Source organism: Rhodococcus sp. MS13 (assembly GCF_013277835.1).
Lineage (GTDB): Bacteria > Actinomycetota > Actinomycetes > Mycobacteriales > Mycobacteriaceae > Rhodococcus_F > Rhodococcus_F erythropolis.
The window spans coordinates 1-55422 of sequence record NZ_VBTL01000013.1 but is presented as its reverse complement, the minus strand read 5'-3'; the positions used below and the strand labels follow the sequence as shown (position 1 = coordinate 55422).

Below are 55422 nucleotides of genomic sequence, written 5' to 3'. Positions count from 1 at the left end.
TAAGTCCGTCCGCATCGACGACAACGGGTACATCGGTAGCCAGTACCGACGCCAGAAGCCGCGCGGCGTCGTCGTCGGTACCCATACCGGGTCCGACCACCCAGGCCTGAACCCGCCCGGCGGCTTGGAACGTCTCACTCGCAATCACCTCCGGGAACCGGGCGAGCACCTCGGCGGCGCCGTGCCCGGCATAGCGGACCAGGCCGGAGGTCGCGGTCACCGCGGCGCCGGTGCAGAGCACGCCCGCGCCGGGATACTGCTCACTTCCCGCAACGATGCCCACCACACCCTGCGAGTACTTGTCGTCCTCCGGGACTGGAACCGGCCACAGCGCACCGACCTCGGCCGGATCGAGCGAACCGAACGCCGGTTCGCCGACGCTCAATCCGATATCCACGAGTTCGACACGACCACACAGCGGAGCCGCGAGTACGTGCACCGGCTTGAGCGCACCGAATGTGACCGTCACATCAGCGGTCACCGACGGGCCGTCCACTGCGCCGGTGTTCGCGTCGACGCCGCTCGGAAGATCGACCGCCACGATCGGTGCCTCCACCTGGCCGACGAGCTCGGCTGCGTCAGGCCTCAGACCGCCGTGCCCGGAAATCCCGACGATGCCGTCGATCACCAGATCCGGCGACCCGACTTCGGCAGCGACTCGGCCACCGGCCTTCAGGAGAGCGTCGAGGCCCGACCGATGAGCGCGCGCCGGATCGAGCAACACGGCCCGAACACTCACACCTCGTTTGCGGAGCAACGCACCCGCCCACAGGGCATCACCGCCGTTGTCGCCGGTACCGACCAGAAGCGTCACCGACCGATGCGCGACCGATCCTGTACGGGAACGTAATTCGTCCGCGACGACTCGCGCGAGACCGTACGCCGCTCGACGCATCAGCACCCCGTCGGGCAGCTTGTCGAGCAACGGCGCCTCCGCTTCTCGCACCTGATCGACTGTGTAGTACCCACGCATGTCGGAACCCTTCAGTTGCCGTCGCTACCCTCGAAACCATGAAATCACGTCTTCGCCCGGCAATCGCGGGACTCGTCCTCGCTCTCGGTCTGGTCGGGTGCAGTTCCGGCACCGACTCCACACCATCTGCGGCCGAAACGACGGCGAGCGGACCCGTGGTGACCATCTCCGGGATGGCGTACTCCCCCGCTTCCATCACCGTGAACGTCGGCGACACCGTCACGTGGGTATTCGACGACAACGGAATGGCCCACGACGTCAACGGCCTCGGAGACGCCAAGGGCAAACTCCGCAGCCCACTCAAGAAATCGGGAACTTACACCTACACGTTCACCGAACCCGGAACCTACGACTACACCTGTACACCGCATCCCGAGATGCGCGGAACCGTCGTCGTCGAGACGCCGTAACGCACTCGGGCCCCACAGTCTTTCGACTGCGGGGCCCGAATTTCCCTACGAAAACTATTCGACCGTAACCGATTTCGCCAGGTTACGCGGCTTGTCGACGTCGTATCCGCGCGCCGCGGCAACCTCGGCCGCAAAGATCTGCAACGGAACCGTGGACAGCAACGGCTGCAGCAGAGTCGGTGACGGCGGAATCTCGATCAGGTGATCCGCGTGCGCCGCGGCGACGGTATCGCCTTCCTCCGCGATGACGATAGTCGTTGCCCCGCGCGCCTTGATCTCCTGAATGTTGGACACCAACTTCGAGTGCAGGACAGCGCGACCCTGCGGCGACGGCATGACGATGATGACCGGAAGGTCCTCCTCGATCAGCGCGATCGGGCCGTGCTTGAGCTCACCGGCGGCAAAGCCCTCGGCGTGCATGTACGCAAGCTCCTTGAGCTTGAGCGCACCCTCGAGCGCCACCGGGTAGCCGACGTGGCGCCCCAGGAACAGCACGGTCGACGCGTGCGCGAACTGGCGTGCCAACGCACGCACCGGTTCTGCCGTCTCGAGCACCTTGCTGACCAATGCGGGCATAGCTTCGAGGTCGGCGTACTCGCGCGCAACCTCGTCCGGATACTTGGTGCCGCGAGCCTGCGCCAAAGCCAAACCGACGAGGTAGTTCGCGGTCACCTGCGCCAGGAAGGCCTTGGTCGACGCAACCGCGATTTCCGGTCCTGCCCGCGTGTAGAGAACGGCGTCGGCTTCGCGCGGGATCTGTGCACCGTTGGTGTTGCAGATCGCCAGGACGCGTGCCTTCTGGTCCTTGGCGTGCTTGACCGCTTCGAGTGTGTCCGCCGTCTCCCCCGACTGCGAGATCGCGACAACAAGCGTCGAGCGATCCAGAACCGGGTCGCGGTAACGGAATTCGCTGGCGAGTTCGACCTCGACAGGTAGACGCGTCCAATGCTCGATCGCGTACTTCGCCAACAGTCCGGAGTGGTAGGCACTACCGCAGGCGACGACAAACACCTTGTCGACGTCGCGCAGTTCCTGATCGGACAACCGCTGCTCGTCGAGGACGATCTTCCCGTTCTCGAAGTGGCCGAGGAGCGTGTCGGCGACAGCGGTCGGCTGCTCTTCGATCTCCTTGAGCATGAAGTAGTCGTGACCACCCTTTTCGGCGGCCGCGAGATCCCAGTCGATGCGGAACGGGCGCCCCTCTGCCTCGTTGCCCGCGAAGTCGGAGATCCGATAGCTGTCGGCAGTGATCACCACTGCCTGATCCTGTCCGAGTTCAACCGCATCGCGTGTGTGCTCGATGAACGCAGCGACGTCGGAGCCGAGGAACATCTCGCCCTCACCGACACCGACGACGAGCGGCGTCGAGCGGCGGGCGGCGACAATCGTGTCCGCGTGGTCGGCGTGCGTGAAGACGAGCGTGAACGCACCTTCCAACCGACGAACCACCGACAGCGCACTCTCGATGAAATCACCTGCCGTCGGCCCGTCGGAGTACGCCCGGGCTACCAGGTGAACTGCCACCTCGGAATCCGTGTCGCTCTGAAGCTCGACGCCTGCAGCCTCGAGCTCCGCACGCAGCGGGGCGAAATTCTCGATGATTCCGTTGTGAACGACAGCCAGCTTGCCCGACGCATCACGATGCGGATGCGCATTACGGTCGGTCGGTCGCCCATGCGTCGCCCACCGGGTATGACCCATACCCGACGTACCGACAAAGTGATCCGCGCCGTACTCGCCGAGCTCCGCCTCGAGGTTGGCCAACTTACCGGCCTTACGCTCGATCTCGACCCCACCGGTTCCGTCGAGAATCGCGATTCCCGACGAGTCGTACCCGCGATACTCCATTCGCCGTAAAGCCTCCACCACAACGCCCAGAGCTGGGCGGTGGCCGACGTATCCCACGATTCCGCACATGGTGACTCAGGGTACTTGGACATCGGCGGTGGGCGCATTTTGCGGTTCCACAGACATCCCCCAGCCGGTTGCAGCGTCGGCTCCGCATACACGAGGCGCTCATCGGATAACGTCTTCAACCGTGGCACCGAAACTGAAGACACTGACCCGTGAGCTGTCCAAGCGCGGCCCGCACCGAGTTCTCCGCGGCAACCTCGCCCTGGCCGGACAGCCGGGTGTCGTGTACACGCCGGAAACCGGTTTCAATCTCCCCGCCGTTGCCTTCGCGCACGGGTGGATGGTCGGGTCCCACAAGTACGAGCAGACACTCCAGCACCTCGCTTCCTGGGGAATTGTCGCAGCGGCGCCCGACAGCGAACGCGGTCCGGTCCCGTCCCATCTCGGCTTGGCTGCAGATCTTCGAGCGACGCTCGACATCTGCGTCGGCGTACGACTCGGCCCTGGCCAGATCAGCGTCCACCCCGATCGAGTCGCCTTTGCCGGTCACGGCATGGGCGCGGGCGCGGCGGTACTGGCCGCAGCGCAGCGCGGGGATGTCGGTGCGGTAGCCGCGCTGTTCCCGGCCCCGACAGCACCCAAGGCGGAGAACTACGCGTCGAAGATCACAGCGCCCGGATTGATCCTTGCCGGCCAAGACGACGTCGATTCCTTGACCAGCAATGCGCGCCCGCTGAGCGTGGAGTGGGGCGGCCCCGTCGTCGCACGCACCGTGAACGACGGCCAAGACGCCGGACTGATCGAAGGCCGCCGACTCCTCGGAGCCCTGGGCCTCGGTGGATCCGAGCGCAAGACACAGTCCGCCACACGGTGCCTGCTCACGGGCTTCCTGTTGTTCCATCTGACCGGCGACAAGAAGTACCAGGACTTTGCTGATCCTGATGTCGAGATTCCACACACGGCGCCGTTGCTCCCGGTTGAACCTCACTCCGACGCGCGGGCCAGCCAGCTGTTGCGTAAGTAGGAGTCCGTGCCCGCCCCCGACTCCGGCGGCGAGCACGGCTTCGTCGGCGTCGTCGTCGGCTCTGACGCGGATCGCAGATACGGGCCGGATCTGACCGACCCTTCCGTGTCGTTATCGGCAGACGTCGTTTCGGACGGCGGCTCCTGGCGCGATTCCTCGCTCGCCACTGCCGCTCTGCGCTCACGGAAGTCCTCGAGCGCTCTGCGCTCACGGAAGTCCTCGAGTTGAGAATCGAGAGTTCGACGGATCTCTTCGAAGGGCGCGTGAACGGACTTCACAGCGGACCAGCTCCGGCCAGCTCAGCGCCCGTCTCTCCGTCGGGGCCGGCGATCGACTCGTCCGGGACTGTGACAGGCGGCTCCGGGTCCGGCGCGGGCGAGACTTCGGCGGTGGTTTCAACCGGTATCTCGGGCTGGGGATTATCGGGCTGGGGAATTTCGGGTTGAAGTGTCGCGGGCTGGGACGCTTCTTGCGGGTATGTCTCCTGCATGACCGCCTCCTGACCGGCATCAAAAACTATTCTCGGCCAACCGTTTTCGTCCAACTCCACGGTGACAGACACAGAGTTCCCGTCAGCACCGGCGACATCGAGACTCACCCCACGACCGTCGGGCGCAATCGAGAAGCCCCACGTGTTGCCGCCGATCGAGAAAGAGATCGGCGCAGCCGCGGCAGCGGATTCGATTGTCTCGGCGACTGGCAAGGTCGACGGGAAGGCGTCTGTCACCCATTGAGTCGCGGCATCAAAAGCATCGCCTACCGCGCTCGCACACTGCGCGCACGCCCTGTCGAATTCGTCGCGGGCATCCAGATACGCCGACCGAAAAACAGTGTCCAACCATGGCGCCGCGCCACGACCGCTGGAAGCGACGTGAGCCAGCTGATCGATCTCCCCCGCACCCAGACCGCCGATGGTCGCCCGGTCGAGGCTGGCCACCTTGAAAGCTTTGTCTGCCAAAGCCGTTCGAACAGTCCGCGCAAGTTCGTCGGCTAGCGTGATCAACAGTGGCGCCGAATCCGCATCGGACCGAGCTTCGCGCCGCGCGGCGAAGACCTGATCGACGACCGCATCCACGCCGGAAACATTCCACACTGCGGGAAGATTCTCGGCCAGGACCGTCAGCATCGCGATCTCCGCGACCGAACCGTCCACCGCCGCAGCCATGTCCGACATGTCTCGCGTCAGTGCCGCGATATCGATGCCCGCCTCTGCGCGATATGCATCCTCATAGGAGGTAAGCATCCGTTCTTCGAAACCCAACCGAGTGGCCAGGTCGTGAAATCGGCCGAAGAACTGCAGTCCGCTAGCGCCCGCTTCCAGAATTTCGTCGGGATGAGCATGTGAATCACGCAGTGCAAGAATATCTTCGAAAGAACACGGGCCGTTCGGTACTGCCTGGGCTGTAAGGCTGTTCGGTATCACGAGGCCGACCCGCCGGAGTCCCGCACCCGCCGCGCACCCTCACGATCCACCTCAGTGATTGCCTCAGCCGAAGAGGAAAGCCGGCGCGCCAACGTATCGAGAAGATCCGCACGGCCAGTCAAGCGAGAATTCAGGACCGCCAATGCCGACTCCAACGCGGCTCCGTGCTCGGCGTAGTCACGGCCCGAAGCGGCACCGTCCCCTCGCAAATGCTTGATCGGCTCGGCAGAATCGCGCAGACCCTGGGCCACCGACACCGCATGGCGTGCCAATTCATCTGTTCCAGCGCGGTCGACATCCACGAGCGCCCCCAAGTTTCAACGGAACCACTCGCACGTCGAGCGGCCTTTGACTCCTTGGACGCAGCAGGGCGCAATTACGTTCCCTCAAAACGCGAAGGCGCAATGAGGGGCTACACCGAACCGACGATCTCGGCCAACTCGTCAGCCAGCTTCTGCGCGAGCGGAAGTTCGGTGGCCTCGACCATGACGCGGACCAGTTGCTCTGTCCCGGACGGGCGCAGGAGCACTCGACCACCGTCACCGAGAACGCGCTCGGCGTCCGCGACTGCTGCAAGTACCGACGGCGACGCTGCGACTGCCGCCTTGTCCCCGACCTTCACGTTGATCAGCACTTGCGGGAGGGTGGTCATCGTTGCAGCCAGTACCGATGCCGACTTACGCGTACGAGCCATGCGTCCGAGCAGCCTGAGACCGGTGAGAATTCCGTCGCCCGTGGTGCCGAACGCCGGCAACACAACATGGCCTGACTGCTCGCCACCGAGGCTGTATCCGCCCGCGCGCAGTTCCTCCAAGACGTAGCGGTCGCCTACGGCAGCAGTCACGATGTTGATGCCTGCCTCGCGCATCGCGATGTGCAAACCGAGATTGCTCATGACAGTCGCGACGAGAGTGTTCTCGACCAACTCCCCGGCCTCGTTCATCGCGATCGCCAGAACAGCCATGATCGCGTCACCATCGACCACCGCGCCGGTCTCGTCGACGGCCAAGCAGCGGTCGGCGTCGCCGTCGTGCGCGAGGCCTAGGTCCGCCCCGTGATCGACTACCGCTTTCTGAAGATTCTCCAGGTGCGTCGATCCGCAGCCGTCGTTGATGTTGAGGCCGTCGGGATCTGCGCTGATCGCGATGACACGAGCGCCCGCTGCTGCGTAGGCAACCGGTGCGAGCGCGGAAGCAGCGCCGTTGGCGCAGTCGACGACAACGGTAAGTCCAGCGAGCGGCTCGCTCGCCGCGCTCGCCAGATGTGCAAGGTACAGCTGAGCGGCATCGTCGACCGCACGGACTCGGCCTATCCCGGCACCTGTCGGAAGGACCGGCGGCGCAGTGCCGTCGAGCGCGTCCTCGATCGCCACCTCGACAGCGTCATCCAACTTGTGCCCACCGGCCGCGAAAATCTTGATTCCGTTGTCCGGCATGGGATTATGCGATGCAGAAATCATGACACCGAGACTGGCTTCGAGCTTTGCCGTCAAGTATGCAACTGCCGGAGTCGGAAGGATACCCACGTCGAGCACGTCGACGCCTGCGGAACTCAACCCGGCCGTCACCGCGGCTTGAAGCATCTCACCGCTGGCGCGAGGATCGCGGCCGATCACGGCGGTCGGACGGGCATCCGAAGTGCCGGCTGTCAGTACGCTCGCCGCGGCAACTGCCAATCTCAATGCAAGATCTGCAGTCAGATCCGAATTGGCAAGTCCACGAACACCGTCAGTACCGAACAACCGACCCATAGAACGACTCCTGAATCCTGTGAACCTCGAGAATGAAACTCGAGAATGGAATTTCTCCGAGAAACACAAGAGCGAGCGTCCGGTAACGATGGACGCCCGCTCTTGTGGTGAACAGGTGCCGAAGCAGACCCGTCGGGTCAACCTCGGCAAAGCATCAGCGCTTGGAGTACTGCGATGCCTTACGAGCCTTCTTCAGGCCGTACTTCTTACGCTCGACCGCGCGGGCGTCACGCGTCAGGAAGCCTGCACGCTTGAGGGCCGGACGATCATCAGGGGTTACCTCGATGAGTGCGCGCGCGATAGCCAGACGCAGTGCGCCTGCCTGACCGGACGGGCCGCCACCGTGCAGCAGTGCAATGATGTCGAAAGACTCGGGACGCTCGACGAGCACCAGCGGAGCCTTGATCAGCTGCTGGTGAACCTTGTTGGGGAAGTAATCCTCCAACGTACGGCCGTTGAGCTTGAACTGACCGGTACCGGGAGTCATCCGAACGCGAACGACAGCCTCCTTGCGGCGACCGACGGTCTGGACCGGGCGATCGAGGACGATCGGTGCGAGCGTAGCTGCAGCAACCTCTTCGATGACCTCGACTGCGTCAGCGGCGACAAGCTCTTCCACTGCTTCGATGTTCTCTTCGGACACGTTCTGCTCTTCCGGCGATGTCACTGTGCGACCTGCTTGATCTCGAACGGCACCGGCTGCTGCGCGGTGTGGGGGTGATTCGGGCCCGCGTAGACCTTGAGCTTGCTGCTCATTGCGCGGCCGAGCTTCGTCTTGGGGAGCATGCCGACAATGGCCTTCTCGACGAGACGATCGGGGGTCCTGTCGAGGACCTCACCGACAGTGCGGGACTTCAGGCCACCCGGGAATCCGGAGTGGTGGTAAACGTTCTTGCCCTGCAGCTTGTTGCCGCTGATGGCAACCTTCTCAGCGTTGATGATGACAACGAAGTCACCACCGTCGATGTGCGGCGCGTAGGTGGGCTTGTGCTTGCCACGCAGCAAGTTCGCTGCCTGAACGGCAAGACGGCCGAGCACCACGTCAGTGGCGTCGATGACGTGCCACGAGTGGGTCACATCTCCGGCCTTCGGGGTGTACGTAGACACAGATCTTCCTCGTCTTAATTCATTCCACTGCTGACCATGTGCGTATCGCGTAAACGATCCTCGGCGGCCAGTTGAGACCCGAGAACCGCCGGTCTCCACGCATTTCTGCCGGAGCCCTACGGCACGCCACCGATAGACGATACCGGTCTACCCGCTGCCAGGTCAAAGCGCAGCCATCTCCGCCGACAATGCCCTCGTCGGGAACCAGCGGGTAAGCGATCGACATGCGACTGCCCCGGCAACCTGACGGTACCGGGGCAGTCGGGGTGTCGTCACGACATGAATGTTGTCAGCGACCGAACCCGTTTGCGGCGATCCGGTCAGCTTCCTGCATCTTCTCCGAGCCGCTCGCCGTCGCTCCGGCGATCTGCGCGAGAACCATGTTCAGTTCTTCGGACGCCTGGGCCCAGCGGCGCTGTGCGTCGTTCCAGGCTTCGGAACCTGCCCCTTCCCAGCCTGCTTGCAGCTTGTCGACGACAACCTTGATGTCGCCCTGCTTGTCGTTGATCGCTTTGGCCTGCTGTTTCATCTGATCGGACAGCATTGCGAGGCCGCCGAAGTCGTACTTGATCCTGTCGGACATAACTGCTCCCGGTTCGGTGTGACTGGAGAGAACTTTGTGAGAACTACTGGCTGAGGACTGCTTGATCGAACGGCGAAGAGCTGACGGTCAGGACATGTTCACCGTCGCGCCGCGAAGCGAGCTGACGTTGTCGTCTTCGGTCGAGTCGAAGGTTCCCGCAGCCTGTTTGATCTGCTCGCAGATGTCGGTCAGAGCAGTGTCCAACTTCAGGGCCGCGCTGTTGTATCGCTCCATGATTCCTGCGTATTCGACCTGCGCCGCACCGTTCCACGAATTGTGCGAAGCGTCGGCCTCCGACCGAACAGCGTTGACCAGTCCCCTGATGTCACCGAGATGTCCGTCGATGGTCCCCGCCGAATCGATCAATTCAGCGGTAGTTGCGGTAAAGCCCATGTCGTCCCCCTGGATTCGGTGAGTACCGTTCGGTATCGGCGACCACCCACGACGGCTTGTCCGTCGGATGTGCACCGGGGTCGAGCGGAACTCCCTGATGTGCGCTACACATACTTTGACGCGACCTCCGTGCCAACGGTTCCGGCCCGATCGAAGAATGTTTGCAGAACCGACCGATCCGGTCAGGGCGTGAATTCGAGTGACTGCCACATCCGCAGGCAGTCCGCTTCGAGACTGTCCCACTCACCGACCAGATACTGGCAGCCGATACTCACTTGCCGACCGTTGTCGACGTACACGTGCCAACGCACCTCGGAGAAATCGTCCGGAAACTCGACGTACACCACTGCCTGTTTTCCTGCGGCATCGTCGATCACAGAAAACTCTCCGAACCGCAATGGGTCCTCGAACGCCGAAAACTGCTGACGCAAAGCGGCTTCGACGGAATCGAATCCAGCACCTTCCGCAAGACTTTTCTCGATGACCACGATCTTGCGATCAGCGCCGGAACTGGGTATCAAATCGGTGCGCCCGCTCGAGGTCCCTCGTGACAGAAGCTTCCAATCGGAAGGCAGCTCTGCTGCAACGCTCCCCACCTCCACACGCGTGAGTTCCGGCGTGACACCGGACTCGATCGACGGAATCGAAGTCTTCGGCGCAGGCTTTTCCTGCTCTTTCGACGCCTCCACGATCTCGGCTTTGCCTTCCGCCGTAGCTGCAACCGAGTCCGCCAACCGAGAATCGCCTCGATCGCGAGTCGACACCACGACCGTTGCCGCGACCGCAGCGACGACGGCGAGCACCGCAAGCGCCGCCGCGAACCATCGACGGCCTCCGTGCCACCCGCCGACTCGACGGGGCGAGGAGGCAGTCGAGTGCACGGAAGGAATCGACATCGCGCCATCCGGATCGCCTACCCACCCGGCGCCAAAAGCTGAATTGTCGACGATTCGACCGGAACTGTCCCGCGCAGTTGTCTGGCGAACGAGCGTCCGAGGATCCACCAGAGACGACGCCACCCGACTCTCGTCCAGAATTCGAATGCTCGCGTGGCCGTGGACATTCGTCGACCCACGTTCGAGCGAAGCCGCAACGGCATGCGAGCGCGGCCCGACCAACACCACAGCGTCCCGAACCGACAAGTCCCCGATTCCGGAAAACAACCCCGCAGCGTCTGCGATCGCCGAACTTTGTGCCCCGTCGATTCGGAGTTCACCGTCGACCTCGCTGACAACAGAAGCGACCACCATTCCGCCACGCAGTTCGAGGACGACACACCGTGATCGCCAGGCTGTACGAGCCGACCTCGCCGCCGCGACCGACGTCGGAACGAGGACGACGTCGTGCGCCACTCGCCGTGCGGCATCGAGCAATCGCCGCCTACGTGGGGCACCCCAATCCGAGGGATGGCTGAGATAGAGGATGTCTGCATCGACGATTCCGCACCCGTCCATCGCACTGGAGATCAGCCTGGCCAGCTCCAAGACGGTGGGGACAATCCGACCATCTACGTCGACATAATCGTCGTCGACGTAATCGATCGCATTTTCACCGGTCGTACCGGGACCCGACGCCGGTTCGCGTCTGAGGTCTGCACTGCAACAGAATTCGCGTTGACCCGAGACGACCCAGATATTGGATGCACCCCAATGTAGCGAGACCGACACCAAGGACGGAACGGTCACAGCGGTGGCATCCACGGAACTTGGACAAGTTGGGTTTGCGACCGAGAAACGTAGACCCCACGACCTTCCGGCAATGCCGACGCGCGGACGGTGCCGACGAGATTTCCCTCGTCGCGACTTCCGCTCATGATCAATCCGGCCGGTGCCATGTCGCGAATTCTCGCAATGACCGGCTCGTAGAGTGCTCTGGCCGCGCCACCGGAACGGCGGGCAATCACCAGGTGCAAACCGATGTCCTTGGAATGCGGAATGTACTCGAGCAACGGCGCCACCGGATTACCACTCGGTGTGGCCACAAGGTCGTAGTCGTCGATCAGTACATAAATCTCCGGTCCACTCCACCACGACCTTTCCCGCAATTGCTGCTGTGTTGTTTCGGCGTTCGGCATTCTGGCGGCGACGATCCGAGCCAAGTCGACCATCAACTCACCGAAGGTCGTCGACGACGCCGAGTAACCGCCGAGGTGATTCCCTTCGACCACTCCCAGCAGGGAATGCCGATAGTCACCGATAATCAACTTGGCCTGCGCCGGTGTGTTCGACGCGATGATCCCTTCCGCTATTCCGCGCAAAAGAGATGTCTTGCCACACGCGGTGTCGCCGAATATCAAGAGGTGCGGGTGTTCCCGGAAGTCCATGTACACCGGGGAGAGGTCGGTCTCACCGAGCCCGATCGGCACGGTGAGGCACCGACCGTCGGCCGCACTCGGTGAGGGCCACCGGGTCCCGACAGCTTCGAGAAGTTCTGCCCGCGAGTACGAATCCGGAAGCATCCGCACGGTGGGCGCCGGGCGCGAATTCGACATGGCTGCAATATGTTCGACCGTCGACGCCACAGACCCACCGGAATTCTCACTACCGGGCGAACCGCCGATTCGAGGTAGTCCGGTGAGAAGGTGAAGCCCGTCGCGCGTGATGCCACGACCCGGTCGACCTTCCGGCACCAGGCTGGCTTTCTGGCGACCCGCATCCGAATCTCCCGGATCACCCAATCGAAGTTCGATGCGAGTACCCAGTTGATCCTTGAGTGCCGGCCGGATCTCGGCCCATCTCGACGTCGTGACGATCACGTGCACACCGAAGGACAAACCTTGACCGGCGAGCATGTTGATCTGAGGCTCGAGTGATTCGAAATCCGAACGAACGCTGGGCCAACCATCGACGACGAGGAAGACGTCACCGTACGGGTCATCTCGGAGTCCCGCCGCCACACCTTCCCCGGCAGGATCAGCTGTTCGCAATCCTCGGAAATCAGCCATGGAGTCGATGCCGAGGTCACGAAACAGTCGCTCTCGTTTCGCGACCACACCGAGTACCTCGGCAACCGTGCGGCGGACGCGGTCGGAATCCAAGCGGTTTGCCACCGATCCGACGTGCGGCAGATCTTTCAATCCGAGGAGCGTTCCACCTCCGAAGTCGAGGCAGTAGAACTGAATCTGTTCCGGCGTGTGCGTCATGCTCAGAGACAAGATCAACGTGCGCAAGGCCGTCGACTTTCCCGACTGCGGGCCGCCGACGATCGCGAGGTTGCCCGTTGATCCGTTCAGATCGGCGACGAGAAGATCGCGGCGCTGATCGAACGGCCTGTCGACTACGCCGAAGGGTGCGCTCAGATTTCCGCGAGGTTGATCACCGGCCGCCCACCGCGGCAACAACTGGTCAAGCGTCGGGGATGCCTCGAGCGGCGGTAACCACACCTCGTGCGCGCGTGGACCGTGAGAGCGCATGCGGTCGACGAGGACTCCCATGAGAGTACGTGCATCGTCACCGATTTCGCCCATGTCGATGACATCGGGCTCGACGGGAACGACAACAGCCTCTGGCCCGACCACGGGCGTCGCGGTAAACGGCAGCGGCGCGAGTTCGACGGGGGAATCTACCGAGAATCGAGTGGGCACTATCCGCTCGCCCTCGTACGGGCCTGACACGTATGCACCTTGGAAGCGAACGATCTCCGCAGAATCGGACTTCAGGTATCCCGCACCGGGTGTGCCCGGCAGGTGATAAGCATCGGGAACGCCGAGAACGGAACGGGACTCGTTCGCCGAGAACGTTTTCAAACCGACGCGATACGAAAGATGGCTGTCGAGACCCCGAAGCTTTCCTTCGTCGAGCCGCTGACTGGCCAGCAGCAGGTGAATGTGAAGTGACCTGCCCAATCGCCCGATGGCCACGAACAATTCGGCAAATTCCGGCTGTTGACTGAGCAGTTCGGAAAACTCGTCGACAACGACGAAGAGTGCAGGCAACGGATCGAGTGCAGCGCCGGCCAGCCTCGCCTTCTCGTAATCGGACACGTTTGCGAAGTTTCCTGCCGCACGCAGCAGTTCCTGTCGACGATTCATTTCGCCGGCGAGTGCGTCCTTCATACGATCGACCATCGCCAATTCCTCGGCAAGGTTGGTGATGATCGCAGCAACGTGCGGCGCCTCCTCCAGGCCGAGAAAGGTTGCACCACCTTTGAAGTCGATCAGGACGAGGTTCAGTGCGTTGGGTGAGTGCGTCGCGATCAGGCCGAGTACCAAGGTTCGCAGGAACTCCGACTTACCAGAACCGGTGGCTCCGATACACAGCCCGTGCGGACCCATACCGTTCTCGGCCGACTCCTTCAGATCCAGTTCGACAGGGTTTCCATCTTGTCCGACACCGATCGGCACGCGGAGTCGGTCGCGCCCCTGACGTGGCAGCCAGCCATGTTCAGGATTGAACCTCGCAACATTTCCTATCCCCAACATCTGGCTCCAGGTCCGAAGGGATCGGTCGTCGTCAGTCGCGTCCACGGCGTTCTGCGATGCCGCACGGAACGGTGCGATGCGACGTCCGAACGACTGCGCCAGGCTCGTTGTCGCGGCGTCAGGCGTCGCAAAATTCTCGACTCCTGCGCTGCTCACCGCGCCGATCTGATCGCTACCGACGACCAGTCGCAAACCACGCGCCGCCGCCAGCCGCGGGCAGAACCCGCACAGGTCGAGGACGGTCACCGAGTCGAGCCCGGTTTCGGACAACAGGCCGGTGTCACCTTCGAGCAAGCCACCGTCCACGACCAACACGAGATGCGGAACGCCCGCACTCGCTGGAGTGTTGCGAGCAAATCGAGCACGCATCGAAAGCGTTTCCCCGAGGGAACTTTCGAACTCGAGATACGAACCGAACACCATGCGTGAAGTGCCGGCGCCGTCCTGAGATTCCGGGTGTTGCACGTGTGGGAGCCACTTGACCCACTCCCACTCGGCTTCGGTATCGGGACCGCACACCACTGCAACTTGGACGGTGTCCGGACCGTGGAAAGTGCACAGCTGCATCAACATCGAGCGGACGAGCGCTCGAGCGGAATCCCTCTGCCCCTCAATGGACATTGCAGCAAATCCGCGAAGCGAGACGGCGGTCGGCAGGTCCTTTACAACCGAATGCGCACGGACGAATCGCCGAAGTGAGACAGCAGCGACGGGTTCGAGATCCTCGACCGGCCCGGTCTCCGGCGATACAAGTCTGGTGGCCAATCGCTGTGCACCCAGACCGACCCGAACGTGGCAGTAGTCCGAGTCGGTGATCTGACGTTCCCACATCCGCACAGTCCCGGCCAGTGTCCAAAGCTGCGACGGCTCGGGATTGCTCCACTCGAGAGCAGCACGCTGCGCACCAGACGTCGCAGCAACATCGCTGCGCATCTGATCCAGGTACCGCAGGTAGTCCTTGCGGTCCTCGTTCGCTTCGGACGCTCGTGCTCCACCGCTACGACCGCCCCCGGCGAGCATCCCGAGCATCGACACCATCATCATGACCGGAAACAGCAGGGACATCGGATTGCGCGCCATGCCGGAAGAGAACATCAGCGCCACCATGCCGATCATGGCAACCACCATGATCACCGGAAGTAGTTTGGTCAGTAGGTTTCCCGGCGTGACGCGAGGAATCTCCGGTGGGGCCTGAAGCGTCACCTCGCCGCCCGGTGTACGCGGCGATTCACGGCGCGCTCGACGCGCAAATCTGACAGTGCTCAATTCACCCACCCCCATCGGTGCTGCAACTGTTGCCGCCACGCGCCTCGTCCGACTACCGCCGGCCCGCCCCCCAAGGCGTAGTCACGCAATTGCAAGAGAGTAGATCACAACACCGACACTCGGGTCGGTGCCACCTGTTGTCTGCGCTGTCGCCGACACAGGCGCACAGTTCATGTCGTATTGTTCGGGTGAACTGGGGTGACGTGACAGGGGAATCGCGTCATGGGAGGGGACAGATCTTGACCAGCATCACTGAAACCAGCGCTGCGCACACCGCAAACGGACGACGCGTAACCCATTCTGCCGAACTGTGCAGGTTGACGGTACTTTCAGCCCATTCGCAGGTGGATCTTGCGGTGCCGCTTCGTGTTCCACTCGCGGTGGTCATTCCGGGCATTGTGGACACAATTGTCAACCACAGCAATTTCAACGAGTTCGACCACAGCGCCGAACAATTCGAGCCCGTCGACTGGACTCTGTCGAAAGTCGGCAGGGCACCGCTGGCGCCGACGCTGTCGCTGCACGAGCATGGAATCCGCGATGGGGAATTGCTCGTACTCGCGGCCGCGGACACCGCTGCCCCGCCCCCACTCTTCGACGACATCATGTACACCGTCGCGGCGACGGATGCAGACATCTACCGACGCTGGACTCCGATCACCGCGCGCATTGTCGGGTCGTCCGCCGCCCTCGTCGCTGCGCTCGTCGCGGCCCTCGCCCTGGTCCTCGGCGATACAGGTCTGATCGGCGCTGTCTGCGGTGGAGTGACGTCTTTGGTGCTCACCGTCGCCGCCGTCGTGGCAGCGCGGGTGTACGGAGACACTGCAAGCTCCATCACGCTCGGATGCACAGCGGTGCCACTGGCGTTCGTCTCCGGCGCCCTCTGCGTACCCGGCACTGTTCTTTCTGCTCATCTCCTTCTCGGTTCGGCATTCGCAGCCGCGGTGACTCTGATCTGCCTCCGCTTGTGCGGTGCCGGATTAGCCGTCTTCACCGCACTTCTCGTCGTCCTCCTTGCTGCGGTGGGCACCTTCGCCGTCGCGACGACGCTTCCCGAGGCGCGCACCGCAACCGTCAGCAGCGCGGTGATTGCCGCAGCATTGATCGTTCTCACGTTCACCGCTCGACTGTCGATGCTGTTCGCGCGATTACCGCTTCCCCCGGTTCCGACGCCGAGTAATCCCCTCGACGACGATCGCGACGGACTGCCCGAGCCCGAACTGCCCGGGCTGACCGAGTTGACTGAAAGGGCAGGGCGGGCTCGTAGCTACCTGACCGGACTGATCGTGGCCACGTCAGTGGTCGCGCTCACTGCCGCAGTCGCGCTCGCGTGGCCCTGGCCCGGTCAGGGAATCGTCTGGCCGAACCTTGCTCTCGCATTCGCGACGGCCGTCGTGCTGATGTTTCGCGGGCGCACCTACGCGGGCGCACATCAGGCGGTCCCACTCATCTCGGCAGGCATCTCGGTGGTTCTCGCTCTCCTGGGCGGCATGGCATGGACCCATCGCGACCATGCATTGGTCGTCTTCGCCATCACGATGACTGTTCTCCTCCTGTCACTGATTCTGGGAATCCTCGCCCCCCCAGAACACATTCAGCCCCGTGATGCGACGCGCGGCCGAACTGTTGGACCTCGCTGCGATTGCAGCAATCGTTCCGCTGATCTGCTGGGTCAGTGGGCTCTTCGCGCTCATGCGCGGTCTTTGAGCGATCGGATCTCGATGGTGATTCGACGCGCGACGAACATCTGTGCCGCACTCGTGATCGTTGTCTTAACAGTCCTCGCCGGGGCGGGTGGCGCATCGAGTGCGGTTCCTTCCCCCATCGATCCTGCAATGCTGCCGGAGGACGGTCCACCCGCGCCTCCCCAACCCACCGAACAACGAACCCTGTGCGTCCCCGCCGTAGCGGGTGGTGACGGCGCGGATATTCCACGTTCTCAACAGGATCTCGGATTCGATTCGGTGTGGTCGATCACCCGAGGGGCGGGGCAGCGAATTGCTGTCATCGACACCGGCGTCAGCAGACATCCCCGGCTACCGGCCCTCGAAGGCGGCGGTGACTATGTCGGGACCTCCGACGGCACCGACGATTGTGACTCACACGGAACAGCCGTCGCCGGTCTCATCGCCGCCGAGCAGGTCGACGGTTCCGGATTTTCCGGAGCTGCGCCGGACGCACAGATCATCTCGATCAGGCAGTCCAGTGCCGCTTTCTCGGTGGCCGGCCAACGCGAAGACCCTGCCGTAGCCGAGAATTCGTCTGGCTACGGAAACGTCGACACCATGGCACTGGCCGTACGTCACGCTGCTGACTTGGGTGCAAGCGTTATCAACATCTCCGAGGTCGCTTGCAAGCCTGCCGGGGACGGGATCAACGACCAACGACTGGGCGCTGCAATCGAATACGCCACGATCGCGAAGAACGCCGTAGTCGTCGCTGCTGCAGGGAACGTCGGATCCGGAGGTTGCAAGAACCAGAATCCACCGCCGGATCCCCTCGATCCACAAGCCGATCCATGGAACTCGGTTACGACGATTGCCAGTCCTGCCTGGTACGACGACTATGTCCTCACCGTCGGGTCGGTCGACCCCAATGGCACCGCCAGCTCCTTCAGCCTCGGCGGTCCATGGGTCGACGTTGCGGCGCCCGGCACCGGAATCATCTCACTTCACCCGACGTCGCCTGGTCTGACCAACGGAGTCTACGGCTCCGACGGCGCCGTACAGTCGTTCAACGGGACCAGTTTCGCTGCGCCCTATGTCGCGGCAACCGCCGCGCTGGTCCGGTCGGTTCACCCGGAACTGACTGCACTTCAGGTCATGCAACGTATCGAAGCCACCGCCCACGCTCCGGCGCAGGGTTGGAATCCCTACGTCGGTCACGGCGTCATCGATCCACTCGCCGCGGTAACGGGCGAATTGGCACCGGGGGAACGCGTCAAGGTCAATCATCAGTCGGTAACGATCGATCCCCTACCCACGCCGCCGACCCCCGACAACCGATCTCGCGACGCGGCACTCGTCGGAGCCGGAACGGTCGGCACCCTAGCCCTACTGACGCTATTGGCGTCGATGCCCATTCGTCGAGCAATTCGTCGGAGACTTCCCGAACGACGGGACGTCGATCTCTGAATCGTCAACGGTGTTCAGTTCACCGGAGCGGCCGGCGTTGAATCGGGGGCGACTCCGTCGTGAGCTATCAGTGCATTGCTCTTCTCGAGCGCCGGACCTGATGCAAGTAGATCGAGCATCTGCCAAGGCGCACGATCAGGCGTTCGCGTCAATCCGAGCGCGCGAGCAGAGGTTTCGTCCGGCACTCCGTATTTCACACCGGTATCCGCTACGTAGAACACTCCGTCGTGCCTGGTGCTGTTCGTCTCGATTCCGGTCGCTTGAACAAACCCACCGAAGCCCTGTTCGACGTGGACGCTGTCGAGATTGTCGCCCGATCCGTCCGCCTGCGCCAACGACACCAACTTGCCACCCTCCGGGATCGGAACCTGCAATCCAGCGACGAGTTTCAATGTTGCAGAACTACTTTCGCCGCCCTCGACTGCAGGTGAGGGAGCCCATTCCAGACAGCCGACAGGTGCGCCATGATCATCGACGATCTCCGGAACCACCTGCGGCAACGAGTCGACGGCCAGTTCCCTCACCGAAGGAATACGACTGATGGCATCAGGGGTGACGCTCGCGATCCCGGTGGCGCCCTGCGAATCCGAGAAGTAGATCAGTTGGGCGAGCGCCGCACCGACCTTCTGGATACCGTTCTCGAGCACCACGTAGTACTGCAGGTCCGCGCCCACCGAAACCTGAACGACGGAGCCGACAGTCTTGTTCTGTAGCGGGAACCGGGGCGCTGATCCCAGTTCGCGGATTCGCGGAGCCTCGATGCGCGGAACTTCGGGGATCGAATTGAGAAATCCGGCACTGATCGGTCGCGCCTGTGCTCCCTCCAGCCCCAAAGCCCGCATGATCGCCGGATTGTCCACATCGATTTCCGCTCGCTTCCCGTCGTAGACGAGAAAGTGATCGGAACCCGACTTCACCAGGAATGCACGGTCCCTCGTCAGATATGTCGTGTTTTCACCGACATTGGACGAGCCGACCAGGACCGAAGTCGTCAACGATTTTCTCCCGTCGGATCCGACGGAATCGCATACCGTCCACAAGGCGTTGCTCGGGTCGGCTGATTCCGGCAGCGCGGACGGTGCGCCGGGAATGCCGACGAGCGCGCCCCTCGGTTTCGCCTCGACCTCAGACGCCTTGACTATTGCCGGTTTTACTGGCGAACCCAGAATCAGTCGGGCGGAGGCCAAGTTCAGCACAGGGCGAAAAGTACCCTCCATGGCGACGAACATTGCGCCAGATTCCTTTGCAACAACGATTTCTGCATCGCCGATCTTGTCCTGTGGCCGAAACAGAGCAAGTACCGCGCAACCCGCCAATCCCAGTGCAGCGAGGACTATTCCGACGGTGAAGGCGCGGGACTGTGACCGCATCGGATCGTGAAGCATCCGCACGTCTCGTCTGACCAGCGCATGTTCCATCCGCCTGACCAAGAATCGGTACCCATTGACCTGCCAGCGCGTGGTAGGTGTTGCAGCCATCATTCCCCCCGTGCCTTACATCCCCTTGCGAAGACACAGTACAGTTTGGCTGGGGCGGAAATTTTCGGGTAGTTCGCAGGTCAGGTATCGGGGAGGAACCGTGGACCGATCGCGGTTGAAGCATTGGCCGTCGTCACACAGGATTTCGACGCACGAATTCGTGTCGGCACAGATTCTCGGAATCAGTGCAGGCGGAATCGCGATGGCCAGTGGGCTGGATTGGCTCTGGGCGCTGGCAATCGGTTGTGTGGTTGCCGGATCAATGCTCCTCCATGTGGGCGGTTGGTCGGTAATGTCCTGGATTGTCAAGTACTTTCGCTATTTGCGCCGCAAGGACGCCGACGGCAGCACGATCGTCAGTTTTCACACTCCCTCCGAACAGTCGATCGGGCTCCGAGTGGACGGATCTTCACTCGTCGCTGTCGTCGAGATCGCTCCCCCACGCGACTACCTGACCAGGATCGGGCGCCATTCATTCGACGCTTCCCACCTTCTGCCCACGGCAGCCCTGGTCAATTGTCTGTATCAGCACGACATCTCACTCACCGGCATCGACATTGTCAGTCATGGATACCGCGCCGCATCAGGAACGCCGGCCACCGAAGTCTACGAACGTCTCATCGGGCCACTACCAGCCACCGCCACCAGAAGTGTTTGGCTTGCACTACGTTTCGACGCTTTGGAGGGTCGTGCAGCAGTCGAACGCCGAGGCGGGGGCGAACAGGGCGCGGGCCGCGCGATCGCTGTTGCCGCCAATCGTGTCATCCGGGTGCTCGATTCAGCGGGATGCAAGGCGCGGATCCTCACCGCACCGGAGATCGCGTCGTCCACTGCCCAGGTCGCAAGAGGAGTCGCCAGCCACGAGGTCACCGAAACGTGGCGAAGTACCCCCTTGCCTGGTGTGTCCAACGTCGGATACGGAATCGAACCCCGTTTCATCACCACCTCGACCCTGACCCGAGTATGGGCAGTGGCAACGGTCGGGACGTCCGTGACAATTCGGTTGCGCCCCACGGGCGAACGCGGAGAGGCGAAGGTCAGTGCGACATGTCGCTTCACCACGCGCAATCCACCTGAGAACGCACCGCTGGCCGGTTTGGTCTCGCTTCGTGGGCGCCAGCGCGACGGATTGCTGACCAACCTGCCAACCGCATTGGCCGCGCTGGACCGCATCACGCCGCACATTCGCATGGACGGGGGCACACTCGACTCACTCGCTCTACCTCTTGCCGGGTGCGGCCAGCTCATCGGCTCGGACCGAAACGGGCACGGTGTCGCGGCCAGAATTTCGGGGCCAGGCGTCAACACCGTTTTTGTCGCCGGCGAACTCTATCTGGCTCAGCAATTGATCTTTCGAGCCATCGCGACCGGCGCACTGGTACTCATCCACACCGATCGACCGGAAGCATGGACCGCGCTCACCGACTCCATGGGAGTGCCTGACCGACTCCGCGTGTCCGGGCAGGGTGGTGGGCTCGAGGGCGCTTTCAACACTGTCGTGTTCGACGGAGTCGAGGGGTTACCGCCGCGTGCCGGCGTGACCGCGATCTACGTGTACGGACATCCACGCCAATGGCCTCGGATCGACCCTGAAATCTCGATAGTCCAGCCATTCGCACTCGGTGACAAGATCACAGTCGAAACCGGCCGCACGCGCGTCGAACTGACTCTGGTAACCATTGCTTCCGAGACCTCGTTCATCGGCCGTCCTCGAGCCGGCGACGCTCACCAGATGGCGTGATCGCGTATGTCCAAGATCAGCCAGGATAGGGATCACTCGCACGCTGCATCCGCAATCCGCTCCCCCACCAATGCAATTCACGAATCATCTTCTCGCTCGCATCGATCGCGATCGAATCGACGCCGTACGGCTCGTGTCCGAATTGCTTGCGTACCCGGTGAATGGTCACGCTTTGACGCACCGAGACCATGTGCAGCTCCGCCACTACCTGCCTCAGTTGTTCGACGGCCCGAACACCACCTGAAATCCCGCCGTAGGACACGAATCCGATCGGCTTGGCACGCCACTCGTGTTTCACGGAATCGAATGCGGTCTTGAGGGCAGCCGGGTACCCGTGGTTGTATTCGGAGGTCACAGCAACAACAGCGTCGGCTCGTCCGATTCGCTGGCGGAAAACCTCCGTGGCAGGTGAATCCGAGAAATCCTGGGGCAACGACAGCTCTCTGAGGTCGATCACCGATACGTTCCACGACGGGTTCGCGGTTGCGCGCTCGACAAACCAATCCGCCACTGCTCGTCCTATTCGCCCCTCGCGGACCGAACCTACGATGACTTCGACCTTCAAAGGTGCCATGAACGTCGATGCTAGCGACTCGTCACGCAGTGATCCCGTCCGTGATGAGTGCGGCCAGTTCCCGATACGCGCTGGCATCGTCCAACCCGGTAGCCCGATAGACCGCGCGTTGCTGGATCCGAACCATTGTCGCTGCGGCCGCATCAGCGACAAATGACGCGTGTACCCGCCGGAATGCGCCCGAATCCACTCCCTCGACGATGAGCGCTCGCACACGATCCGCGGCGATCGACGTGTTCTTCTCGTAAACCTGACTCGCCGACACCGATTCAGCCAGGTCTTCCATGAATTGACGGGACGCCGCGGTCAGTTGATCACCGACTGCTTCGAGATACACCGCGACTCGACGAGTCGGTGCCGCTTCGGCAGCGACGGCACTCTCCACCGCATCGGTCGCCGCACGGAAGAAGTGCACCGTCACAGCCCGCACCAGATCCTCTTTGCCGGCCGCCACGGTGTACAAGGTGCTCTTGGAGCAGTGCAGACGAGCTGAGATCTCGTCGAGCGTGAGGTGGGCGAAACCCTCGCTCAAGAACAGTTCGACCAATTGATCGAACAACTCTGCCCTGCGCGCAGTCGTCTTGTGAACCAGCCTTGCCATACGCAAGACAGTACTGCAGTATCGTTCTCAGTACTACTACCTAGCTAGGAGCCGACCGTGCCCGTCGAACGCCTGATGCCCAGCCAAGAAGCTCGCGATCTCATCGAACTGACGCGTGATGTCGCGGACAAGGTACTCGCGCCCAAGGTCAACGAATACGAGAAGGCCGAGAAGTATCCCGAAGGCGTGTTCCCCGCACTCGGACAGGCAGGCCTGCTGAGCCTTCCGTATCCCGAGGAATTCGGTGGCGGCGATCAGCCGTACGAGGTGTACCTCCAAGTCCTCGAAGAGATCGCCTCGCGCTGGGCAGCGGTTGCAGTGGCGGTGAGCGTACACAGCCTCTCGTGCTTCCCACTGTTCACCTTCGGCACCGACGAACAGAAGACCCGCTGGCTGCCGGACATGCTGGGCGGCAACACCATCGGCGCCTACAGTCTTTCCGAAGCGCAGGCCGGATCCGACGCCGCCGCATTGTCGTGCAAGGCGACGGCCACCGACGGTGGCTATCGCATCAACGGCTCGAAGGCCTGGATCACCAACGGCGGCAAGGCAGACTTCTACAACCTCTTCGCCCGCACCAGTGACGACGGCTCTCGCGGCATCTCCTGCCTCCTGGTGGACAAGGACACCGAAGGCCTCAGCTTCGGCAAGCCCGAGGAGAAGATGGGACTGCGCGCGGTCCCCACTGCATCCGCGAATTACGACGACGCCTTCGTCCCTGACGAGCGGTTGATCGGTCAGCGCGGCCAGGGATTGCCGATCGCCTTCAGCGCGCTCGACTCCGGCCGGCTCGGAATCGCTGCTGTTGCCGTCGGAATCGCTCAGGGCGCACTCGACGACGCGGTCGCTTACGCGAAGGAGCGCAAGGCATTCGGCAAGCGGATCATCGATCACCAGGGCCTCGGATTCGTCCTCGCGGACATGGCGGCCGCAGTTGACTCCGCGCGAGCCACTTACCTCGATGCAGCCCGCCGCCGCGACGCCGGAGTTCCGTATTCGCGCAACGCCAGCGTCGCCAAGCTCGTTGCCACCGACGCAGCAATGAAGGTCACCACCGACGCCGTTCAAGTATTCGGTGGGTATGGCTACACCCAGGACTTCCCCGTCGAGCGCTACATGCGCGAGGCCAAGATCACGCAGATCTTCGAGGGCACCAATCAGATTCAGCGTCTGGTCATCGCGCGCCAATTGGCGGGATAGTCGTCTACATGAAATGCCCTCCCACGCTGAGTGGGAGGGCATTTTCTATCAAGGCGGTCAGTCCCCGCAGCACCCACCCGAAGACGGAATCTCGCGGGTTTCACGGGTAATCGCGTTGCGGGCAGCCAGTTCCGAGTAGTCGGGGTAGTCCACGCGAACCAACGAAAGTCCGTGCGCCGGCGCAACGAGGATCGAACTCGACCGCGACGTTTCGTCGAGCAAACCTGCCACCCAGTCGGCGGTGCGGCGTCCCTCACCGACCGAGAGGACTGCCCCGACAAGACTCCGGACCATCGACCAGCAGAACGCATCGGCATTCACGTACGCCGTGAACACCGTGCCCTCCTGCGCCCAGTCGAAGCGTTGCAACTCCCGCACCGTCGTAGCGCCTTCTCGACGCTTGCAGAATGCCGCGAAGTTGTGCAGGCCCAGAAGCCGATTCGACGCTTCGTGCATCGCTGTGAGATCGAGTGGTTTGGGGTACGACACCGTATCGCGCGCGCGTAGGGGTTCCACTCCGAATGCCGCGTTGGTCACCCGGTACTCGTAGTAGCGCCGCATCGCCGAGAAGCGCGCATCGAAGTCACCCGGAACCACCGAGATCTGTTTGACCCGAACGTCCTTGGGCAGGAAGCGTGCAAGTCTGCGCACGAGTCGCGACGGATCGTCGGGGAGCAACTCGCCCGGGACGTCCACGTGCGCTACCTGTCCGGTGGCGTGGACACCGGCGTCGGTTCGACCGGCAACAGTCAGCTGAACCGGTTGCCGTAGTACCGTTCCCAACTTGTCTTCGATCTCACCGCACACGGTGCGCAGATCGGTTTGACGGGCCCAGCCCGAGAAGTCGGTGCCGTCGTAGGAGATGTCCAGCCGCAATCGAACGAGCCCGCCGTCCCCGATGGGGGCGGCGGGCTCGTTCGATTCAGCGTGTGCCGAAACCAAGGGAGACTAGTCCTTCTTGGCCTCTTCGGCCTCGGGAGCGTCGGCCGCAGTTGCGGTCTCGTCCTCGATGGCCTCGACGACTGCGTCAGCGTTCTCGACCTCAGCCTCGGTCGCGTCGGCCTCTACGGCCTCGACGACGTTCTCTGCGGCGGGAGCTTCCTGCGAGGACTTGACGCGACGAGCGCGGTCAGCCTCGGAGGTGACGGTCTTTTCCTTGACGAGCTCGATGATTGCCATCGGAGCGTTGTCGCCCTTGCGGGGGATCGTCTTGATGATGCGGGTGTATCCACCGTTACGGTCCGCGTAGAACGGGCCGATCTCGGCGAACAGGGTGTGAACGACATCCTTGTTGCGGATGACCTTCAGCACCTCACGACGGTGAGCCAGCGTGCCGGCCTTTGCGTGCGTGACGAGCTTCTCGGCGTAGGGGCGCAGTGCCTTGGCCTTGGACTCGGTGGTGGTGATGCGACCGTGCTCGAAGAGCGCGGTAGCCAGATTGGCGAAAATCGCCTTCTGGTGGGAAGCCGACCCGCCGAAGCGGGCACCCTTCTTGGGCTTGGGCATGATGATCTCCTAGTAAAGGACCTGAGCTGCTACAGCTGTTCGGTCTCGGCGTAGTCCTCGGTACCTTCGGCATCGCCGAAGGAACCGGCATCAGTGTCACTCCACGTTCCGGTGGCGGCGTCGTAGCCGGCAACGGTGGTGGGATCGAAGGATGCGGGGCTGTCCTTGAGGGACAGGCCGAGCGAATGCAGCTTGACCTTGACCTCGTCGATGGACTTCTGTCCGAAGTTGCGGATGTCGAGCAGATCGGACTCGGTACGGCCGACAAGCTCACCGACGGTGTGAACACCTTCGCGCTTGAGGCAGTTGTAGGAGCGGACCGTGAGGTCCAGATCCTCGATGGGGAGTCCGAAGGAAGCGATGTGATCGGCCTCGGCGGGCGAGGGTCCGATCTCAATTCCTTCTGCTTCGACGTTCAGCTCACGGGCCAGGCCGAAGAGCTCAACCAGGGTCTTGCCCGCCGAAGCGAGCGCGTCCCGTGCGGTGATGGAGTTCTTCGTTTCCACGTCGAGAACGAGCCGATCGAAGTCGGTGCGCTGTTCGACGCGAGTGGCCTCCACCTTGTAGGTGACCTTGAGCACCGGCGAGTAGATCGAGTCGACCGGGATACGGCCGATCTCTGCGCCGGACGCCTTGTTCTGGACGGCGGGGACGTAGCCACGACCGCGCTCGACAACGAGCTCGATCTCCAGCTTTCCCTTGTCGTTCAGGGTGGCGATGTGCAGATCAGGGTTGTTCACGGTGACGCCTGCCGGGGGCACGATGTCGCCTGCAGTAACAGCGCCGGGGCCCTGCTTGCGGACGTACATGGTGACCGGCTCGTCCTCTTCGGAGTTCACGACGAGGCCCTTGAGGTTCAGGATGATGTCGGTGACATCTTCCTTCACTCCCGGGACGGTGGTGAACTCGTGGAGAACGCCGTCGATACGGATGCTGGTGACAGCAGCGCCGGGGATCGACGAGAGCAGCGTGCGGCGCAGCGAATTGCCGAGCGTGTACCCGAAACCTGGCTCCAGGGGCTCGATGACGAACTTCGAGCGGTTATCAGCGATGACCTCTTCGGTCAGCGTGGGTCGCTGAGAAATGAGCATTGGTATTTCCTCCTGTACGGACGTCCACTATTTGACGCCCACGATGGGAAAGGGCCTGCGGCCCTGTGAGTGGTTGAGGAGTCCGGAGACTCCTCAACCACTCACGGGGTGCGAAGCGCCTTACTTCGAGTAGTACTCGACGATGAGCTGTTCCTGCAGAGCGATGTCGATCTGCGCGCGCTCGGGAAGCTGGTGAACCAGGATCCGCAGACGCGAGCCGACAACCTGCAGCCACCCGGGAACCGGGCGATCGCCGACGGTCTCACGCGCAACCTGGAACGGAAGCGTGGAGAGCGACTTCTCCTTGACATCGATGATGTCGTACTGCGAGACGCGGTAGCTCGGGATGTCGACCTTCTTGTTGTTCACGAGAAGGTGACCGTGCGTGACCAGCTGACGTGCCTGACGGCGCGTGCGAGCGAGGCCTGCGCGGTACACGACGTTGTCGAGACGCGACTCGAGGATGCGAAGCAGGTTCTCGCCGGTCTTGCCGGGGCGGTTGTTCGCCTCCTTGTAGTACAGGCGGAACTGCTTCTCCATGACGCCGTAGGTGAAGCGAGCCTTCTGCTTCTCCTGCAGCTGGAGCAGGTACTCGCTCTCCTTGATACGCGCGCGGCCGTGCTGTCCGGGCGGGTACGGGCGACGCTCGAATGCCTGGTCGCCTCCAACGAGGTCGACGCGCAGACGACGCGACTTGCGGGTGATGGGTCCGGTATAACGTGCCATTTTCTTCTACCTATCCTTCCCGCTATACCCGACGCCGCTTGGGCGGACGGCAGCCGTTGTGCGGCTGGGGGGTTACATCGGAAATGGTGCCGACCTCGAGGCCAGCAGCCTGGAGGGAACGGATTGCGGTCTCGCGACCGGATCCCGGTCCCTTGACGAAGACGTCAACCTTCTTGACACCGTGCTCCTGCGCCTTACGGGCAGCGCTCTCAGCAGCAAGCTGAGCGGCGAAGGGAGTCGACTTACGCGAACCCTTGAAGCCGACGTGTCCCGAAGACGCCCAGGAAATGACATTTCCGGCGGGGTCCGTGATGGACACGATGGTGTTGTTGAAGGTGCTCTTGATGTGAGCGGCGCCGTGCGGGATGTTCTTCTTATCCCTGCGACGCGTCTTCTGGGTCTTCTTCGGACCGGTGCTACGTGACTTCGGGGGCATTACTTCGCCTTCTTCTTGCCGGCAATGGTGCGCTTCGGACCCTTACGGGTACGGGCGTTGGTCTTGGTGCGCTGACCACGCACGGGCAGACCACGACGGTGGCGCAGGCCCTGGTAGCAGCCGATCTCGATCTTGCGACGGATGTCGGCCTGAACCTCGCGGCGAAGGTCACCCTCGACCTTGAGCGACTCCTCGATGTACTCGCGGAGCTTTGCCAGGTCCTCGTCCGAGAGGTCCTTGCTCCGGAGATCCGGGCTGACGCCGGTGGCGTCAAGGATTTCCTTGGAGCGGGTACGGCCGATGCCGTAGATGTATGTCAGTGCGATCTCCATGCGCTTTTCGCGAGGAAGATCAACACCAGAGAGACGTGCCATGGTGGCATTTCCTTATCGGTGTGCGGAGGTCTGCTCCCAGCCCTTCCCCTGTGCCTCTTGCCGAGTACCGACGCCCGAAGGCGCAGATGATCTCATCAACTAACTCAGTGGGGCCCCGGCCTCCGTGCCGGGGGTGAACCATTGTCCGACCTTGGCGATCGGTGAACGATCGCGTGGGGTCTCGTCAACAATGGCTGGTACTGGGAGGTCTTCTTTGCTTGTTGCCAAGCAGATCTTCGAAAAGCTAGATCTAGCCCTGACGCTGCTTGTGACGCAGGTTCTCGCAGATCACCATGACTCGACCGTTACGGCGAATCACTTTGCACTTCTCGCAGATCTTCTTGACGCTCGGCTGAACCTTCACGTCTTCTGATCTCCTGTTTTGTCGCAGCCCGCCGCGATGAACCGCGGCAGACATACTTCTCCCTGACCCAGGTCAGGTCCGGGAAGTTCGTTACTTGTAGCGGTAAACGATGCGTCCGCGCGACAAATCGTAGGGCGAGAGCTCCACGACAACGCGATCTTCCGGGAGGATGCGAATGTAGTGCTGACGCATCTTTCCGCTGATGTGGGCGAGGACCTTGTGGCCATTCTCGAGCTCAATGCGGAACATCGCATTGGGCAGCGGCTCGACTACTCGTCCTTCGACCTCGATGGCCCCGTCTTTCTTAGCCATATCCTCCGCGATCCGTTTGGTTTGGCATGCTTCGTGCATCGGCTTCCGTTACATTGGCACGCAATGGAAAGATCGTCGGCACTTCGGGGGCCCGATCCCGGAGCGATCCGGGCGTAGGCACACGAACTATCGACGCGCATAGCGCACCGCCTAGCCATGTTACGCGATGTAAACGACCAGGCCAAATGCGCCTCCGGTCAGGGTGACGACGCACACCGCTCCCCCATCGAAAAAGTCCCAGCCTCGACATGAGGCTGGGACTTCTCGAACGTGAATCATGCTCGCTGCCAACACTTGTCAGCGACGGCGTCAACTACTCCGGCCGGAGTGTCAGAATCCGCGGACCGTCCTCGGTCACAGCGACAGTGTGTTCCCAGTGCGCCGCACGGGACCCGTCGGTCGTCACAACGGTCCAGTCGTCGTCGAGAATCACCGTGTCGGTGGTGCCGAGCGTGAGCATCGGCTCGATCGCGAGGCACGATCCGACAACCAGTTCAGGACCCTTACCCGGGGCACCTTCATTGGCGAGGAACGGATCCATGTGCATTTCCCGACCGATTCCGTGTCCACCGTATCCGTCGACGATGCCGTAGGAACGACCGTGCAACTTCTCGGCGGCATGAGTACCGACCTCGATCGCATGCGAAACATCCGTCAGACGGTTACCGGCGATCATCGCCGCGATCCCGGCTTCCATCGAAAGCCGAGTGGCTTCGCTGAGTTCCTGATCGGCGACGCTGATCTCACCGACACCGAACGTCCAGGCAGAGTCACCGTGCCAACCGTCGAGGATCGCGCCACAGTCGATGGAAACGAGGTCGCCTTCAGCCAGGATGTCCTGAGCTGAAGGGATCCCGTGAACGACGCGATCGTTGACCGAAGAGCAGATCGAACCGGTGAAGCCGTGGTACCCGAGGAACGAGGGCACGGCGCCGGCGTCACGAATGACCGATTCTGCGACCGCGTTCAATTCCAAAGTGCTGACACCGGGCTTTGCTGCAGCGCGCACCGCCACCAGCGCCGAACCCACGATCGCACCGGCAGCAGCCATCGCGTCGAGTTCGCCCGCCGAGCGGAACGGAACAACCTTGCGTTTACGCCCGAAGACCATTACTTACCCAACGCTGCCAGTGCGCGTGCGTTGACCTCTTCGACCTCGCCGATCGCGTCGACGGAGACGATGCTGTCCTTGTAGTAATCGAACAGCGGTGAGGTCTCGTCGCGGTAGACCCGGAGTCGGTTGCGAATGACGTCCTCGGTGTCGTCTGCACGACCGCGGGCGAGCATGCGCTCGACCACGATGTCCTCGTCGACAACAAAAGAGAGGACACCGTCGAGCTTGGTGTCGAGATCCTTCAAGATTTCCTCGAGTGCCTGAGCCTGTTCGACCGAGCGCGGAAATCCGTCGAGAAGGAAACCGTTTGCTGCGTCCGGTTCTGCGACGCGAGCCTTCACCATGTCGTTGGTGATCGAACTCGGTACGAGTTCGCCGGCGTCGATGTACTTCTTTGCTTCCACACCGAGAGCGGTGGCCTGACCGATGTTCGCGCGGAAGAGATCACCCGTGGAGATATGGGGAACGCCGAACTTCTCGGACAAGATAGCGGCCTGGGTGCCCTTGCCGGCACCGGGAGGACCAAGGAGGACAAGTCTCACTTGAGGAACCCTTCATAGTTACGCTGCATTAGCTGACTCTCGATCTGCTTCACGGTGTCCAGGCCGACGCTGACCATGATCAGCACCGCGGTGCCACCGAACGGCAGGTTCTGCGCGCCGCCGCCATTCCCGATGTCGAGGAACAGGTTGGGCAGAACAGCAATGGTGCCGAGGTAAATCGCACCCGGAAGGGTGATGCGACTCAGCACGTAGTTGAGGTAGTCCGCGGTCGGCTGACCTGGTCGGATACCGGGGATGAAGCCGCCGAACTTCTTCATCTCGTCAGCGCGCTCTTCGGGATTGAAGGTGATGGCGACGTAGAAGTACGTGAAGAAGACGATCAGGCCGAAGTAGATCGCGATGTACACCGGGTTGGCCGGGTTCACCAGGTAGGTGTTGATGAGGCGCTGCCACCAACTGGGGTCGACCGCTGTACTGGCCGAAGTCAGCTGTGCGATCAAGTTCGGGAGGTACAGCAGTGAAGACGCGAAGATCACCGGGATGACGCCGGCCTGGTTCACCTTCAGAGGCAGGTACGTCGAGGATCCGCCGTACATCTTGCGTCCGACCATCCGCTTTGCGTACTGAACCGGGATCCGGCGCTGACCCTGCTCGACGAAGACGACACCGGCGATGATCAACAGCGCTGCGAGGCAGACGAAGGCGAAGACCAGTGGACCGCGGCTGTCGAGAATCGACTTGCCCTCGCTCGGGATACGCGATGCGATACCGGCGAAGATGAGGAGCGACATACCGTTACCCACGCCACGTTCGGTGATGACCTCGCCGAACCACATGACCATGGCAGCACCGGCAGTCATGACCAGCACGATGATGGCAAGACCGAAGATCGACTTGTCGGCGATGATGTCGTCACAGCCCTGGAGCAACTGTCCGCGTGCCGCAAGAGCGACGATGCCGGTCGACTGCAGGATTGCCAGAGCGATAGACAGGTAACGCGTGTACTGCGTCATCTTGGCCTGACCGGACTGGCCTTCTTTTCGAAGTTCCTCGAACTTCGGGATCACCACGGTCAGCAGCTGCACGATGATGCTTGCCGTGATGTACGGCATGATGCCGATCGCAAAGATCGACATCTGCAGCAGAGCGCCACCGGAGAACAGGTTGATCAGCGAGTAGATCCCTGCTGAGTCACCGGAGTTGGCGATATCGATGCACTGACGCACGCGGCCGTAGTCGACACCTGGGGACGGAATGAGAGCGCCGACCCGATACAGAGCCACCAAGCCGAGGGTGAAGAGGATCTTCCGCCTCAGGTCTGGGGTCCTGAGGGCCGAGACGAAGGCGGAAAGCAAAGATCCTCCTGGCACGACGGTAGGGAGACAGATCGTTTGACCTGTCGAACTTTTGAACTCTAACAGTGAGCATTTGGGAACTAAGCGGGCAGACCACGAAAACCGGGTAAGCCGAAGATACATTTGCCACTCGGTGACCAGAATACTGGCCCATCCGAGGCATGCACGACCAATCTGTGACAAGACCTGGTAGACGCCGATGGCCGCAGCGCAGCAAACGCTGCGCTGCGGCCATCGGACTAGCTACGCGTGATTACTCACAGCTCGGTGGCGGAACCACCGGCAGCAGCAATCTTTTCCTTGGCGGAACCGGTGAACTTGTCGACGGTCACCTGAACGGCAACTGTCAGTTCGCCGTCGCCCAGAACCTTGACGAGCTGGTTCTTGCGGACTGCGCCCTTGGCAACGAGATCCTCGACCGTGATTGCTCCACCTTCGGGGAACAGACGGGCGATGTCGCCGACATTGACGACCTGGTACTCGGTGCGGAACGGGTTCGTGAAGCCCTTGAGCTTGGGCAGACGCATGTGAAGCGGCATCTGTCCACCCTCGAAGCCCACGCGCACGGTGTTACGTGCCTTGGTGCCCTTGGTACCGCGACCTGCGGTCTTACCACGCTTGCCGCCCTCACCGCGTCCAACACGAATCTTGTTGGACTTGGATCCCGGAGCGGGGCGCAGGTGGTGCAGTTTGATGGTCATGGTTAGACCTCCTCAACTGTTACGAGGTGGCGCACCACGTTGATCAGACCGCGGTTCTGTGCGTTGTCCTCACGAACAACGGTCTGACGGATGCCCTTGAGACCGAGCGTGCGCAGAGAATCCTTCTGGTTCTGCTTGGTCCCGATGATGCTCTTGATCTGAGTGACCTTGAGATCTGCCATTACTTCACACTCCCAGCAGCCTGTGCGCGAGCGCGAAGCATGCCGGCGGGTGCAACCTCTTCGAGGGTGAGGCCGCGGCGAGCCGCAACTTCCTCGGGACGCTGCAGACCCTTGAGCGCAGCAACGGTCGCATGCACGACGTTGATGGCGTTGTCGCTACCGAGCGACTTCGACAGGATGTCCGCGATACCAGCGCACTCCAGCACGGCGCGCACAGCGCCACCGGCGATAACACCGGTACCGGGGCTTGCCGGGCGAAGCATGACGATGCCGGCAGCAGCCTCACCCTGAACGGGGTGAGTGATGGTGTTGGCGATCATCGGGACGCGGAAGAAGCTCTTGCGAGCCTCCTCGACACCCTTCTGGATGGCCGCGGGAACTTCCTTGGCCTTTCCGTAGCCGACGCCGACCAGTCCGTTGCCGTCTCCGACGATCACCAGAGCGGTGAAGCTGAAGCGACGACCACCCTTGACGACCTTGGAAACGCGGTTGATCGTGACAACGCGCTCGATGAACTGTGACTTCTCCGCAGCGTTTCCGCCACGGCCACCGTCGCGACGGTCACGGCCGCCACCACGGTTGTCCCCACGAGCGTTGCTGTTGTCACCGCTGTTGGGGCCATTCTGTCCGGCGGGTCCGCTTCCGCCGTCACGCCTTTGACGTCCCGGCATCAGGCTGTCCTTCCGTTGAAAATGTTGGTCATCAGAACTTCAACCCGCCTTCGCGAGCCGCGTCTGCCAGGGCCGCGATGCGACCGTGGTAGCCGTGTCCGCCGTGGTCGAAGACAACTGCTTCCACGCCGGCAGCCTTGGCGCGCTCGGCGATCAGCTGGCCGACCTTCGCGCTCGCAGCCTTCTTGTCGCCTTCTGCCACGCGCACGTCTGCTTCGATGGTCGACGCGGAGGCCAGGGTGTGGCCGGCCAGGTCGTCCACGAGCTGGACGTGGATGTGGCGCGAGGACCGGTTGACGACCAAGCGGGGACGCTCGGGCGTGCCGGAGACCTTCTTGCGGAGACGGAAGTGACGACGCGTCTTCGAGAGACGACGCTTGGTGGACGCATCCTTGCCCAGCGGAATCCGCTTGGCTTTCTGGTTTGCAGTCTGGCTCATATCACTTACCCGTCTTTCCGACCTTGCGGCGGATCTGCTCACCCTCGTAACGCACGCCCTTACCCTTGTACGGGTCCGGACGACGGAGACGACGGATGTTGGCCGAGATCTGCCCGACCTTCTGCTTGTCGATGCCGGACACCGAGAACCGGGTGGGCGACTCGACGACGAAGGTGATGCCTTCAGGAGCCTCGATCGGCACCGGGTGGCTGAAGCCGAGCGCGAACTCGAGGTCCTTGCCCTTCAGTGCCACACGGTAACCAACACCGTGGATCTCCATCTTCTTCGTGTAACCCTCGGTGACACCGGTGATGATGTTCGCAACCAGGGTCCGCGACAGACCGTGCAGCGCGCGGCTACGACGCTCGTCGTCGGGGCGCGTGACGCTCAGCGAGCCGTCCTCTGCCTTTTCGATTGCGATGGGCTCGGAGATGGTCAGCGCGAGGGTGCCCTTGGGACCCTTGACGGTGACATCCTGGCCGCTGATCGTGACGTCAACGCCCGCGGGGACGGTGACCGGAATCTTTCCAATACGCGACATTGTGGTGGCCTCCCTTACCAGACGTAGGCGAGGACTTCCCCGCCTACTCCTTGATTGGCCGCCTGGCGATCGGTGAGCAGACCGGACGACGTGGAGATGATGGCCACGCCGAGGCCTCCGAGGACCTTGGGCAGGTTGGTGGACTTCGCGTAAACCCGGAGACCAGGCTTGGAAACGCGACGCACGCCGGCGAGGCTACGCTCGCGGCTGGGACCGTACTTCAGATCGACGATGAGGGTCTTGCCGACCTCTGCGTCTTCGGTACGGAAATCGGAGATGTAGCCCTCGCGCTTGAGGATCTCGGCGATGTTCGCCTTGATCTTCGAGTGGGGAAGCTTCACCTCATCGTGGTACGCCGTGTTGGCGTTGCGCAGACGCGTCAAGAAGTCTGCGATGGGGTCAGTCATGGTCATAGGTCGACCTCGACACCTTTCTCGCTGTGGTTCCCATGCAACACCGGACGAATCCGATCGTGGGCCTCCAGCAATTCGGCTGGGCCGTCCGACTTGTGTCAGACGGCGTAAGTTACCGCACCGAGCTGAACGCATGCGTCAGCCACGGCAACCGCTCTAGTGTAGGGAACTTTGGCGCAGGTGTCCACCGGGATGCCACGTCGGCTCCCCCACCGCCACCCGAAGGTCGCCGATCGGGAAGGTATCGACGCACCCCGAAATCTGAACTGTTCGTTCGGGACCGAAGAACGACATCGACGAACGATGATCACTTTCAACCAGAGTCGCAGCGGGACAGTTCTTTTCAGGATCGGCGCGATACACAACTCGATGGAAACCACGAATGGACGTGGGCTCCAAAGGAACCCACGTCCATTCACATGCGTGGTGTGACGAAGCCCGAGGGCCTCAGATCACCAAGAGCTCTTGCGAACTCCGGGAAGCTCGCCGGCGTGAGCCATCTCGCGAACGCAGATACGGCACAAGCCGAACTTGCGGAACACCGAGTGCGGGCGACCGCACCGCTGGCAGCGGGTGTAGGCGCGAACCGCGAACTTGGGCTTCTTGTTGGCCTTGTTGACCAATGCCTTCTTAGCCATGCGCTCAGTTCTCCTTGAACGGGAAGCCGAGGTGCTTGAGCAGTGCACGGCCTTCTTCGTTGTTGGTTGCGGTGGTCACGACGGTGATGTCCATACCGCGGGGGCGATCGATCTTGTCCACGTCGATCTCGTGGAACATCGACTGCTCGTTGAGGCCGAACGTGTAGTTGCCGTTGCCGTCGAACTGGTTGCCCGAGAGACCGCGGAAGTCGCGGATACGGGGCAGAGCGACAGACACGAGGCGGTCCAGGAACTCCCACATGCGGTCGCCACGGAGGGTGACGCGTGCGCCGATGGGCATACCTTCGCGGAGCTTGAACTGCGCGATGGACTTACGTGCCTTGCGGATCTCGGGCTTCTGGCCCGTGATCAGCGACAGGTCATGGACAGCGCCGTTGATCAGCTTGGCGTCACGGGCAGCGTCGCCGACGCCCATGTTGACGACAACCTTGACGACGCCGGGGATCTGCATGACGTTCGAGTAGTCGAACTCGCTGTTGAGCGCGTCCTTGATCTCAGCGCGGTAGCGTGCCTTGAGGCGCGGCTGGACCTTGTTTTCGGTGGAGGTCATGTCAGATGTCCTTCCCGTTCTTCCGGGAAATCCGAACGCGCTTGCCGGACTCTTCGTCGGTGCGGTAGCCCACGCGGGTGGGGTTTCCGTCCGAGTCGACGACTGCAACGTTGGAAACGTGGATCGGGGCTTCCTGCGTGACGATGCCGCCGGAGGATGCTCCGCGCTCGTTCGCGGAAACCGCGGTGTGCTTCTTGATTCGGTTCACGCCTTCGACGAGGACCTTGTCGGTCGCGGGGTAGGCCTGAATGACCTTGCCCTTCGCGCCCTTGTCCTTGCCGGCGATGACCAGAACGGTGTCACCCTTGTGCACCTTCATCACAGCACCTCCGGGGCAAGCGAAACGATCTTCATGAACTTCTTCTCGCGCAGCTCACGGCCGACGGGTCCGAAGATGCGGGTTCCACGGGGATCACTGTCAGCCTTGATGAGCACTGCAGCGTTCTCGTCGAACTTGATGTAGGAACCGTCCGGACGACGGCGCTCCTTGGTCGTGCGAACGATGACGGCCTTGACGACCTCACCCTTCTTGATGTTTCCACCGGGGATTGCGTCCTTGACGGTGGCGACGATGACGTCACCGATCCCGGCGTAGCGACGTGACGAACCGCCGAGAACGCGGATGCAAAGGATTTCCTTGGCACCCGTGTTATCAGCGACGCGAACTCGCGACTCCTGCTGAATCACTTGATCTCCCTAGACCTGGAATTTCGTGCGCAACGGATTACCGACCCGGTGCGCGCGGTCATTGTTGCCACCTGCGTCGTGTCTGAGCTGCAGTCCCACCGACTGACGTCGGGAGACGATCACTGCAAGCACCGTTCGAGCTGCGCACGTGAAGACACACCTCTGCCACAGGCAACCGTTCTATTGTAGGGAAGGGTTCACCGAATACCAAATCAGCCGTACTCGACGCAACTCGAACCCTTCGCCCGGAAAGCCCCGAAAGCCCCCGGAAAGCCCCCGGAAAGCCGAATGGCCCACTCCCCCAAGGGGAAGCGGGCCATTCGGTGATACTCGATCAGCTCGAGGATTCGATCAGGCTTACTTGGCCTTTTCGAGGACCTCGACCAGACGCCAGTGCTTCGTCGCGGACAGCGGACGGGTTTCCATCAGCTGAACGCGGTCGCCGACGCCGGCAACGCCGTTCTCGTCGTGCGCCTTCACCTTGGTCGTACGGCGGATGATCTTGCCGTAGAGCTTGTGCTTGACGCGGTCTTCGAGCTCGACCACGATCGTCTTTTCCATCTTGTCGGACACGACGTATCCGACACGGACCTTACGGCTCGCGCGCTCTTCTGTGCTCACTGCTTTTTCCTCACTCATGCCGCGTCACCTGCATCCGGACCCACAGCGAGTCCGAGCTCACGCTCACGCAGGACGGTGTAGATGCGCGCGATCTCGTGACGAACGGTGCGCAGTCGTCGGTTGTTGTCCATCTGGCCGGTAGCCATCTGGAAACGAAGGTTGAAAAGCTCTTCCTTCGACTCACGGAGCCGGGTGACCAGCTCGTCTTCACTGAGCTCGCGGAGCTCTGCTGCTGGGGTTCCAGTAGCCATCAGAACTGCTCCTCTCTGGTCACGATCCGGCACTTGCACGGGAGCTTGTGCATCGCGCGGCGCAGGGCCTCACGAGCAATCTCCTCGTTGGGGTATGTCATCTCGAACAGAACGCGTCCGGGCTTGACGTTGGCAATCCACCACTCGGGCGAACCCTTACCGGAACCCATTCGGGTTTCGGCCGGCTTCTTCGTGAGGGGGCGATCCGGGAAGATGTTGATCCAGATCTTGCCGCCACGCTTGATGTGCCGAGTCATGGCGATACGAGCGGACTCGATCTGCCGGTTGGTGATGTAGGCAGGCTCGAGAGCCTGGATGCCGTAGTCACCGAAGGTCACCTGGGTACCGCCCTTGGCGGCACCCGAACGGCTCGGGTGGTGCTGCTTGCGGTGCTTGACCCGCCGTGGGATCAACATGCGTCAGCCCTCCTGATTCTGTTCAGTTGCGGGAGCATCGGCGGTTGCGGTCGCTGCGCGGCCGGCCTCGGTGCTGGTCGCAGTGGTACCGGTGGCACCGGAACGACGCGGACGGCTCGGACGCTCACGACGCGGGCGATCCCCGGCCGGTGCGGCCGTGTTGGCGGCGAGCTCACGCTTGCCACCGACGATGTCGCCCTTGTAGATCCAGACCTTGACGCCGATGCGACCGAAGGTGGTCTTGGCCTCGTAGAGGCCGTAGTCGATGTCCGCACGAAGCGTGTGCAGCGGCACACGGCCTTCGCGGTAGAACTCCGACCGGGACATCTCGGCGCCGCCGAGACGACCGGAGCACTGAACGCGGATTCCCTTGACGTTGGGCTGACGCATGGCCGACTGGATGGCCTTGCGCATTGCACGACGGAAGGCAACGCGGTTCGAGAGCTGCTCGGCCACACCCTGTGCGACGAGCTGTGCTTCAGCTTCTGCGTTCTTGACCTCGAGGATGTTCAGCTGAACCTGCTTGCCGGTCAGCTTCTCGAGCTCGGAGCGGATGCGATCGGCTTCGGCGCCGCGGCGGCCGATGACGATGCCCGGACGTGCAGTGTGGATGTCCACGCGAACACGGTCACGGGTGCGCTCGATTTCGACCTTCGCGATTCCTGCGCGCTCCATGCCGGTGGCGAGGAGCTTACGGATCGCGACGTCTTCCTTGACGTACTCCGCGTACTGCTTGTCTGCGTACCAGCGAGACTTCCAGTCGGTGGTGATGCCGAGACGGAAGCCGTGCGGGTTGATTTTCTGGCCCACTACTGAGCACTTCCCTTCCGGCGATTACGGGTCGATGTTCCGGTCTTCGGCAGGCTCTCCACGATCACGGTGATGTGACTGGTGCGCTTGCGAATACGGAACGCACGTCCCTGTGCACGCGGCTGGAACCGCTTGAGGGTCGCGCCCTCGTCCACGAACGCCGTAGCAACGACAAGCGTGCTGGGGTCGAGGTCGAGGTTGTTCTCGGCGTTGGCTGCTGCGGAGGCGATCACCTTGGCGACCGGCTCGCTCGCTGCCTGCGGCGCGAACTTCAGGATGTTCAGGGCGTCTTCAACCGAGCGCCCGCGGACCAGGTCCACAACTCGACGTGCCTTCATCGGCGTAACGCGAACGTGCTTCGCTACAGCCTTGGCAGTCGGGTTGGCGGTTTCGGTGTTGCTCATCGCCTCTTCGCCTTCCGATCATCCTTGATGTGACCCTTGAACGTGCGGGTCGGTGCAAACTCTCCGAGCTTGTGTCCGACCATGGAGTCGGAAACGAACACGGGGACGTGCTTGCGGCCGTCGTGAACTGCAAACGTGTGGCCGATGAAGTCCGGGATGATTGTCGAACGACGGGACCAGGTCTTGATGACCTGCTTCGTTCCCTTTTCGTTCTGTACATCCACCTTCGCGAGGAGGTGGTCATCGACGAACGGGCCCTTCTTAAGGCTGCGTGGCATCCTTCACTCCCTCCTAGCGCTTGTTCTTGCCGGTGCGGCGGCGACGGACGATCATCTTGTCGCTTGCCTTGTTCTTGCGGGTACGGCCTTCAGGCTTACCCCACGGGCTGACCGGGTGGCGTCCACCTGAGGTCTTGCCCTCGCCGCCACCGTGCGGGTGGTCGACCGGGTTCATCACGACACCACGAACGGTCGGGCGCTTGCCCTTCCAACGCATACGGCCGGCCTTGCCCCAGTTGATGTTCGACTGCTCGGCGTTGCCGACCTCGCCGACGGATGCGCGGCAGCGCACGTCGACGCGACGGATTTCACCGGAAGGCATACGCAGCGTGGCGTAGCTGCCTTCCTTACCGAGGAGTTGGATGCTGGCGCCTGCGGAACGAGCCATCTTGGCTCCGCCGCCGGGACGCAGTTCCACACCGTGGATGGTGGTACCAGTCGGGATGTTGCGCAGCGGCAGGTTGTTGCCCGGCTTGATGTCGGCGCCTGCACCGGACTCGACCGGTGAACCCTGCACCAGGCCCTTGGGGGCGATGATGTAGCGCTTCTCACCGTCTGCGTAATGCAGGAGTGCGATGTTTGCTGTGCGGTTGGGGTCGTACTCGATGTGAGCGACCTTTGCCGGGATGCCGTCCTTGTCGTTGCGACGGAAATCGATCAGTCGGTATGCACGCTTGTGTCCGCCACCCTTGTGACGGGTGGTGATACGACCGTGTGCGTTACGTCCACCGCGACCGTGCAGCGGGCGAACCAGCGACTTCTCGGGGGTTGACCGAGTGATCTCGGCGAAGTCCGAGACGCTCGAGCCACGACGGCCCGGTGTTGTCGGCTTGTACTTACGGATTGCCATGAGTCTTCTCGTCCTCTATGTCTCGTCAAGTCCCGGCGCTTACGCGACCGGTCCTCCGAAGATCTCGATGGGCTTGCTGTCAGCGGACAGGGTCACGAGCGCGCGCTTGGTGTCCTTGCGCTTGCCGTAACCGAATCGGGTCCGCTTACGCTTGCCCTGACGGTTGGCGGTGTTGACGCTGGTCACCTTGACGCCGAAGACCTTCTCGACGGCAATCTTGATCTGCGTCTTGTTCGAGTCCGGGTGCACCAGGAAGGTGTAGGTGCCTTCCTCGATCAGTCCGTAGGACTTCTCGGAGATGACCGGAGCGAGCAGGATGTCGCGGGGGTCAGCGATGGTGCTCACTTGGCGTCCTCCTTGTTCTGAGCGCTCTCTGCGGGCCCGTGGATGAACGCGTTGAGTGCCTCGACGCTGAACACGACATCGTCTGCATTGAGCACGTCGTAGGTGTTGAGCTGGTCGGGTGCAATGGGATGCACGCCTTCCAGGTTCTGCACGCTCTTCCAAGCGGCTACATCCTGGCGACCCACGACGAGCAGCAGCTTCTTGCGATCCGAAATCTCGCCGAGGAACGCGATTGCGCCCTTGGTCGAAGGCGTCTGCCCTGCAACCAGTTCGGTGATGACGTGGATGCGCTCGTTGCGTGCGCGGTCAGAGAGGGCTCCGCGAAGAGCGGCTGCCTTCATCTTCTTGGGGGTGCGCTGGCTGTAGTCACGCGGCTGCGGGCCGTGAACGGTTCCGCCGCCGACGAACTGCGGTGCGCGAGTCGAGCCCTGGCGTGCGCGGCCGGTGCCCTTCTGGCGGTACGGCTTCTTGCCACCGCCGCGGACGTCGCCGCGGGTCTTGGTGGAGTGGGTTCCCTGACGAGCAGCTGCGAGCTGCGCGACGACAACCTGATGGAGAAGCGCGATGTTGGCCGGAGCGTCGAAGATCTCAGCGGGGAGATCGACGGTGCCGTTGGTCTTGCCGCCGGCGACCTTGACGTCCAGGGTCAACTTGGTCTCGGTGCTGGTCATGCCCGTGCACCACCCTTCACTGCACTCTTGACGATCACGAGGCCGCCCTTGCGGCCGGGGATCGCACCCTTGATCAGCAGCAGGCCGTTCTCGGCATCCACCTTGTGGACCGAGAGGTTCTGCGTCGTGATGCGGTCGCTACCCATGCGTCCGGACATGCGCATGCCCTTGAACACGCGGCCGGGAGTTGCACAGCCACCGATGGAGCCCGGGCGGCGGTGAACAGCCTGGGTACCGTGCGACGCGCCCTGTCCCTTGAAGCCGTGACGCTTCATGGTTCCGGCGAAGCCCTTGCCCTTGCTGGTTCCGGTGACGTCGACGTATGCGCCGTCCTCGAAGACCTCGGCGGTGAGCTCCTGGCCGACCTCGTAGTCGGAGGTGTCCGCAACGCGGAGCTCCACTACGTGGCGACGCGGGGTCACACCAGCCTTGGTGAACTGGCCGGAAGTCGGCTTGTTCACCTTGCGCGGGTCGATGGCGCCGAACGCGAGCTGAACGGCGCTGTAGCCGTCACGCTCTTCGGTACGGATCTGGGTTACGACGTTCGGCCCAGCCTTCACGACGGTGACCGGGACAACCCGGTTGTTCTCGTCGAAGACCTGGGTCATGCCGAGCTTGGTGCCCAGGATTCCCTTGATCTTGGTATCAGTCATTGTTTTTGTCTCCGCCGTCACTGAATGTTCACGTCGACACTGGCCGGAAGGTCGATGCGCATGAGCGCGTCAACCGTCTTCGGCGTCGGGTCGAGAATGTCGATCAGCCGCTTGTGAGTACGCATCTCGAAGTGCTCGCGCGAGTCCTTGTACTTGTGCGGCGAGCGGATGACGCAATATACGTTCTTCTCGGTCGGCAACGGCACAGGTCCAACGACGCGGGCACCCGTACGGGTTACCGTCTCGACGATCTTGCGCGCTGACGCGTCGATCGCCTCGTGGTCGTAGGCCTTGAGCCTGATGCGGATCTTTTGTCCCGCCACGCTTAGTGTCCTTTTCTTGCCGCGTTTCGTAGCCCGCCTGGTCAGGCTCGAGCTACCTCGTCTGCACAGTCCTTGCCTGGACGATGACACGACGAACACTGAAGCGATCGGGACCAAGTCCGAAAGTTCGGAAGACCGTGTTAGCGGTAAACCGAGCATCGGATCAGATCAGGATCTGCTGCCGCTGTTCGTTTGTCATTGTTCTCCGGTACACGCGGTCGGGCGTGTCGCCTTCTCACTCATCCTGCGCCGGACAATCTTTCGATCATCTGGCGCGTGATGCGTACCGGACGTGTTCGATGTCGAACACAAAGTAGGTACTGCTTCCGTCCTGCATTACTTCTCGTCTTGCATGTCTTGCATGGTCACAGTCGTTGACCCGATTACCCTGACGGGATCTGCGATCGATCGTCTGTGACGTCTTACCCTTACCCGATCACGGCCGCAAACGACCGCGTCCCGGACAAGGCAACCCGACCAGTATGCCGTACCTGGCCCGATTCCTCAACTCCCCCGAACCAGCCTTTCCGAGTGAGCTGCGCGACAACAACCTTACTCAGAAGTAAGATAGTCCGATGACTACTTCCAGCCCCACCTATCGCGGATGGCAGAAATTGCCGGACAACGCCCTCGGACATGCAGTTTTCTCGGCGGCGATGTCCATTCGCGTGCCCTACTTCGCCTCCGTTCTCCCCCGGGTGACCAAGTTGGAACCGGGCCTGTGCGAGGTCCGCTCCCCCAAATGGTGGGGCGTCCACAACCATCTCGGCACTTTTCACGCGATCGCAGCATGCAATCTCGCGGAGGTCGCAATGGGCATGCTGAGCGAAGCGACGGTTCCGAACTCGCACCGCTGGATCCCCAAGTCCATGAAGGTCGACTACCTCGCCAAGGCCGAGACCGGACTGCGGGCGGTCGCCCGACTCGAGACTTTGCCGGACTTCGCGGCGATCGAGAGTGGCACGGAACTTCTCGTTCCCATCTCGATCTTCGACCGGGGCGGCAAGGAAGTAGTCCACGCCGAAATCACCACCTGGGTCTCCCCCAAGTAGGCACTCACGAACCCGCCTGCATCGCAACCTGATTCGCCCGCCAAACAGGTTTCGCAGAATTAGGCACCACCGCAGGTTTCGGCGAATGACGATCGTGGAACACCTCCCCGAACGGCGATGGTCGGTCGGGGTGCCGGTGTCCGGAGGTGGGTTGCGTTCCGGGCACCACATTGTCGACCTCGCGTCACGCCGAGCACCGGGAGGCCTCGTGGAAGAGTTCTTGACCACAACGAGTTCCGAAGCAGGCACGCAGACCTCGTCGTATCCGGACGAGGCCGAGGGATTGGACAGCTTCCGGCGCGACCTCGACGCCATCGACGCTCTACTTCTCGAGACGGTGCGGCAGCGGCTGGAACTCTGCCTACGCATCGGCGAGTGGAAGCGCTCCCGCGAGGTTCCGATGATGCAACCCGGCCGCGTCCGCCTCGTGCAGGAGCGGGCGCGTGAATTCGCCCGTAGACACGACCTCTCCCCCGACTTCTTCAACGCCCTGTACGAGCTGATGATTGCCGAGACCTGTCGACTCGAAGACCTGGTGATCAACGCACCTGTTGAGGAGGAGGACACTGTTCGGGAATCCGTCGGACCGAGATCAGGATCATCGACATGAGTTCCCGCACCCTTCTGGTGGACAATTACGACTCGTTCACCTACAACCTGTTCACCCTGTTGACCGAGGTCAACGGGGTTGTGCCGACCGTGGTCCGCAACGACGCGGATTGGGATTCCATCGATCTCGCGTCATACGACAACGTGGTCATCTCCCCAGGTCCCGGCCGGCCGGATCGCGACCGTGATTTCGGAATCAGCCGCCGTTTCATCGAAGAAGCGCCTCTCCCACTTCTCGGTGTCTGTCTCGGCCACCAGGGCCTGTGCGAGTTGTTCGGCGCGGACGTGGTGGTTGCGCCCGTACCGATGCACGGCCGAATTTCGCTGATCGATCACGACGGCTCGGGCATCTTTGCCGGACTTCCGTCGCCGTTCCGAGCTGTTCGCTACCACTCGTTGACCGTCGAGAATCTGCCGAACGCCTTCGTTCGTACCGCGTGGACGTCCGACGGACTGCTCATGGGTGTCCGGCACCGGACCAAGCCGATGTGGGGCGTTCAGTTCCATCCGGAGTCCATCAGTACCGAGTTCGGCATAGATTTGCTCGCGAACTTCCGCGATCTGTCCGTCGGACGCACTCTGGATTCGGTGATCCGACCCGAACCGACTTCGCAAACACCCGACCTGCGGCCGGCGATCAACTACGACGTCGACGACGTGACTCTCGATTTTGCAGTGGACCCGTCGGCGGCCTATGCAGCACTGTTCGCCGACGGCCCGAACGCGTTCTGGCTGGACCGCGCGGCAACCGCAGAGCCGAGTGCGCGCTTTTCGATACTCGGCGATTCGTCGGGGCCGCTGGCCGAGTTCATCACGTACGACGTGCAAGCCGAGGTACTGACTGTCAGCCGAAAAGGCTTGTCCGACGAGCACATTCGAGTTCCGTTCTTCGATTACTTGGACGCACAACTCGCGACACGCTTCGTGCCCTCGCATCCGGAACTCGACTTCAACCTCGGCTACGTGGGCTACCTCGGCTACGAACTGAAAGCACAGACCGGAGGAAGGGCAGTCCATCCGGCACCCACTCCTGATGCCGCTCTGGTGTTTGCCGATCGCGCCGTCGTCATCGATCACACCGTCGGCCGCACTCACGTTTTGAGGTTGCGCGAGAAAGTCCGGGACGCCGGCTATGACGATTGGCTCGAATCGACCGTCGACACCTTGGCGCGGATCGGCGCGGACCTTCCGGAACGCACCCCGGTTCCGCTGATCAGCGACACCGTCTGGACGCAGGCTCGCCTGCGGCATGATCGCGATCAGTACCTGTCGTTGATCGGAACGGCCCTCTCGGAGATCCGGGCGGGTGAGTCCTACGAGGTATGTCTGACCAACATGGCGAGCGTCCACGAGACGATCGATGCACAGCAGGCGTTCGAGTATCTGCGCTCGATCAATCCGACGCCGTACAGCGCACTTCTCGACTTTACCGGCATCTCGGTGGTCTCGGCCTCGCCTGAGCGGTTCCTTCGTGTCGACTCGGACGGCAACGTCGAGTCGAAGCCGATCAAAGGGACCCGTCCGCGCGGCGTCACCCGAGCGCGTGATGCTGCGCTACGGCAGGACCTGCTCGACAGCGAGAAGGACCGCGCCGAGAACCTGATGATCGTGGACCTCACTCGCAACGACCTCACCAAGGTCTGCGTTCCGGGAAGTGTCCACGTTCCGAGGCTGTTCGCGATCGAGTCGTACTCGTCCGTTCACCAAATGGTGTCGACGGTGCGCGGACACCTGAGTCCGGGGTCGTCGGCGGTGGACTGTGTGCGTGCCGCGTTCCCCGGTGGATCGATGACCGGCGCCCCGAAGGTACGGACGATGGAGATCATCGACCGCCTCGAATCAGGCCCACGTGGGGTCTACTCGGGATCGATCGGGTACTTCGCGCTCGGTGGCGCCGCAGACCTCTCGATCGTGATCCGGTCGCTGGTCTGCACCGAGAGCGGCGTGACCTTCGGAATCGGCGGTGCCATCACAGCGTTGTCCGATCCGGAAGAAGAATTCGACGAGACCACGGTCAAGGCGTCCACGCTGCTCCGTGCGCTCGATGCGGTTTCCTCGCGGGTCCTCGAGTACGGCGGGTAGATCCAGCCATGACGGCGGCATCAGGCACCGCGACGGTTGTCGGCGGCCTGGGTGCCGTCGGATCCATGTTCGTCGAACTGCTTCGCGCCGGGGGGTCGACGGTCACCGTCGTCGACCCAGCAGGCAGCGATCCTGACGGAGATGTAGTCGTCGGAGACATCACGAAACCCAGTGACCGGGTCCTCGCACACGTGGAGTCCTCGAGCGTCATCGTGCTCGCCGTTCCCGAACAGGTCGCTCTAGCCGCACTACCGAGCCTTCGAGCATCCGGCGCTCTCGTTGTGGACACACTGTCGGTCAAATCGCGGATGGACGCGGCAATCGCCGACGCCGGCCGAGAAGGGGAGTTCCTCGGACTCAACCCCATGTTCCGTCCGTCGCTCGGACCGCGCGGTCGGGCCGTCATCGCAGTGCCGTACGTCGACGGTCCGCAGTCCGCCAGATTCCTCGACGTCGTGCGCTCGTGGGGAGTGTCGGTCGCGGTGATGGACGCCGATCGTCACGACCGGTTGGCCGCAGCTACCCAGGTTCTGACACACGCGTCGGTGCTGGCTTTCGGCGTTGCCCTGGCGGAACTCGGAGTTTCTGCGGACGAACTCCTCGCGGTCGCCCCTCCCCCGCATCGGACCTTGCTCGCGCTCCTGGCGCGGATAGCCGGCGGCGAACCGGAGGTGTACTGGGACGTACAAGCGGGCAATCCGTATGCAGGTGCGACACGAAAAGCACTGTTCGATGCCACCTCACAGGTGGACACGGCGGCCGAGACGCTCGGCGACTTCACGACGCTGATGAAAACCGCCGAGGCAGCGCTCGACGATCACTCCGGCGAATTGAACGCGGAGTGCCAGAGCTTGTTCGATCGCATTGCCGAAGGGCACAGAGAGTAGGGAACGATGAGACCTGGAGTGAGTCCGCCCAGCCTCCCGGAGTACGACGCCTCGGATCCGGTCGAGAGTGCAATCGTCAGTCGGCTTGCGAGCAATTGGGCGCGCCGGGCAACCGTGAAGAAGGCGGAGCCGGAACTGGACGATCTCTTCGATTCGTCGTTGTCCGACTACCCCGAAGCACTTCTCCCGTTCGCGGAGCATCCGACCTACCTGGCATTGAGTCCCGAGCAGAAGCAACGCCTGCAAGCCTGGGCATGGATCGCGTTCAACAAGAACGTCATGGACATCGAGAAGTACGTCGTCAATCCCGGCTTCGACGTTCTCGCCGAAGACCGACTCGGCGTCGGACTCGGAGATTGGGCTGCAGTGGCCGTCAATCAGGCGATGGTCGACGAGCAATATCACACGCTCATGCACTTCAATGCCAGTTCAGCGACCCGTCGAGGCAGGGGCTGGGCGCTTCCGGCCAAGGCACTGCCAGACGTCCTGACGGTCCACACGCGGGCGCAAGCCCTCGACGCAGCCGAGGGGTCTCGCAAGATCGCCCTGACACAGTTGGCGTTCATGACCGTCGCCGAGGTGTCGATCACCGCATACCTCGACCTGATCTCGGATGACCCGGGCGTGCAGTCGATCAACCGCGCGACGATTCGGTTGCACGCTCGCGACGAGTACTGCCATGCCTCGATTGCCGGGGAACTAGCCGTGTTGGTCTGGGATTCCCTGGATCGTGGAGATCGCAGCTATTTATTGGAAGGTTTCGAGGACGCGATGCGTGCGTTCAGCGGGACCGACTTCGGCGCGTGGCGAGCAATCATGGAAATTGAAGCCATACCTGGAGGACGGAAGATGCTCGATGATGTCGCATTGGAACCGCGCAACGAACTGTTCGTGCAGGACTACAGTGGAATAACGTCCCTGCTCCAAAAGCTACAAGTTGCACCGGAAGTAACAATCGCAGCAGAAAAATATTCTGCCAGTTAATCCCGTGCAATAAAAGAAATAGTTCGCAACGAACCCGAACCAGTAATTGTCCGCAATTATCGGGCACTCCCGATTATTCAGCTAAACACGAGCATTCTCGAATAAATACCGGACGGATTTATCAAGAAAAGACGGGAAGATCCCGCGCCCGCTGCCTCCGACCCAAGACCCGAGAAGAGAGTTGTCCGGAATTCTTGTCATACATTCGATAAAGAGGCCACAAGATTGCATGCAGAATACTGTCCGCTGCGATCAAGAATGTTAACTTCCAATTCGATACACCATGATGCTCGAGGGTTTTCTTCGATGCTCGATTATATCGTGCATACACGCGCGGCGAACTAACTCCACGCCTACCCGAAACCTTTGCGGCCATGCTCGAGATCTGCCCCACTGCGCAACGAACATGCGCCATGCAGAGGGATAGATCGATATCCTCGTGAATGTCGGTTCGATCGCTGACCGCATCCCTAACGGCCAACCAAGCCGACCGACGCATCGCCATGTTACTGCCTGGAACTGCAACAACGGGCCGAACCGCCCCCTGGGCCCCGCGACCGAGTCGCCAATTCGTCCATCGGCGCTGAAGGCCGGCGATCGGAGATTCATAAAGGTAAGTCAGGCCAGTTACGCCCGAGAAATCGTCGCGACGCTCGAAGAATTCGTGAACCGCAACGGCCCAGTTTTCCCCCACGATCGTATCCGCGTCGATACGTCCGATAATTTCTCCACTAGCCGCGTCAAACCCTTTGTTTCTCGCATGCACCACCCCGGGTCGGGATTCTTTGAGAAGCCGAACCTTGGGACAACTACTTTGATACTTCTTGATCAACTCGGAAGTGTTGTCCGAGGAATTATTGTCAACGACGATGATTTCGTCGACATATTCACCTTGAGCAATGAGCGCTTCGATGCACGTTTCGATGTATTCAGATTCATTAAAAGCCGGAACAACCACCGACAACGTCGCGTTCGCCATTTCCCAACGGTATCGCGAATCTCCCCACAAGACATTGAGCAGCGGGCCCAGAGGACCAACCGGAAGGAATCGGGGGACTTTCGTCACCGGTCAAATCAAAGACCTCCGGTCCGCGCAACCGAATACCCACCTGCGCAGATGCGTTGAAAATCCATTTGGTCATTCGTTCAATTAGAGGAGATCTTTACGTTACAAAGAATATTTGTGATTCTTGCCACAAGGTGAAATCGAAGGTGAGAGTTGCTGGCAGGAGCCAAATACCCCCTCTCACGCGTCCGATTGCCCGAGTGTCGGTTTGACCCTCCGGTAACATCTGAGCGGAGATCACGGATAGAAGACAGAAGGCATCTGTGCGCCCGTCGGGAGCGCGTGCCCGTTCCGACAATGCAGACAGCGGAGTGTTGATGCCCTTTTCCACGGACGCAGCGGTACTAGTGGAGGACGTACACAAGTCCTTCAAGAACGTGCACGCGCTGCGAGGGATCAACTTCACCGCCCCACGTGGGACAGTGCTCGGCATCTTAGGTCCCAACGGCGCAGGCAAGACAACGACGGTGAAGGTCCTCTCCACGCTCATTCGTCCCACCAGTGGACGCGCGATGGTGGCCGGCTATGACGTCGTGCGCAACGCTCCAGAGGTTCGACGCTCCATCATGATGACCGGGCAGTTCGCCGCCCTGGACGATTCTCTCACCGGCCGCGAGAACATCGAACTGTTCGGCCGCTTGATGGGACTCGACAGGATGTCGGCCAAGGTACGCGCCGCCGATTTACTCTCGCAGTTCGACCTCGTCGAGGCAGGATCTCGCGTTGTCCGGAACTATTCGGGAGGTATGCGTCGACGGATCGACATCGCCTGTGGGCTCGTCGTTCGCCCCGAGGTGGTTTTCCTCGATGAACCGACGACCGGCCTCGATCCGCGAAGCCGTCAGAGTGTCTGGTCACTGGTTCAATCTTTGAAGGAGCAGGGCATCACGGTGCTCCTGACCACCCAGTATCTCGAGGAAGCGGATCTCCTGAGCGACAACATCATCGTCATCGACAAAGGCGCGGTTATCGCTGAGGGGACTGCTGATCAACTGAAGGCTCGGACTGGCGCGAGCTTTTGCGAGATCGTGCCTTCAGACCTCAAGCAGTTGGCCCACGCGGTCCACGCTCTAGGAAATCTGGTGCCCCGAGACTTCCGCTTCGACCTGGCACAAGAGAGCGGCCGAATCGCTATCCCCGCGCCCGTCGGCGCCGGAACGCTCTCTGAAGCACTGCGCCGTCTCGATCATGCTCGGATACCGCTTGCCGACATCGCACTTCGCCGCCCGTCACTCGATGATGTCTTCCTCGCACTCACTGGCGAGCAGCATGTAAGTGGGACAAAGTGACGACAACAACCAAATTCGGGGTCGATCAGGTGGCTGTCCGTGGAGACACGCGCAGCAAGATTGCAGTCCCTGACGCCTTGAGCGTTGGCAAGCACCGCCGACCACATCCGTCAGCGATCAATCAGTGGTGGGTGTTGACGGCACGCACCGTCAAATCGATGGTGAAGCGCTATGAACTGCTCGTTGCAGTCATCGCACCGCTGATTTTCACGATCGGGTTCTACCTTCCTCTGAAGTTCGTCATGCAACTTCAAGGGATCAACTACGCGCAGTTCTTGATGCCGATCATCGTGCTGCAAGCCATGGCATTCACATCGATCTCGGCTGCTCAGATGTCGTCAACCGAATCAATCACCGGATTCAGCAACCGGATGAAAACCATGCCCGTCGTCGGCCCGATTCCGCTGCTGTCCCGTCAATCCAGTGGGTTCGTCAGATCAACAGTCTCGCTTGCTGCCGCATTGGCGTTCGGCCACTTGATCGGTTTTCGATTCTCAGCAGGAATCGGACAGGCCATCCTGTTTTGCGCGGTCGCCTTGGCGTTCAGCACCTGCTTGTCCTTCGCCGGTGATGCGATCGGCTCACTGTCGAAGAGCCCGCAGGCCACCAGTCAAGCGCTGACATTGCCACAGTTGATTCTGGGGATGTTGTCCTGCGGTTTTGCGCCCGAGACTGGCTTTCCCGAATGGATTCGGCCGTTTGTACGCAATCAACCGGTATCGCAGTTTTCATTCGCCATGCGTGATCTTGCGCAAGGCGGGGTCACCTGGAGCGTCCTCTTTCCCGTCGTTGCCTGGACTATCGGATTGATCGTCGTGTTCGCGCCACTCGCGTTCTGGGCAAGTATGAGGCGGTCATGAGCGAGCCGACAGATCGATTCATGGCTGTAGTCCGCCCGGTCGAGGGGTTCAACTTCCCTTACCCAGACAATGCGCTCCCCGAGAACTCGTTCAAGGCGCTGGTCGTTCACAGTGGAATTCAGGCCAAACGCCTGTTGCTCACCTGGCTGCGCGATCCATCGACCGCTATTCAGGCCCTCATTTACCCAGCATTCATGCTGCTGATGTTCCGGGTCGTATTGGGCAATTCGATTACGGCAGCAACCGGCCAGTCGAGTATTTTCGGGACCGTTCCACTGATCATCCTCGTCGGCGCAATGTTCGGGTCGATTGCAAGTGCGGTCGGTCTCAAAGGTGAACGCGCGTCCGGACTACTGAGTCGATTCTGGACGTTGCCTGCGCACCGCGCCTCTGGCCTCGTCGGACGCATGATCGCAGAAGCAGTCCGAGTTCTCCTCACGTCAATCGTGATTCTCGGCGTCGGCTACCTGTTGGGGTTCCGATTCAATCAGGGCCCGCTCGCGGCCTTTGCGATCTTGGCGTTGCCCGTCATTTTCGGCGTCGGTTTTGCCATGATGGTGACGGCCCTGGCCACGGTTTCCGACAACTTGCCGCTCGTCGAAATCGTATCCATCTCGTGCACACTGTTGATGTTCTTCAATTCCGGCTTCGTCCCTGTGATGGCCTACCCGAAGTGGCTTCAACCGGTGGTGGCAGAGCAACCGATGTCCGTCGCGATCGACACGATGAGAGGGCTGTCGCTAGGGGGTCCTGTGGCGGAACCCCTCGTCAAGACGCTGCTCTGGTCCTTCGGCATGATTCTCGTCTTCGTCTACCCAGCGATTCGGGGATACCGACGCGCCGCGGCGATGTCGTAACGAATACAGACCGCAAACCGACTTCACAATTCGAGAAACAAGTGGCACCAGGGATGAGCATCGATGTACCCGTGCCACGCAACGAGAGGTATCTAACTTGACGCGTACAAGGCAGTCCATGTGGAGGCGCGCTACCGGTGTCGCCGCGGTGACGATGGTGTGCGCTCTGGTTCCGGCCGGTATCGCAACTGCGTCACCTGTCGCTCACCAGGGCGGCGGAGATTCGGTGGAGTCCGTCACGAGTGGTTCTTACGTCGTCTCAGTCGAGCAAGTGAACGATCGCCAAAAGATCGTGAATGTATACGCGGCGTCGATGGACCGCGTTGTTCCAATTCAGGTCATCACTCCTGCCGATGACTCCGCACCCCGTCCCATCCTGTACCTGCTCAACGGCGCCGGTGGTGGACAAGATTCGGCTACTTGGGAGTACCAGACCGACGTCGTCGACTTCTTCCAGGACAAGAACGTCAACGTCGCGACGCCAGTTGGTGGCCGCCTGTCGTACTACACCGACTGGGAGAAGGAAGACCCGAAACTTGGTAAGAACATGTGGAGCACTTTTCTGGGTAAGGAACTCCCTCCGTTGCTGAACAAGCAACTTGGCAGCAATGGCGAACAGTCCATTGCCGCAATCTCGATGTCGGGCACTTCTGTGCTCAACCTGGCGATCGAGTACCCAGGCTTTTACAACTCCGTTGCCGCATTCAGCGGATGTGCCCAGACCAGCGATCCGCTTGGCCAGCAGTTCGTCAAGACCACCACGGAGTGGATCGGCGGCGTTGACGACGTACAGAACATGTGGGGTCCGTTCGACGGCCCCGGTTGGCGGGAACACGACCCGCTTGTGAACGCTGAGAAGCTGCGTGGCACACAGATTTACATGAGCACCGGCAGCGGGCTCCCCGGTTTCCCCAATGACACCCCTGCAAATCCGCGCATCCAGGACGGTCGCGCTGCGATGTTCGACCAGATCGTTGTCGGCAGCCCGATCGAGCTTGCAACCAATCTGTGTACCTCCAACATGGCGAAGCGGCTCTTCGAACTGAATATTCCGGCAGTAGTGGATTTCCGTCCAACAGGTACCCATTCATGGGGCTACTGGCAGGACGATCTACACAAGTCCTGGCCATTCATCGCACAGTCTCTGGGCGTCTGATTCAAGTGCCTCGTGCTGGCTTCAACTCCAGCGCGAGGCACCGTTTAGCATCATGGGAGGAATGTAGCGGTGCGGTTCATTCGGATCATGCTGGTCGTACTGGGAACTTGCTTCCTGCTGTCAGGCACCTCCGTCAGCGCCCTAGCGGATGATCATGAGCCCAGCCCCGGTTTCGCCACTATGGGTCCATCGCCGGCCGGTTCGAACAACTGGAATTGCGTTCCGAGCGCCGAGCATCCTCGTCCGGTAGTTCTCATCCACGGAACAACCGCGAACATGGTTGATACATGGGCTGAACTTTCCCCGCAACTTGCTGATCTCGGCTATTGCGTATTTGCACTCAATTATGGAGGCGCACGGGAAATCTTCAATCCCAATGCTCTCCAATGGGGTATCAGGGACATTGCGACTTCAGCGAAAGAGCTTGCAACCTTCGTTGATTCAGTTCGCCGTTCTACGGGTGCAAGCCAGGTGGATCTCGTAGGCCACTCCCAAGGGGGAGTCGTCGCTCGCCAGTACCTGAAGTTCGACGGTGGTTCGACTCCGGAAGATCCGTCGAAAAACGCCGTCCATTCTCTGGTCACCCTCGGCGCTACCAACCACGGCACGACCTTCGGCGGCTTGCAAGCGAACGCTAAACAACTGTCAGATATGGGACTTCCCGGAGACCTCTTGGTTCAGGCGATCTGGGGACCAGCCGGTGTTCAACAACTTCAAGGGACACCACTGTTGGCTGAGCTCAATGCGGGCTCGGAAACCCAACCGGGAGTTACGTATACCGTGATCGCGACCGCTCACGACCAGATTTCAACCCCTCCGGAAGCTTCGTTCCTTACCGCAGGCCCCAATTCTGTTGTCAACAACATCTGGGTCCAGGATGGCTGCCCAGGCAACACTGCCTCGCATGCGGGTCTGGTCCGTGATGCGCATTCGTTGGACCTCGTAAAATCCGCGCTCGATCCGGAATTCACGCCGATCCCCTGCGCATAGCTGACTCAGACGTCGCGAAGGTCGCCGCAGAAGTTGAAATCGCACACTCGACAACCTCCGATCGACAAGCGTGTGCTGTCACGGGCGAACATGACCTCCTACACGGCCAGTCGGGAAGAGCGAAACATACGAGCCTGGCCATCGCCCGACCAGGCTCGTATGCGCCGGCTGATCAATCAGCGGCGCCACCGCGCAACACACGCTCAATAATCAGCCCGATAGCGCGAACGCCTTCAGGAGACATCATTTCCAGGTGGTGAACGTCGACCAATTCATCCGTCAGTCCTCCGTGCGCGTACGGACCCCAAACCTTGTCGGCTTGCTTTGCGCTCGAACGATCCAACGAACTCACGAAAGTGATCGGCCCCCCGAACGACTGCGGCCGATGGGCGTTGATCAGCTTCGCCGAAATCGCAATGCTTGTGAGCAACCGTTTGATCGCAGACGCATCGAGTCCGATTCTCTCTCCGTCGACAGCCGCCAAGATCTCTGCTGACCTCTCGACCGACAATTCATCGAGACTTTCGTTCTCGCCGAAGACAATCCCTATTGCAGCCAACTCAGCGCGCACCTGGACAGCATGCTCTGATTCGTCGCGTGTCTCCGGCGAACCGTCCAGCAAGATCAACGCCTCAACGATCTCGCCTCGCTCCTCCATCTTCGCCGCAACCGCTTGAGCGATGATCGCGCCGAGCGACCAACCGAGAATTCGGTACGGGCCTGACTGCTGAACCCGGGTGATCTCGTCCACGTAGCGATCTGCGTAATCATCAAGGGATCGTCCCTGGAATGCCTCATCAGTCAGAACTGGGCTCTGCAACCCATAGAGCGGAATCGAACGGTCCACAACTGCCGCCAACGGTGCAAAAGGCCACGCCAGTCCAACGAGTGGATGAACACAGAACAACGGCACATCGCTCCCTGTCGTTCTCAGCGGCAGAAGCGTTCGTAGTGCATCATCGGTTTTCGCATCGAAGCCCACCCGAATTCCGAGCGCAATCCGTTCTGCAAGTTCGCTGACCGTCGAAGTCGCGAAGATGAGTCGCAGTGGGACCTCCACGGAAACTGCTGCGCTCAGCCGAGCTGCAACCCTCGCTGCGACCAATGAGTTGCCACCCAACTCGAAGAAGCTATCGTCCGCCCCGATTTCCTCGACACCGAGAATCTCCGAAAAGACGCTTGCGACAAGTAGTTCAGCTTCGGTAGAGGGAGCTCGGAACACCGCAACCTCGAACACCGGCTCCGGCAACAACTTCCGATCCAACTTCCCCGAAGCATTGAGCGGAAACGCATCCAACACCACAAACTGCGACGGCACCATATACGACGCCAACCGCTCCCCCACACCCACCTTCACCACATCAACATCAACCGAAGACCCCACCGCAGCAGTGACATACGCAACCAACTGAT

Annotated in this window: 64 protein-coding genes and 1 pseudogene (1 of these 65 only partly in view); 17 read left to right on the top strand and 48 right to left on the bottom strand. The window is 61.7% G+C overall.

From position 1 onward, the window contains the following. Positions 1–973, bottom strand: partial view of an NAD(P)H-hydrate dehydratase gene (locus FEZ59_RS25960; RefSeq protein ID WP_172933408.1) — the 5' portion only. It extends 461 nt beyond the left edge of the window; the window shows 973 of its 1434 coding nt (coding positions 1–973); it begins with the start codon at positions 971–973; its stop codon lies off the left edge, out of view. A gap of 38 nt (positions 974–1011) precedes the next feature. Between FEZ59_RS25960 and FEZ59_RS25955 the strand changes: the two genes are divergently transcribed. Continuing rightward, on the top strand, positions 1012–1383 hold the full coding sequence (locus tag FEZ59_RS25955; RefSeq protein ID WP_019747573.1) for a cupredoxin family copper-binding protein: 372 nt from the start codon (positions 1012–1014) through the stop codon (positions 1381–1383). A 54-nt stretch (positions 1384–1437) separates the two neighbouring features. Here the strand turns inward: FEZ59_RS25955 and glmS are convergent, their stop codons facing one another. After that, positions 1438–3300 carry a glutamine--fructose-6-phosphate transaminase (isomerizing) gene (gene glmS / locus FEZ59_RS25950; RefSeq protein ID WP_172933407.1) on the bottom strand — a complete coding sequence of 621 codons (1863 nt, stop codon included), beginning with the start codon at positions 3298–3300 and terminating at the stop codon, positions 1438–1440. Positions 3301–3421: 121 nt separating this feature from the next. Here glmS and FEZ59_RS25945 point away from each other — a divergent pair, with 121 nt between their 5' ends. After that, the gene (locus FEZ59_RS25945) at positions 3422–4261 is read left to right on the top strand and encodes a dienelactone hydrolase family protein (RefSeq protein ID WP_020969056.1); all 840 of its coding nucleotides are present in this window, start codon (positions 3422–3424) and stop codon (positions 4259–4261) included. A 6-nt stretch (positions 4262–4267) separates the two neighbouring features. Next, on the top strand, positions 4268–4489 hold the full coding sequence (locus tag FEZ59_RS25940) for a hypothetical protein (RefSeq protein WP_021343574.1): 222 nt from the start codon (positions 4268–4270) through the stop codon (positions 4487–4489). 46 nt (positions 4490–4535) lie between these two features. Here FEZ59_RS25940 and FEZ59_RS25935 read toward each other — a convergent pair whose 3' ends face one another. The 9 genes from FEZ59_RS25935 to eccCa form a co-directional block, all read right to left on the bottom strand. Next, positions 4536–5504, bottom strand: a complete 969-nt coding sequence (locus FEZ59_RS25935; protein ID WP_230544063.1) for a hypothetical protein — start codon at positions 5502–5504, stop codon at positions 4536–4538. A 176-nt stretch (positions 5505–5680) separates the two neighbouring features. Beyond that, a complete protein-coding gene (locus FEZ59_RS25930; protein WP_172933406.1) occupies positions 5681–5986 on the bottom strand; it encodes a hypothetical protein in 306 nt (101 codons plus the stop codon). Positions 5987–6096: 110 nt separating this feature from the next. Then, positions 6097–7434 carry a phosphoglucosamine mutase gene (gene glmM, locus FEZ59_RS25925; protein ID WP_020906918.1) on the bottom strand — a complete coding sequence of 446 codons (1338 nt, stop codon included), beginning with the start codon at positions 7432–7434 and terminating at the stop codon, positions 6097–6099. Between the two features lie 154 nt (positions 7435–7588). Continuing rightward, positions 7589–8101: a 30S ribosomal protein S9 gene (gene rpsI, locus FEZ59_RS30175; protein ID WP_060938798.1), complete on the bottom strand. Its 513-nt coding sequence runs from the start codon at positions 8099–8101 to the stop codon at positions 7589–7591. Further along, entirely contained in the window at positions 8098–8541 is a 444-nt protein-coding gene (rplM, locus tag FEZ59_RS25915) for a 50S ribosomal protein L13 (RefSeq protein ID WP_019747566.1), read from the bottom strand. The genes rpsI and rplM overlap by 4 nt, the downstream gene beginning before the upstream one ends. A 289-nt stretch (positions 8542–8830) precedes the next feature. Continuing rightward, on the bottom strand, positions 8831–9124 hold the full coding sequence (locus FEZ59_RS25910; protein WP_003940975.1) for a WXG100 family type VII secretion target: 294 nt from the start codon (positions 9122–9124) through the stop codon (positions 8831–8833). Between the two features lie 87 nt (positions 9125–9211). Beyond that, a complete protein-coding gene (locus tag FEZ59_RS25905) occupies positions 9212–9517 on the bottom strand; it encodes a WXG100 family type VII secretion target (RefSeq protein WP_003940986.1) in 306 nt (101 codons plus the stop codon). 182 nt (positions 9518–9699) lie between these two features. Continuing rightward, positions 9700–11202, bottom strand: coding sequence for a type VII secretion-associated protein (locus FEZ59_RS25900; RefSeq protein ID WP_172933405.1), 1503 nt, complete (start codon positions 11200–11202; stop codon positions 9700–9702). Then, the gene (eccCa, locus tag FEZ59_RS25895; RefSeq protein WP_242459947.1) at positions 11199–15218 is read right to left on the bottom strand and encodes a type VII secretion protein EccCa; all 4020 of its coding nucleotides are present in this window, start codon (positions 15216–15218) and stop codon (positions 11199–11201) included. Before eccCa ends, FEZ59_RS25900 begins: the two co-directional genes overlap by 4 nt. 2 nt (positions 15219–15220) lie before the next feature. Between eccCa and eccD the strand changes: the two are divergent. Both eccD and mycP read left to right on the top strand, forming a co-directional pair. After that, a pseudogene (gene eccD, locus FEZ59_RS25890) lies at positions 15221–16744 on the top strand (type VII secretion integral membrane protein EccD); the annotation flags it as partial. Between the two features lie 180 nt (positions 16745–16924). Beyond that, entirely contained in the window at positions 16925–18337 is a 1413-nt protein-coding gene (gene mycP, locus FEZ59_RS25885) for a type VII secretion-associated serine protease mycosin (protein WP_172933404.1), read from the top strand. A 14-nt stretch (positions 18338–18351) separates the two neighbouring features. Here the strand turns inward: mycP and eccB are convergent, their stop codons facing one another. Next, on the bottom strand, positions 18352–19818 hold the full coding sequence (gene eccB / locus FEZ59_RS25880) for a type VII secretion protein EccB (RefSeq protein WP_037277756.1): 1467 nt from the start codon (positions 19816–19818) through the stop codon (positions 18352–18354). Positions 19819–19915: 97 nt separating this feature from the next. Here eccB and eccE point away from each other — a divergent pair, with 97 nt between their 5' ends. Continuing rightward, positions 19916–21556 (top strand): type VII secretion protein EccE, encoded by a 1641-nt coding sequence (gene eccE, locus FEZ59_RS25875; RefSeq protein ID WP_020969048.1) that lies wholly within the window; start codon positions 19916–19918, stop codon positions 21554–21556. 16 nt (positions 21557–21572) lie between these two features. Here the strand turns inward: eccE and FEZ59_RS25870 are convergent, their stop codons facing one another. Both FEZ59_RS25870 and FEZ59_RS25865 read right to left on the bottom strand, forming a co-directional pair. Then, a complete protein-coding gene (locus FEZ59_RS25870) occupies positions 21573–22130 on the bottom strand; it encodes an NAD(P)H-dependent oxidoreductase (protein ID WP_020906901.1) in 558 nt (185 codons plus the stop codon). Positions 22131–22152: 22 nt separating this feature from the next. Next, positions 22153–22731, bottom strand: a complete 579-nt coding sequence (locus FEZ59_RS25865; RefSeq protein WP_021343562.1) for a TetR/AcrR family transcriptional regulator — start codon at positions 22729–22731, stop codon at positions 22153–22155. A gap of 57 nt (positions 22732–22788) precedes the next feature. On the opposite strand from FEZ59_RS25865, the gene FEZ59_RS25860 reads away from it, so the two are divergent. Beyond that, the gene (locus FEZ59_RS25860) at positions 22789–23931 is read left to right on the top strand and encodes an acyl-CoA dehydrogenase family protein (RefSeq protein ID WP_172933403.1); all 1143 of its coding nucleotides are present in this window, start codon (positions 22789–22791) and stop codon (positions 23929–23931) included. A gap of 57 nt (positions 23932–23988) precedes the next feature. Here the strand turns inward: FEZ59_RS25860 and truA are convergent, their stop codons facing one another. The 32 genes from truA to rpsJ form a co-directional block, all read right to left on the bottom strand. After that, positions 23989–24873: a tRNA pseudouridine(38-40) synthase TruA gene (gene truA, locus FEZ59_RS25855; RefSeq protein ID WP_172933402.1), complete on the bottom strand. Its 885-nt coding sequence runs from the start codon at positions 24871–24873 to the stop codon at positions 23989–23991. Positions 24874–24879: 6 nt separating this feature from the next. Then, complete coding sequence (gene rplQ, locus FEZ59_RS25850; RefSeq protein WP_020906897.1) at positions 24880–25437, bottom strand: 50S ribosomal protein L17; 558 nt, start codon at positions 25435–25437, stop codon at positions 24880–24882. Positions 25438–25466: 29 nt separating this feature from the next. Beyond that, entirely contained in the window at positions 25467–26528 is a 1062-nt protein-coding gene (locus FEZ59_RS25845) for a DNA-directed RNA polymerase subunit alpha (RefSeq protein WP_003941016.1), read from the bottom strand. A gap of 120 nt (positions 26529–26648) precedes the next feature. Beyond that, entirely contained in the window at positions 26649–27254 is a 606-nt protein-coding gene (rpsD, locus tag FEZ59_RS25840) for a 30S ribosomal protein S4 (RefSeq protein ID WP_003940769.1), read from the bottom strand. Positions 27255–27276: 22 nt separating this feature from the next. Further along, on the bottom strand, positions 27277–27690 hold the full coding sequence (gene rpsK / locus FEZ59_RS25835) for a 30S ribosomal protein S11 (protein ID WP_003940683.1): 414 nt from the start codon (positions 27688–27690) through the stop codon (positions 27277–27279). After that, the gene (rpsM, locus tag FEZ59_RS25830; protein ID WP_003940834.1) at positions 27690–28064 is read right to left on the bottom strand and encodes a 30S ribosomal protein S13; all 375 of its coding nucleotides are present in this window, start codon (positions 28062–28064) and stop codon (positions 27690–27692) included. The genes rpsK and rpsM overlap by 1 nt, the downstream gene beginning before the upstream one ends. A 250-nt stretch (positions 28065–28314) precedes the next feature. After that, complete coding sequence (gene rpmJ, locus FEZ59_RS25825) at positions 28315–28428, bottom strand: 50S ribosomal protein L36 (protein WP_003938068.1); 114 nt, start codon at positions 28426–28428, stop codon at positions 28315–28317. A gap of 90 nt (positions 28429–28518) precedes the next feature. Next, positions 28519–28740, bottom strand: coding sequence for a translation initiation factor IF-1 (infA, locus tag FEZ59_RS25820; RefSeq protein WP_003418601.1), 222 nt, complete (start codon positions 28738–28740; stop codon positions 28519–28521). Between the two features lie 313 nt (positions 28741–29053). Further along, positions 29054–29851: a type I methionyl aminopeptidase gene (gene map / locus FEZ59_RS25815; RefSeq protein WP_003940806.1), complete on the bottom strand. Its 798-nt coding sequence runs from the start codon at positions 29849–29851 to the stop codon at positions 29054–29056. Further along, on the bottom strand, positions 29851–30396 hold the full coding sequence (locus FEZ59_RS25810; protein WP_172933401.1) for an adenylate kinase: 546 nt from the start codon (positions 30394–30396) through the stop codon (positions 29851–29853). The genes map and FEZ59_RS25810 overlap by 1 nt, the downstream gene beginning before the upstream one ends. Then, entirely contained in the window at positions 30393–31712 is a 1320-nt protein-coding gene (secY, locus tag FEZ59_RS25805; protein ID WP_020906895.1) for a preprotein translocase subunit SecY, read from the bottom strand. The genes FEZ59_RS25810 and secY overlap by 4 nt, the downstream gene beginning before the upstream one ends. A 257-nt stretch (positions 31713–31969) precedes the next feature. Continuing rightward, positions 31970–32413: a 50S ribosomal protein L15 gene (rplO, locus tag FEZ59_RS25800; RefSeq protein ID WP_019747555.1), complete on the bottom strand. Its 444-nt coding sequence runs from the start codon at positions 32411–32413 to the stop codon at positions 31970–31972. A 2-nt stretch (positions 32414–32415) separates the two neighbouring features. Next, the gene (rpmD, locus tag FEZ59_RS25795) at positions 32416–32595 is read right to left on the bottom strand and encodes a 50S ribosomal protein L30 (protein ID WP_003940751.1); all 180 of its coding nucleotides are present in this window, start codon (positions 32593–32595) and stop codon (positions 32416–32418) included. Then, complete coding sequence (gene rpsE / locus FEZ59_RS25790) at positions 32595–33266, bottom strand: 30S ribosomal protein S5 (RefSeq protein WP_003940718.1); 672 nt, start codon at positions 33264–33266, stop codon at positions 32595–32597. Before rpsE ends, rpmD begins: the two co-directional genes overlap by 1 nt. Positions 33267–33297: 31 nt before the next feature. Further along, positions 33298–33705: a 50S ribosomal protein L18 gene (rplR, locus tag FEZ59_RS25785; protein WP_003940996.1), complete on the bottom strand. Its 408-nt coding sequence runs from the start codon at positions 33703–33705 to the stop codon at positions 33298–33300. A 1-nt stretch (position 33706) separates the two neighbouring features. Further along, positions 33707–34246, bottom strand: coding sequence for a 50S ribosomal protein L6 (gene rplF, locus FEZ59_RS25780; protein WP_003940970.1), 540 nt, complete (start codon positions 34244–34246; stop codon positions 33707–33709). Positions 34247–34260: 14 nt separating this feature from the next. Next, a complete protein-coding gene (gene rpsH, locus FEZ59_RS25775; RefSeq protein WP_003940873.1) occupies positions 34261–34659 on the bottom strand; it encodes a 30S ribosomal protein S8 in 399 nt (132 codons plus the stop codon). A gap of 452 nt (positions 34660–35111) precedes the next feature. Then, positions 35112–35297: a type Z 30S ribosomal protein S14 gene (locus FEZ59_RS25770; protein WP_003940698.1), complete on the bottom strand. Its 186-nt coding sequence runs from the start codon at positions 35295–35297 to the stop codon at positions 35112–35114. Positions 35298–35301: 4 nt separating this feature from the next. Next, entirely contained in the window at positions 35302–35868 is a 567-nt protein-coding gene (rplE, locus tag FEZ59_RS25765) for a 50S ribosomal protein L5 (RefSeq protein WP_003940924.1), read from the bottom strand. Between the two features lies 1 nt (position 35869). Continuing rightward, positions 35870–36187 (bottom strand): 50S ribosomal protein L24, encoded by a 318-nt coding sequence (rplX, locus tag FEZ59_RS25760; RefSeq protein ID WP_003941019.1) that lies wholly within the window; start codon positions 36185–36187, stop codon positions 35870–35872. Beyond that, positions 36187–36555 (bottom strand): 50S ribosomal protein L14, encoded by a 369-nt coding sequence (gene rplN, locus FEZ59_RS25755; protein WP_003940951.1) that lies wholly within the window; start codon positions 36553–36555, stop codon positions 36187–36189. Before rplN ends, rplX begins: the two co-directional genes overlap by 1 nt. A 357-nt stretch (positions 36556–36912) precedes the next feature. After that, the gene (gene rpsQ, locus FEZ59_RS25750) at positions 36913–37194 is read right to left on the bottom strand and encodes a 30S ribosomal protein S17 (protein ID WP_003941020.1); all 282 of its coding nucleotides are present in this window, start codon (positions 37192–37194) and stop codon (positions 36913–36915) included. Beyond that, complete coding sequence (gene rpmC / locus FEZ59_RS25745; protein WP_003940734.1) at positions 37191–37427, bottom strand: 50S ribosomal protein L29; 237 nt, start codon at positions 37425–37427, stop codon at positions 37191–37193. Before rpmC ends, rpsQ begins: the two co-directional genes overlap by 4 nt. Continuing rightward, positions 37427–37843 carry a 50S ribosomal protein L16 gene (gene rplP / locus FEZ59_RS25740; protein WP_003940899.1) on the bottom strand — a complete coding sequence of 139 codons (417 nt, stop codon included), beginning with the start codon at positions 37841–37843 and terminating at the stop codon, positions 37427–37429. The genes rpmC and rplP overlap by 1 nt, the downstream gene beginning before the upstream one ends. 3 nt (positions 37844–37846) lie before the next feature. Then, positions 37847–38653: a 30S ribosomal protein S3 gene (gene rpsC, locus FEZ59_RS25735; protein ID WP_003941003.1), complete on the bottom strand. Its 807-nt coding sequence runs from the start codon at positions 38651–38653 to the stop codon at positions 37847–37849. Beyond that, the gene (rplV, locus tag FEZ59_RS25730) at positions 38653–39057 is read right to left on the bottom strand and encodes a 50S ribosomal protein L22 (RefSeq protein WP_003940717.1); all 405 of its coding nucleotides are present in this window, start codon (positions 39055–39057) and stop codon (positions 38653–38655) included. Before rplV ends, rpsC begins: the two co-directional genes overlap by 1 nt. Further along, the gene (gene rpsS / locus FEZ59_RS25725; RefSeq protein WP_003940820.1) at positions 39054–39335 is read right to left on the bottom strand and encodes a 30S ribosomal protein S19; all 282 of its coding nucleotides are present in this window, start codon (positions 39333–39335) and stop codon (positions 39054–39056) included. Before rpsS ends, rplV begins: the two co-directional genes overlap by 4 nt. Positions 39336–39348: 13 nt before the next feature. Next, on the bottom strand, positions 39349–40185 hold the full coding sequence (rplB, locus tag FEZ59_RS25720) for a 50S ribosomal protein L2 (protein ID WP_003940895.1): 837 nt from the start codon (positions 40183–40185) through the stop codon (positions 39349–39351). A 39-nt stretch (positions 40186–40224) separates the two neighbouring features. Beyond that, entirely contained in the window at positions 40225–40530 is a 306-nt protein-coding gene (rplW, locus tag FEZ59_RS25715; RefSeq protein ID WP_003940990.1) for a 50S ribosomal protein L23, read from the bottom strand. Next, positions 40527–41201 (bottom strand): 50S ribosomal protein L4, encoded by a 675-nt coding sequence (rplD, locus tag FEZ59_RS25710; RefSeq protein ID WP_003940723.1) that lies wholly within the window; start codon positions 41199–41201, stop codon positions 40527–40529. The genes rplW and rplD overlap by 4 nt, the downstream gene beginning before the upstream one ends. Then, positions 41198–41854 (bottom strand): 50S ribosomal protein L3, encoded by a 657-nt coding sequence (gene rplC, locus FEZ59_RS25705; protein WP_003940826.1) that lies wholly within the window; start codon positions 41852–41854, stop codon positions 41198–41200. Before rplC ends, rplD begins: the two co-directional genes overlap by 4 nt. A 17-nt stretch (positions 41855–41871) precedes the next feature. Beyond that, positions 41872–42177 (bottom strand): 30S ribosomal protein S10, encoded by a 306-nt coding sequence (gene rpsJ / locus FEZ59_RS25700; RefSeq protein WP_003938093.1) that lies wholly within the window; start codon positions 42175–42177, stop codon positions 41872–41874. A 575-nt stretch (positions 42178–42752) separates the two neighbouring features. Here rpsJ and FEZ59_RS25695 point away from each other — a divergent pair. From FEZ59_RS25695 to FEZ59_RS25675, 5 genes are all read left to right on the top strand, one after another. Then, positions 42753–43229, top strand: a complete 477-nt coding sequence (locus FEZ59_RS25695; protein WP_003940943.1) for a hotdog fold domain-containing protein — start codon at positions 42753–42755, stop codon at positions 43227–43229. An 85-nt stretch (positions 43230–43314) separates the two neighbouring features. Continuing rightward, complete coding sequence (locus tag FEZ59_RS25690; protein WP_019747551.1) at positions 43315–43839, top strand: chorismate mutase family protein; 525 nt, start codon at positions 43315–43317, stop codon at positions 43837–43839. Beyond that, positions 43836–45920 (top strand): aminodeoxychorismate synthase component I, encoded by a 2085-nt coding sequence (pabB, locus tag FEZ59_RS25685; protein ID WP_172933400.1) that lies wholly within the window; start codon positions 43836–43838, stop codon positions 45918–45920. The genes FEZ59_RS25690 and pabB overlap by 4 nt, the downstream gene beginning before the upstream one ends. An 8-nt stretch (positions 45921–45928) precedes the next feature. Further along, the gene (locus FEZ59_RS25680) at positions 45929–46807 is read left to right on the top strand and encodes a prephenate dehydrogenase dimerization domain-containing protein (RefSeq protein WP_172933399.1); all 879 of its coding nucleotides are present in this window, start codon (positions 45929–45931) and stop codon (positions 46805–46807) included. 6 nt (positions 46808–46813) lie between these two features. After that, positions 46814–47791, top strand: coding sequence for a diiron oxygenase (locus FEZ59_RS25675; RefSeq protein ID WP_029254911.1), 978 nt, complete (start codon positions 46814–46816; stop codon positions 47789–47791). A 121-nt stretch (positions 47792–47912) separates the two neighbouring features. On the opposite strand, the gene FEZ59_RS25670 is transcribed toward FEZ59_RS25675, so the two are convergent. Further along, a complete protein-coding gene (locus FEZ59_RS25670) occupies positions 47913–48770 on the bottom strand; it encodes a glycosyltransferase family 2 protein (protein WP_020906890.1) in 858 nt (285 codons plus the stop codon). 404 nt (positions 48771–49174) lie between these two features. Between FEZ59_RS25670 and FEZ59_RS25665 the strand changes: the two genes are divergently transcribed. The 5 genes from FEZ59_RS25665 to FEZ59_RS25645 all read left to right on the top strand — a co-directional run bounded on the left by FEZ59_RS25665 (position 49175) and on the right by FEZ59_RS25645 (position 54009). Beyond that, the gene (locus FEZ59_RS25665) at positions 49175–50146 is read left to right on the top strand and encodes an ATP-binding cassette domain-containing protein (RefSeq protein ID WP_029254910.1); all 972 of its coding nucleotides are present in this window, start codon (positions 49175–49177) and stop codon (positions 50144–50146) included. Then, entirely contained in the window at positions 50143–51006 is an 864-nt protein-coding gene (locus tag FEZ59_RS25660; RefSeq protein WP_020906888.1) for an ABC transporter permease, read from the top strand. The genes FEZ59_RS25665 and FEZ59_RS25660 overlap by 4 nt, the downstream gene beginning before the upstream one ends. Next, entirely contained in the window at positions 51003–51863 is an 861-nt protein-coding gene (locus tag FEZ59_RS25655) for an ABC transporter permease (RefSeq protein WP_029254908.1), read from the top strand. The genes FEZ59_RS25660 and FEZ59_RS25655 overlap by 4 nt, the downstream gene beginning before the upstream one ends. A gap of 118 nt (positions 51864–51981) precedes the next feature. Then, complete coding sequence (locus FEZ59_RS25650) at positions 51982–53019, top strand: alpha/beta hydrolase family protein (RefSeq protein WP_020906886.1); 1038 nt, start codon at positions 51982–51984, stop codon at positions 53017–53019. An 87-nt stretch (positions 53020–53106) separates the two neighbouring features. Further along, complete coding sequence (locus tag FEZ59_RS25645) at positions 53107–54009, top strand: alpha/beta fold hydrolase (protein WP_046378249.1); 903 nt, start codon at positions 53107–53109, stop codon at positions 54007–54009. Between the two features lie 172 nt (positions 54010–54181). Here FEZ59_RS25645 and FEZ59_RS25640 read toward each other — a convergent pair. Next, positions 54182–55422 (bottom strand): alpha/beta fold hydrolase (locus FEZ59_RS25640; RefSeq protein ID WP_242459940.1); only part of this gene is annotated, 1241 nt, incomplete at its 5' end.

What these genes read in the sequence shown, in the direction of transcription:
- FEZ59_RS25680 (WP_172933399.1), top strand. Translation starts at nt 45,929, where the DNA reads ATGACGGCGGCATCAGGCACCGCGACGGTTGTCGGCGGCCTGGGTGCC.
- rplO (WP_019747555.1), bottom strand. Translation starts at nt 32,413, where the DNA reads ATGACCATCAAACTGCACCACCTGCGCCCCGCTCCGGGATCCAAGTCC.
- rplX (WP_003941019.1), bottom strand. Translation starts at nt 36,187, where the DNA reads ATGAAGGTGCACAAGGGTGACACCGTTCTGGTCATCGCCGGCAAGGAC.
- FEZ59_RS25655 (WP_029254908.1), top strand. Translation starts at nt 51,003, where the DNA reads ATGAGCGAGCCGACAGATCGATTCATGGCTGTAGTCCGCCCGGTCGAG.
- FEZ59_RS25870 (WP_020906901.1), bottom strand. Translation starts at nt 22,130, where the DNA reads ATGGCACCTTTGAAGGTCGAAGTCATCGTAGGTTCGGTCCGCGAGGGG.
- rpsH (WP_003940873.1), bottom strand. Translation starts at nt 34,659, where the DNA reads ATGACCATGACTGACCCCATCGCAGACTTCTTGACGCGTCTGCGCAAC.
- rpsD (WP_003940769.1), bottom strand. Translation starts at nt 27,254, where the DNA reads ATGGCACGTTATACCGGACCCATCACCCGCAAGTCGCGTCGTCTGCGC.
- FEZ59_RS25910 (WP_003940975.1), bottom strand. Translation starts at nt 9,124, where the DNA reads ATGTCCGACAGGATCAAGTACGACTTCGGCGGCCTCGCAATGCTGTCC.
- rplB (WP_003940895.1), bottom strand. Translation starts at nt 40,185, where the DNA reads ATGGCAATCCGTAAGTACAAGCCGACAACACCGGGCCGTCGTGGCTCG.
- glmM (WP_020906918.1), bottom strand. Translation starts at nt 7,434, where the DNA reads ATGGGTCGGTTGTTCGGTACTGACGGTGTTCGTGGACTTGCCAATTCG.
- rplD (WP_003940723.1), bottom strand. Translation starts at nt 41,201, where the DNA reads ATGACCAGCACCGAGACCAAGTTGACCCTGGACGTCAAGGTCGCCGGC.
- FEZ59_RS25695 (WP_003940943.1), top strand. Translation starts at nt 42,753, where the DNA reads ATGACTACTTCCAGCCCCACCTATCGCGGATGGCAGAAATTGCCGGAC.
- FEZ59_RS25905 (WP_003940986.1), bottom strand. Translation starts at nt 9,517, where the DNA reads ATGGGCTTTACCGCAACTACCGCTGAATTGATCGATTCGGCGGGGACC.
- FEZ59_RS25665 (WP_029254910.1), top strand. Translation starts at nt 49,175, where the DNA reads ATGCCCTTTTCCACGGACGCAGCGGTACTAGTGGAGGACGTACACAAG.
- rpsS (WP_003940820.1), bottom strand. Translation starts at nt 39,335, where the DNA reads ATGCCACGCAGCCTTAAGAAGGGCCCGTTCGTCGATGACCACCTCCTC.
- FEZ59_RS25865 (WP_021343562.1), bottom strand. Translation starts at nt 22,731, where the DNA reads ATGGCAAGGCTGGTTCACAAGACGACTGCGCGCAGGGCAGAGTTGTTC.
- FEZ59_RS25935 (WP_230544063.1), bottom strand. Translation starts at nt 5,504, where the DNA reads ATGCTTACCTCCTATGAGGATGCATATCGCGCAGAGGCGGGCATCGAT.
- rpmC (WP_003940734.1), bottom strand. Translation starts at nt 37,427, where the DNA reads ATGGCTACTGGAACCCCAGCAGCAGAGCTCCGCGAGCTCAGTGAAGAC.
- rpsK (WP_003940683.1), bottom strand. Translation starts at nt 27,690, where the DNA reads ATGCCCCCGAAGTCACGTAGCACCGGTCCGAAGAAGACCCAGAAGACG.
- rplV (WP_003940717.1), bottom strand. Translation starts at nt 39,057, where the DNA reads ATGAGCAACACCGAAACCGCCAACCCGACTGCCAAGGCTGTAGCGAAG.
- rpsE (WP_003940718.1), bottom strand. Translation starts at nt 33,266, where the DNA reads ATGCCGGGACGTCAAAGGCGTGACGGCGGAAGCGGACCCGCCGGACAG.
- rplC (WP_003940826.1), bottom strand. Translation starts at nt 41,854, where the DNA reads ATGACTGATACCAAGATCAAGGGAATCCTGGGCACCAAGCTCGGCATG.
- pabB (WP_172933400.1), top strand. Translation starts at nt 43,836, where the DNA reads ATGAGTTCCCGCACCCTTCTGGTGGACAATTACGACTCGTTCACCTAC.
- FEZ59_RS25955 (WP_019747573.1), top strand. Translation starts at nt 1,012, where the DNA reads ATGAAATCACGTCTTCGCCCGGCAATCGCGGGACTCGTCCTCGCTCTC.
- rplQ (WP_020906897.1), bottom strand. Translation starts at nt 25,437, where the DNA reads ATGCCCAAGCCCAAGAAGGGTGCCCGCTTCGGCGGGTCGGCTTCCCAC.
- rplP (WP_003940899.1), bottom strand. Translation starts at nt 37,843, where the DNA reads ATGTTGATCCCACGGCGGGTCAAGCACCGCAAGCAGCACCACCCGAGC.
- FEZ59_RS25650 (WP_020906886.1), top strand. Translation starts at nt 51,982, where the DNA reads ATGTGGAGGCGCGCTACCGGTGTCGCCGCGGTGACGATGGTGTGCGCT.
- rpsQ (WP_003941020.1), bottom strand. Translation starts at nt 37,194, where the DNA reads ATGAGTGAGGAAAAAGCAGTGAGCACAGAAGAGCGCGCGAGCCGTAAG.
- mycP (WP_172933404.1), top strand. Translation starts at nt 16,925, where the DNA reads ATGGTGATTCGACGCGCGACGAACATCTGTGCCGCACTCGTGATCGTT.
- glmS (WP_172933407.1), bottom strand. Translation starts at nt 3,300, where the DNA reads ATGTGCGGAATCGTGGGATACGTCGGCCACCGCCCAGCTCTGGGCGTT.
- rplR (WP_003940996.1), bottom strand. Translation starts at nt 33,705, where the DNA reads ATGAGCCAGACTGCAAACCAGAAAGCCAAGCGGATTCCGCTGGGCAAG.
- FEZ59_RS25675 (WP_029254911.1), top strand. Translation starts at nt 46,814, where the DNA reads ATGAGACCTGGAGTGAGTCCGCCCAGCCTCCCGGAGTACGACGCCTCG.
- FEZ59_RS25690 (WP_019747551.1), top strand. Translation starts at nt 43,315, where the DNA reads ATGACGATCGTGGAACACCTCCCCGAACGGCGATGGTCGGTCGGGGTG.
- FEZ59_RS25645 (WP_046378249.1), top strand. Translation starts at nt 53,107, where the DNA reads ATGCTGGTCGTACTGGGAACTTGCTTCCTGCTGTCAGGCACCTCCGTC.
- rplF (WP_003940970.1), bottom strand. Translation starts at nt 34,246, where the DNA reads ATGTCGCGTATTGGAAAGATTCCGGTCACCGTCCCCGCGGGCGTTGAC.
- rpsM (WP_003940834.1), bottom strand. Translation starts at nt 28,064, where the DNA reads ATGGCACGTCTCTCTGGTGTTGATCTTCCTCGCGAAAAGCGCATGGAG.
- FEZ59_RS25845 (WP_003941016.1), bottom strand. Translation starts at nt 26,528, where the DNA reads ATGCTCATTTCTCAGCGACCCACGCTGACCGAAGAGGTCATCGCTGAT.
- eccB (WP_037277756.1), bottom strand. Translation starts at nt 19,818, where the DNA reads ATGATGGCTGCAACACCTACCACGCGCTGGCAGGTCAATGGGTACCGA.
- FEZ59_RS25770 (WP_003940698.1), bottom strand. Translation starts at nt 35,297, where the DNA reads ATGGCTAAGAAGGCATTGGTCAACAAGGCCAACAAGAAGCCCAAGTTC.
- FEZ59_RS25670 (WP_020906890.1), bottom strand. Translation starts at nt 48,770, where the DNA reads ATGGCGAACGCGACGTTGTCGGTGGTTGTTCCGGCTTTTAATGAATCT.
- rpmD (WP_003940751.1), bottom strand. Translation starts at nt 32,595, where the DNA reads ATGGCAGATCTCAAGGTCACTCAGATCAAGAGCATCATCGGGACCAAG.
- rplE (WP_003940924.1), bottom strand. Translation starts at nt 35,868, where the DNA reads ATGACCTCCACCGAAAACAAGGTCCAGCCGCGCCTCAAGGCACGCTAC.
- eccCa (WP_242459947.1), bottom strand. Translation starts at nt 15,218, where the DNA reads ATGGGGGTGGGTGAATTGAGCACTGTCAGATTTGCGCGTCGAGCGCGC.
- infA (WP_003418601.1), bottom strand. Translation starts at nt 28,740, where the DNA reads ATGGCTAAGAAAGACGGGGCCATCGAGGTCGAAGGACGAGTAGTCGAG.
- map (WP_003940806.1), bottom strand. Translation starts at nt 29,851, where the DNA reads ATGGTCTTCGGGCGTAAACGCAAGGTTGTTCCGTTCCGCTCGGCGGGC.